Raw genomic sequence first — 57,671 nt, 5'->3', positions numbered from 1 at the left:
AAGTAAAAAATACTCATTTATAGTGATTTTTAGGTTTCTTGTAACCAGTAGTTTTGCCCTTCCATAAACAATCTAAAAAAATGATTCGTTTTACAAAACACTACAATACAACACATTACTATCTATTTCTGATATTTCTATTGCCCATTTATACAATAGCTCAATGTCCGAATGTACCCCTGTCAATTATTGACGGAAATACGGGCTTTACAATAGAAAACCCAACCCCCAAAGACAAACTGGGATATAGTGTTAGTGATGCCGGAGATATTAATGGGGATGGAATTGATGATATTATCATTGGAGCACATTCAAAAGACAACGGTAGTATTACTGCCGCCGGAGAAGCATATATTATTTTCGGAAACCCTACATTTTCTCTTAGTTCTTTTGACCCCCAAACATTAGATGGCACAAATGGTTTCATTGTCAAAGGGAATACAACAGATGCTAAACTAGGAATATCAGTAAGTAAAGCAGGAGATGTTAACAATGATGGAGTAGATGACATTCTTATTGGGATACTCAAATATGATGCTTCAGGAATCGGTGTTGCCATGATTATATACGGAAAAAGAACTCCATTTAGAGCTGTTTTTATCCCTTCAGATATTGACGGAAACAATGGGATTATCATAAAAGGAGAAAATACGACAAGTTCCCGAAGGGATGGGTTTGGAATGCATGTAAGTGCTTTAGGAGATATAAATGGTGATAGGATTGCTGACATCGGAATTGCAGCTCCCCAATATAGCCATTCTCCAAATACTGGCAGGTATTACGTTATTTTTGGAAACAATACATTGCCTTCCATACTTGACATCACTACGCTTAACGGTACTAATGGTTTTTATATTGATGGCACTGCAACTATATGGAATGGTCCTGGAAGCACTATAAACCCAGCTGGAGACATCAACAATGATGGCATTAATGACATTGCGATCGGAATTCCCAGAAAGAATGAAGACGGAATACGAAATAGAGGGATCGCTTATGTTATTTTTGGAAAAAACACCTCCTTTTCTTCTTCTTTCAATCTCTCTTCATTAAACGGGACAAATGGTTTTTCAATCTTAGGAAAACCCATAAGCGCTTCTTTGGGAACCACGATACAGGAAGCCGGAGATATAAATAACGATGGGATTACGGACCTTATAGTAAGTGCCCCACAAACAGAAATTGACGGAAATTCTTCTGTAGGAGAAGTGCATATCATTTTTGGAAAAAACACAGGTTTTAATTCTCAATTTTTAATCAATAACCTTAATGGAACCAATGGTATGACAATCATTGGAGAAAAAAGATATGATAATTTAGGAGGTGCTGCTGCTCCCGCAGGGGATTTTAACAATGATGGAATTGACGATATTATTATCGGATCAATACGGGCTAGTCGTTCTTTATCTGGAGGCGCCTATGTAGTTTTTGGAAAATCATCTCCTTGGGATCCTACTTTTAAACTGGAAACTATCAATGGTACAAATGCCATTCTATTGTTAGACGATAGAAGATATGTTTATACCAATACTGGTTTCGATGTTAGCACTGCTGGTGATGTCAACAATGATGGGGTTTCTGATATTCTTATTGGATCTAACACAAGGGATTATGACGCTGGTACCGCCTATGTAATTCACGGGGATAAAATCAATTATACAGACACTACCCTCCCTACAATCAATTGTCCAACTTCAGAATCATTATATCTAAATGCAACCATTCCCAATTATATGTTCCACATAGACTTAGGAGACAATTGTACTTATCACATGGATCTAATGTATCGTCAAACCCCACCACAAGGAACAATTTTTACAGGAACAACTACAGTAACAATGACAGTCACTGATAAAGCTGGTAACAGTAATAGTTGTTCATTTCCGATAACTGTAAAACCTCCTCCTCCTTCTCTTAGCTGCACTGACACAAATATTACAACCGATAATCTAAATGGTGTAAACGGTTTTTCAATTATCGGAGAACTTTCAGGAGGAAATCTCGGGCATGATGTTCGTAAAGCCGGAGACATCAATGGGGATGGGATTGCAGACTTTATTGTTGGTGCCCCTGGAGAATACTATTCTTTTTCGGGACCTTATAGAAATGAAAGTTATAATGTAGAAGGTAAAGTATATGTAGTATTTGGCACAAGAAGTGGTTTCCCTTCACATGTCAACGTAGCCTTACTTGATGGCACAGATGGGTTCAGAATTACTAATGACACTCCCATTTCTCAGTGGCCGGAGACAGGGTATCAGGTCAGTACTGCCGGAGACATTAATAATGACGGAATTGACGATATTATGATGAGTGACCCGTTTCGCTCTACTTCATTAGGAAGAGAATTAGGACACGTTTACTTTGTTTTCGGAAAAACAAGTGGCTTTCCCCCAGTCTTAAACCTTTCGTCCCTAGATGGAACAAACGGGTTTACTTTCATCAGTGATAAAGAGTTTGATCAATCTGCAAGATCCATAGACCACATAGGAGATATTAATCATGATGGAATTAGCGATATCATAATTGGAGCCGGCACTTCTGGTGGAGCACATAAAGGCAGGTGTTTTATTCTCTATGGTAGCACATCCACTTTCCCTGATGTCCTAAGAAGTACTGATCTAGACGGAAATAATGGATTTATAATCGAAGGAGACGCAGATGGAGACCGCATTGGCAGCCAGGTAACCGGATTAGGAGATATCAACGGAGATGGCATATCAGATATCGGTTTTTCTGGAGGAACAACTAAAAAGACGTTTGTCTTATTTGGTAAAAATGGAAATCTCCCTCACCCCTTAACAACAAGCTCGATAAATGGATCTAATGGATTTTATGTCGATCTCTCTTTAGCTCCTTCTTCTACAAGCGGAACTATTAATAGTGTTGGAGATATTAATGGAGACGGTATTAATGACATCTTATTCGGTGGTAAATGGTTATTATTTGGAAAAAACACAGGGTATTCCTTAGCAGAAGATATTTATTCGTTAAACGGAATAAACGGTTTTTCATTCTCTGTCTCTGGTTTCTCTGATATTAGTTCTGCCGGAGATTTTAACAATGACGGAATCACAGATTTATTATTAGGAAGAATCAGAACATCAACAGTCATACTATTTGGAAGATCTACTGGATGGTCTCCAACAATCAACCCATATGTATTGGATAACTCTCAAGCATTTCAGGTAAGAAGCCCTAGTTCATATACCGGAGCATCTGTAGATGGTATTGGAGATATTAATATGGATGGTTTTGATGATATTTTACTAGGAAGCCCTACACCTTCTTATAGCGCCAGTCTCACAGAAAATCCCGGATACGCCTATGTTCTTTTTGGGTTTAGCCTCACCGATACAGAAAAACCAGTAATTACCTGTCCTTCGAATCAGGTGTTAGCTTCAGGAAATACATTACCTGATTACACCTCTTTAGTTTCCGTTGTTGACAACTGTGATAGTGCTCCGGAAATTACACAAACTCCTGGTGTAGGAAGTCCCTACACTTCTGGTATGACGGTTACAATGATCGCAACAGATGCCAGCGGGAATAGGGTATCTTGTACTTTTATTGTTAATGACATCACAGACACCACGCCCCCAAGCATTACATGCCCGACAGATCAAACAGTGAGCTGTACTACTACAATCGTACCTGACTACTCCTCTTTAGTCAGCGCTACAGACGCTATAGATCCTAATCCAACAATCAATCAAACACCCTCTGCTGGAAGCCCCCTTACTGATGGAATGACCATTACCATGGAAGCAACAGATGCTAGTGGAAACTCAAATTCTTGTTCCTTTGTTATTCGTCTGATGACAGATACAACCCCTCCTAATATATCATGCATCGCAGATCAGGTACTAACCATAGGAGACAATATTCCGGATTATAGCAGTATGCATACCGCTACAGACGATTGTGATCCGAATCCGACAATCAATCAAACACCTCCTCCGGGAACACCCTTTACTGATGGAATGGCCATTACTATGGAGGCTACTGATCTCAGTGGAAACAACAACTCATGTTCTTTTATCATCCATCAGGATGCAGACACCACGCCCCCAAGCATTACATGCCCGACAGATCAAACAGTGAGCTGTACTACTACAATCGTACCTGACTACTCCTCTTTAGTCAGCGCTACAGACGCTATAGATCCTAATCCAACAATCAATCAAACACCCTCTGCTGGAAGCCCCCTTACTGATGGAATGACCATTACCATGGAAGCAACAGATGCTAGTGGAAACTCAAATTCTTGTTCCTTTGTTATTCGCCTAATAGCAGATACAACCCCTCCTAATATATCATGCATCGCAGATCAGATACTAACCATAGGAGACAACATTCCGGATTATAGCAGTATGCATACCGCTACAGACGATTGTGATCCGAATCCGACAATCAATCAAACACCCCCTCCGGGAACACCCTTTACTGATGGAATGACCATTACTATGGAGGCTACTGATCTCAGTGGAAACAACAACTCATGTTCTTTTATCATCCATCAGGATGCAGACACCACGCCCCCAAGCATTACATGCCCGACAGATCAAACAGTGAGCTGTACTACTACAATCGTACCTGACTACTCCTCTTTAGTCAATGCTACAGACGTTATAGATCCTAATCCAATAATCAATCAAACCCCCTCTGCTGGAAGCCCCCTTACTGATGGAATGACCATTACTATGGAAGCAACGGATGCTAGTGGAAACTCAAATTCTTGTTCCTTTGTTATTCGTCTGATGACAGATACAACCCCTCCTAATATATCATGCATCGCAGATCAGGTACTAACCACAGGAGACAATATTCCGGATTATAGCAGTATGCATACCGCTACAGACGATTGTGATCCGAATCCGACAATCAATCAAACACCTCCTCCGGGAACACCCTTTACTGATGGAATGACCATTATTATGGAGGTTACTGATCTCAGTGGAAACAACAACTCATGTTCTTTTATCATCCATCAGGATGCAGACACCACACCTCCAAGCATTACATGCCCGACAGATCAAACAGTGAGCTGTACTACTACAATCGTACCTGACTACTCCTCTTTAGTCAGCGCTACAGACGCTATAGATCCTAATCCAACAATCAATCAAACACCCTCTGCTGGAAGCCCCCTTACTGATGGAATGACCATTACTATGGAAGCAACGGATGCTAGTGGAAACTCAAATTCTTGTTCCTTTGTTATTCGCCTAATAGCAGATACAACCCCTCCTAATATATCATGCATCGCAGATCAGGTATTAACCATAGGAGACAATATTCCGGATTATAGCAGTATGCATACCGCTACAGACGATTGTGATCCGAATCCGACAATCAATCAAACACCTCCTCCGGGAACACCCTTTACTGATGGAATGACCATTACTATGGAGGCTACTGATCTCAGTGGAAACAATAACTCATGTTCTTTTATCATCCATCAGGATGCAGACACCACGCCCCCAAGCATTACATGCCCGACAGATCAAACAGTGAGCTGTACTACTACAATCGTACCTGACTACTCCTCTTTAGTCAATGCTACAGACGTTATAGATCCTAATCCAATAATCAATCAAACCCCCTCTGCAGGAAGTCCCCTTACTGATGGAATGACCATTACTATAACAGCAACAGATGTTAGTGGAAATATAAGTAGCTGTTCTTTTAGAGTAAATACCCCTTCAATAGAGGTAAATGCAGGAAGCGATGAATACATTGAAGAAGGAGAATCTATACAGCTTGAAATTATTTCTTCTGAAGAAGGTACTTTTTCCTGGACTCCCGCAACAGGTCTAGACAATCCTGAAAGTGCTACTCCTATTGCTACTCCTGCAGCTACTACTACGTACACTGTAACTTTTTACAACAAGGATCGTAATTGTTTTGCTACAGATGAAGTAACAATCCATGTATATCATGATACTACTCATGATACCCGATATGGTTTTTCTCCTGATAATGACGGAATCAATGATTTTTGGGAAATAAAAAAGATTGAAGAATACCCTGAAAATGTAGTCTCTATTTATAATAGATGGGGGGATTTAGTTTTTGAAATCGATGGCTATGACAATAAACATCGCGTATTTAACGGAATGGCTAATCGATTGCAAAATCTGGGAGCCAGTAAACTTCCCGAAGGCACTTACTTTTTTATCATTTCTATAAAAGGAACTCATACGTTAAAAAAAACCAAAGGATATCTAATCCTAAAAAGATAAGTAATGACATTTCAATTCAGGTATAAACTCTTCTCCATCTTATTATTCGTCTTAATATCGGTTCAGGCACAACAATCCCCTGTACTAGCGAATTACAATTACAACACGGTTCTTATAAACCCTGCTCATGCAGGATTCTACAAAGACAGTGATTTATCCCTTAGTAGCAGAGGAGGATTTCACCAAATAGATGGAGCCCCCAGAACAATAAGTGGTATATTCAACACCTCCTTTGAGTCTAAACGGACAGGACTTGCTGCCGGAGTAGTAAGTGATCAAATAGGCGTTACTTCTTCTTCTTTATTTTTCGGGTCATATGCTTATAAAATCCCATTGCGAAAAAATTCGAATAATGCCAGATGGTGGGATTATAACCCCAAAGTAATATCTATGGGGATCACAGCGGGTATTATGAATTGGTCAGAAGATTTAGCTCGATTAAACATTACGAATGATCCTAATTTTGAAAATAATATCAAAGAAACATTTCCAGTTATTCATGCAGGTATTTTATATAATGACACTCATTTTTTTGCTGGGCTTTCTGCTACCAATATCATAAGTAGTTCCACAAAAAATGCTACTAAACTATCAGTAGAAAAAAGTGTTTATGCTCATATGGGGGTTCGTTTTTTTATCTCCAAATACAGAGATCACATAACATTGACTCCAAGTGTACTGATCAAGCATGTTTCTGGAGCTCCAGTGCAAGTCGACAGTAATTTCATTTTTAAATACAAACATATTTTCGAGATCGGAACTGGGTATCGATCTACAAATGCTATTAATGTACTTGCTGGTTTATATGCTGCCAAACATTGGCACCTGGTCTACAACTATAATTTTAGAACCAATAACAGTCCTGTAAACAATACCCACGGTCTTATTTTGAGATATCGATTCGGAAATGGTTTTTCTTCCAAACGATAATATTTTAATCTAGAAAACCATTTTCTACCGCATATTTCACCAAACCTGCCGTATTTTTTACTTGTAGTTTTGATAATAAGTTTCTCCTATGAGTATTTACTGTATTTTGGCTTATAAAGGCTTTTTCTGATATTTCAATAGTAGTGTACCCTTGAGCAATTAATCTTAATATTTCTTTTTCTCTTTTACTTAATTCTGTAACTGATTGTCGCTCTTTTTTTAATTTTCCTTCGTTTTCTTTTTGTCTTCTTATTATTTCTGCTGAAAAAAAAGAAGCTCCGCTATACACCTGGTCGATAGCTCGATACATTTCTCTTTTTTCTGTATTTTTTAACAAATAACCATCTACTCCTATCCTGATAAGACGGGAAATCATTTGAACATTATTATGTGTACTGATAATCAATATTTTTACCTCTGGATACTTCTTTTTAATAACTTTACTAACTTCGATTCCATCCATCTCAGGCATGCCAATATCTAAAATAATCATATCTACTACTTCTTTCTCCAAAAGAAACAAAAGTTCTTTCCCATTAGTTGCAGTACCACGAATATCGATATTTTCTTTTCCTTTAATTAAAGAAGTTATTCCTTGCAGAAAAAGCACATGATCATCTACTATCAATATCTTTATTTTTTTCATAAGGTGGGTATCAAAATGCTTATTAGTTAAACAGGTAGCTCGATATTAACAATAGTCCCTCGCTTAGGCATACTATCAATATGAAAACTTCCGGATAATGCTTTTAATCGACTTTGGATGTTAGACAGACCAATACCTGTTTTCTGTTTATCAAACAAAAAACCTTTTCCGTTATCCTCAAAAAGCAAACTAACCGCATTTGGTAATAAATTAAACTCTATATCCATTCGCGTCGCTTTTGCATGTTTAATAGTATTGGTTATTAATTCCTGTAAAATCATGAAAATCTCATTCTGGAATTTTGAATCCAGCTTATTAATATCTTCTTCCGGGTAGGTATATACATTTACATCTAATTTACTGGCATCACCTATATTATTTACATATTCTTTTATCAGCTGAATAAAATTATCACGTTGGAATTTTTGAGGAATCAAATCATGAGAAAAATTACGAACTTCTTCATAAGCATCATCCAACTGTTCTAATATAGAGGGGAGCCTGTTGTCTTTTACCTCCAGGTTATTAATTTGAAGTTTGATAGATGCTAATGTTCCTCCCAAACTATCGTGTAAATTCTGCGCTATCTTTTTTCGTTCTATATTTTGCCCTTTGACAAGTGCTTTTATGAGTTTTAATTCCTGATCTTTAACTAACGAAGATATTTTCTGATCATGTACTTCTTCTTTTTTCTCACTTAAAGCATATTGCGTTTTCAGCTTTTGATAATAAACCACAAGCAGACAAATAATAGGAATCAAAATCACAACAAAAGATATAATCGCAATAATTTTCACCTTTCGTTCCATGAATAATTCTGTTTTCCGTAATTCTTTATCTTTTTTTAGAATTGCAATTTCTTTTTTCCCTTGCAGTGTCCTGTACTTTACCTCTAATTCATAAATCTCTTTTTGTCGTTGCATTGCATTAATAGAATCTGTAATACGTTCTTTTTTTTGCTGCATTGCAAAAGCCGTTCGATATTTTTTCTTCCTGCTATATATCGTAATCAAGTTTCTGTAAATAGCTGCCTGTAATTCTAAAAAACCACCCTCTACAGCATTATCCAATGCTTTTACTAAAATAAAAGCAGCTTCATTCAACATATTACTGGCTATCAAAATCTTACTAATACTTACTGAAGCTTCTGCACCATATTTCTTAAATTTATGCGCATCAGCCATTTTTAATGCTGTTCTATAATGTGCCAGGGCCTTATCCAGGTTACCCTGATCCCTATAATTATCTCCTAAATTAATATTAATAACAATCTTACACCTGTTATCTCCTAATTCTTCGCAAATAGGTAGCGCCTTCATATACGAAGTATTAGACATTGCTATAGCCCCTTGTTCTGCCTGGATAACACCAATGTTTATATGTGTTGCAAATATTAATCTGGGGGCATCTTTAGCATCCAGAAAAGAAGTGAAAATTTCCAAAGCTTCTTCATGCCTATCTTGTTTACTATAGGCATATGCTAATCCGTGCTTATGCATATTCAGCAATAAGGTATCCTTTCCTTTTTCAGATACTTCTATTCCTCTTATACGCCAGGATATATTTTCTTCTATAAGCCCTCTTTGTTCATTAGCCACTGCCAGGATATTATACACCCTTGCTAATCTTCCATAATAAACAGCATCCTTTTTTCCTTTTTCTAATTCATTAATAGCTTTATTGGCATAGTATAACGAAGAGTCAATTTCATTAATATTATTGTAATGCTGCCCCAGTATAATAAGTCCTTTTAACCTGGTTTCTCTATTTTTATTATGACGAAGTAATTCATAAATAATAGCTGGTGTTTTATGATTCTCTGCTGTATTTATATAGGAAAAAGCCAGTTGAATCGAATCAACTTCTTTATCATTCTGAGCTATTCCAATACATGAACAAGCAGTACACCACAGAAGGAGTAATCTGGATATATAGTCTATCATGAATAAAAGGGGTCTATTAGCGAACTAGTATTTTCTTATTGTATTTCCAACTGGAAAGTTAGCAATCAAAAATCAAAACAACAAGATTCTTGCGTTTTATAAATCAAATTAACTATTCAGGGTAATTCAATAAAAAATATGTTATTGATCCTCCTTATTATTGCAGTATTCACAAAAAATTCTTCTCAAGAATTCTGCTTTCTCTGTAAAAAAACAAAAAAACCGGTACAATTATGTACCGGTTTTTTATTAGATATATATTTTAAACTACCCTCCGAAATCATCAAATCTGATATTTTCATCAGGAATTCCAAAATCTTGACCCATTTTTTCTACCGCTTTATTCATCAATGGCGGTCCACAGAAATACAATTCTATATCTTCTGGTGCTTCATGATGGTTCAGGTAATTTTCGATCACACAATTATGTATAAATCCTACGAAACCATCTCCTTCTGCATCATTAATATCTTTCTTTACTTTCCAGTTATCTTCTTCTAATGGTTCTGATAATGCCAAGAAAAATTTAAAGTTAGAGAATTTTCTTTCTAATTCGTAGAAATGTTCCAGGTAGAACAACTCTCTTTTAGAACGTCCTCCATACCAATAAGTAACTGTACGTCCTGTTTCTAATGTTTTGAACAAGTGATATAAGTGAGAACGCATTGGTGCCATTCCTGCTCCTCCACCTACGTATAACATCTCTGCATCAGACTCATTAATAAAGAATTCTCCATAAGGTCCTGAGATGATTACTTTATCTCCTGGCTTTCTAGAAAAGATATATGAGGAAGCAACTCCAGGGTTCACATCCATCCATCCATTTTTAGCTCTATCCCATGGGGGTGTTGCAATACGTACATTAAGCATGATATCTCTTCCTTCTGCTGGGTAAGAAGCCATAGAATATGCTCTTTCTACTATATCAGAATTCTTCATTACTAATGGCCACAGTCCAAATTTATCCCATTCTGCCTGAAACTTATCAGGAGTTTCATGTTCTTCTGGATGCGCAGTAATATCTATATCCGAATATTTGATCTCACAAGCTGGAATTTCAATCTGAATATACCCTCCTGCTTTATAATCCATATCTTCTGGAATTCTAACAACAAATTCTTTAATAAAAGAAGCTACGTTATAGTTACGCACTACTTCTGCCTCCCATTTTTTAATCCCAAATACCTCTTCCGGTATCTGAATATTCATGTCTTGTTTTACTTTTACCTGACATGCTAATCGGGCTCCGTGTTGTAGTTCTTTACGAGAAAAATGCGGCGTTTCTGTAGGAAGTGCTTCTCCTCCTCCTTCTAATACATGGCACTCACACTGAATACATGTTCCACCACCACCACAGGCTGAAGGCAAAAATATCTTTTCTCCTCCTAGAGTAGACAATAAACTACCTCCGGACGCTACTTCGATTTCCTTTTCTCCGTTTATTGTTATTTTTACTGGTCCTGATGGTAATAACTTATCTTTCGCAAATAATAATATCCCAACTAATACCAATGTAAGGACTAAAAATGCAATAACCGTTATTACAATAGTTCCAATTGTTGACGCTAAAACTACCATATTATTTATTAATTGAAACGTTAGTATTTTCTGCTACTTCCTTAGCAGTTTCCTTTTGCTCTACTTGTACAGTTTTTTCTTCTTTCTTTTCCTCTTCATCTCCTCCTGTAAGCATTCCTCCAAAACTCATGAATCCGATTGCCATAAGTCCTGTAAGGATAAATGTAATCCCTAATCCTCTTAATGGTGCAGGGATATTAGAGTATCTGATTTTCTCTCTAATTGCTGCAATAGCTAAAATAGCAAGGAACCATCCTATTCCCGAACCTACTCCATATACTGCCGCATGAGAAATTGTAGCAAATTCTTTTTGCTGCATAAATAACGATCCTCCAAGGATCGCACAGTTTACAGCAATAAGTGGTAAGAAAATACCTAGCGAATTGTATAAAGAAGGTGAAAATTTTTCTACAATAATTTCTACCAACTGTACCATAGTTGCAATTGTTGCAATAAACAGGATAAAGGTAAGAAAGCTCAGATCGTAATCCGCATATTCTGGACCTAACCACACTAATGCTCCTTCTCTCAACACATATTTATCCAATAAAAAGTTAATAGGAACTGTTATTGCCAATACAAATATTACAGCAGCACCAAGACCTACCGCTGTCGACACTTTCTTAGATACAGCAAGGTATGAACACATTCCTAAGAAGAATGCAAATACCATATTATCTATAAAGATCGATTTTAAAAATAATTCTAAATATTCCATAATGTTTTATTTACATGTCTCTTTATTCAGAGACCATCTTCTTAATGATCTTCGATTAGTGCTTTATTTCTACTTCTCTGAATCCAAATAATAATTCCTACTGTTATCAGTGCCATAGGCGCCAATACCATAAAACCATTATTTTCATAACCAATAGCATACAATCCTGTTTTCTCTATAGGATCTCCTAATACTTTTGCCCCGAATAATGTTCCTGATCCGAGTAACTCTCTAAAGAAAGCGACTACGATCAATAACAATCCATATCCTGCAGCATTTCCTATTCCATCTAGAAAAGACTTCCAAGGACCATTTCCTAAAGCAAAAGCTTCAAATCGCCCCATAATGATACAGTTGGTGATAATCAAACCAATAAATACTGATAACTCTTTACTCAGTGAATACGCAAATGCTTTCAACACCTGATCTACGATAATTACCAAAGCTGCTACCACTACTAATTGTACGATGATTCGTATTTTGGAAGGAATAATATTTCTCATTAAAGAGATCACTACATTTCCTATTCCTAAAACGAAAAGTACGGAAATTGCCATAACGATTGATGGCTTCAACTGAGCTGTAATAGCCAAAGCAGAACAAATACCTAATACCTGAATTGTAATCGGGTTATTATCTGCTAGCGGGTCGCTCAACAGTTTTTTATTTTTCTTAGAGAACAAAGGCTCTTTTGGTTCTTTTACTTTTTCTTTTTCTGTTACTTCAGCCATTTGTTATTTTTTTAAAGATTCAAAATAAGGCAAATACATTTTTATCCCTTTCTTAACCATTACAGTAACTCCATTACCAGTAATTGTAGCTCCTGCAATAGCATCTACGGCATTGTCATCTTTTCTATCATTTTTCGGGTCTCCATTTCCTTTTTTCACAGTAACTCCCTGATAGCTTCCTGATGCATTATAAATTTTTTCTCCTTTAAAGTCATCTCTAAAGAACGATTCTTTAATATTTGCTCCAAGTCCCGGGGTTTCTCCTTTATGGTCGAAAAAAGCTCCTTTAATAGTCGTAAAATCTTTATCCAGGGCTATATATCCCCAAATAGCATCCCATAGACCATTTCCTCTAACCGGTAAGATATAAAATTTCTCTCCGTCCTTTTCTCCAATAAACAGGGGTAATCTTCTTTTATAATTAGCATCTTGCTTTACTGCATCATTTTCTTTCTTTAATTCTACAGCAAATGCTTCAGAAGTTTTTTCTGCTTTTCCATCAACAATGATATATTGCTCTTCTCCAATATATTTCTCGAATAACTCTTGTGCCTGTTCTGCTGGTACAAAGTCATTTGGGTTTTCGCTATCGGTTACTCCCATAGCGAATAATATATTTTGTTGTTTTTCTTTTTTCTTATTTGCGTCAATATTCCCTTTAAGTCCAGAAGAAACACCCGCTAATAAAGAACCAACTACAATTACCATTAAAATGGAAAAAATAATTGTATATGAATTTTTATCTGTGTTCATCGCCATGATTACGCAGTTTTTACTTTTAAACGTTTCAATCTTTTCTTAATATTTCCTTGTACTACATAATGATCGATCGTTGGAGCGAATACATTCATTAATAGTATTGCCAGGAATACTCCTTCTGGATATGCTGGGTTAAATACTCGTATTAGAATCGAGATAAACCCTATAAGGAATCCATAAATCCATTTTCCTTTGTTTGTTTGAGAAGCAGTTACAGGATCAGTGGCCATAAATACGATACCAAACGCGATCCCTCCTACTAATAAATGCTGCCAGAATTCAAAGTTCATCAAGGCATAAAACTTACTTGATTCCTTGATCCATCCTGCATCTACAACTCCATTAAAGATTAATCCCATCACTAATACTCCTAATGTAGCACTCAACATAATTCTCCAACTTCCAATCTTAGAAAAAATCAGAAATAATCCTCCTAATAAAATTAACAAGGTAGATGTTTCTCCTATTGATCCTGGTATAAACCCAAAAAACATATCAGAAACCGAATAAGACATTGGTTTTGAATTCGCCAAATACCCTAATACAGTCTCCCCTGACAATGCATCTACTCCTGATTTTTCAATAGCTGAGTGTACCCATACTTTATCTCCTGACATCCATCCTGGATATGAAAAGAATAAGAAAGCACGAATGGTCAATGCTGGGTTCAGGATATTCATTCCTGTTCCTCCAAACACCTCTTTTCCTATTACTACTCCGAATATAACAGCAATTGCTAACATCCATAGTGGCGTGTCAATCGGAACAATTAAAGGAACTAACATTCCTGTTACCAGGTATCCTTCTTCTACTTCATGTTTCTTTTTAACTGCGAATAAAATTTCAACAGCTAATCCTACTACATAAGAAACGACCACTAACGGTAGTACTTTTGAAGCTCCCAGAGCAAAGTTTTCCCAGTTTACAAAGTGTTCAAATAAAGAAAAATTCTCTGGCACTCCATTAATAGCAGTGTAATATTGATATCCAGCATTAAATATTCCAAAGATCAAACAAGGAACTAATGCCATTATCACAGTGTTCATCGTACGCTTTAAATCATCAGCACCACGTACATGGGCTCCGGAATGAGTTACCTCATTCGGAAGATATAAGAATGTATGGATTGCATTAAATGCAGGAGCCATCTTCTTATCCTTATATTTAAGTTTTAATTCATGTAATTTATTCTTCAAGCTCATAGCACTATCCTATTTCTTTTAACATTAAATCGAGTCCTTCTCTAATGATTTTCTGATGTGGTTGCTTAGAGACACAAATAAATTCTGTCAAAGCAAAATCCTCTGGAGCCACTTCATACATTCCTAATTGCTCCATCGCATCTAAATCCTTAACCAAACAAGCTTTTAAAATTTGTAATGGGTAAATATCTAATGGAAAAACACTCTCATAACTTCCTGTTACTACAAATGCTCTGTGCTCTCCATTCGTATTCGTATTCAATTCATATTTTTTCTTTGGGAACAACCAAGAAAAAGTAAAAGCTCTGGAAGGGGATATCTTATTAAAAATAGGTTTATTCCATCCAAAAAGCTCATAGTCATTTCCTTCAGGAATTACTGATATAGTAGCATCATAATACCCCAAGTATCCATCAGGCTTCACATTTTCTCCGGTAAGAACATCTCCGCTAATTACTCGGATGTTTTCATCTTTTACTCCAGAATCATATACAATTGTAGAAACTTCTGCTCCTGCAATTGTCTTGTAATATTTTGGAGTTTTAACAGATGATCCTGCCAGTGCTACGATTCTTTCTGCATTAAATTTCCCAGTTAATAATAACTCTCCTATGATCACCAAATCATGAGGATTAACTGTCCAAACAACCTCTCCTTTATTTAAGGGATTAATATTAGCGATCTGCACACTTACATTTCCAGCTGGGTGTGGTCCAGAAACGCCATGTACTGTTATCCCTGACAAGCTTGAAAAAACAGAATTACCCTTTGCCCCTACAGATACATGAATCGCTCCGTCTGTAAGTTTACCTAATGCGGTAAGCGCAGCTTGTAATTCCTTTTCTTTCCCTGCCAGCGTATAATCGAAATCCGCAGCCAGAGGTGCTGTTGAATATGCTGAAACAAAAATAGCTTTAGGAGCTACTTCCGGATTAGCAATAACATCATAAGGACGTTGTTTAATGAATGGCCAGCAACCTGATGCTAAAAGATGCGTTGTTACTTCTTCTCTACTAAGAGCTGCCGGATCTTTTATGCCAAAATCAGCATATTCCTGCTCTTTGTCTGCCAGAATTTTAAACGCTAAAATTTTTCTTTTAGCTCCGCGAACTATTTCCACAACTTCTCCACTAACAGGAGATGGGAAATACATTTTTTCATTAGATTTAGAATGGAAAAGGGGTTCGCCGGCTTTAACTTGTGCACCTACTCGAGAAATCACTTTTGGCACGATACCGTGGAAATCGTCAGGCTTAATTGCATATACATTACTTTTGGTGGCTTTGACAGTTACTTTTTCTGCCTCACCAACAAGGTTAATGTCCAAGCCCTTTCTGATACGAATGTCTTTTGACATATTTGAAATAGTCTAAGTTTATTAACTAAAAAAATCGTGCAAATTTACTAATTAAAACCCTCAAGTGAAAACAGGGAAAGACTTATGTTTTTTATTTATAACCCTTCTAAATAAGGAAGTGCTTACAAAAACTTCCTCCTCATTTTAAAACTATAACGTTTTCATTTTTCCTATATTTACCCCATGCAACCTCTTCATTTTATGCAAAAAACAATCATTTTATACCTGGCATTTATCTCAAGCATTTTTTCTGCACACACACAGGAAATAGCTCCTCCCGAATACATTAAAACAATCCAATTCAAAGGAAATTCGGAATTCTCAGGCACCCCCATCATACAACTAGGCACCCCACTACTTATCACCTTTGATGACATTAACGGAGACGAAGCAGACTACTATTATAAAATCCGGCATTGCAACTTTGACTGGACTCCCTCAATCTTAAATAAAAACGAATACCTGGACGGGTTCGACGACATCAGAATTAACGATTACGAAAACTCATTCAACACACTACAGACTTATAGTCACTATTTTCTAAGAATCCCTAATGAAGATACCAAAGCCCTCAAAGTAAGCGGAAATTACATTATAGAAATATACAATGAAGACGAAGAATTGGTTTTCTCCAGAAAATTAATCGTTTACGAAAATACCAGCACAGTAAAAGTATATACCAAAAGATCTCGTGATCTCGACTTTATAAACACCAAACAAAGTGTACAGTTCGAAATCACCCCTCACAATCCTCCTCTCAGAAATCCCAAAAAGACTGTTAAGACGTTAGTCATTCAAAACAACGATATAAAAAATTCCATTTCTAACTTAACACCTCAATTTACCATTGGCAACTCTTTAATATACAAGTACGATCAGGAAGCCAGTTTTTGGGGAAGCAATGAATTTCTCTTTTTCGACAACAAAGAAGTAAGAACATCGACTGTTAACATACAGAAATCTGATCTGGAAGATATTTACCACAACTACCTATACAATGACCGTGTAAGGGCAGCAAAAAACTATACCAGAAACCCGGATATAAACGGAGGGTTTGTCATCAGAAACCTACGAGCTAACAATCATGACATAGAAGCGGACTACGTATGGATGCATTTTACTCTGGAATGTTACGAACCTATTGGCGATGGCAACATACACATTTACGGAAGCTTTAATAATTTCAAAATAGATAACTCCACCCTAATGAAATACGACAAAAACACCGGAATGTATCATAACACAAGCTTGTTCAAACAAGGTTTTTACAACTACAAATACATCCTTGTATTACCTGATAATACTATCGATTATGGTTTTATTTCGGGAAATTTTGACGAAACCGAAAACGAATATACAGTCATCGCTTATTACAGAGCTCCGGGAGCCCGATATGACAGAGCAATCGGAAAAGGAACAGGAAATTCTTCCACAATAACAAATTGATTAGTATTTTTACCGCATATTCTACAATACAAAGAATCCTCTTTTAGCCTTATTTTTTTTTCAAAACACATACGCAATAAACCTATGAAGGAAACTGGACGATTTCTAAAAAAATACAGAGGAACAGAATGCCTCAATTGCGGAGTCCCATTAGATATTATAGACAAATACTGCCATCACTGCGGACAAGTAAACACTACAAAAAAACTAGCCCTTAGTGATTTTTTTAGCGAATACTTCTCTAGTTTATTCTCCTACGACTCCCGATTAAGTCACACAATTATTGCCTTGTTATTCAGACCTGGAAAAATAACAAAAGAATACACAGAAGGCAAACGTGTCAAATACGCCAATCCTTTCAGATTCTACCTCAGCGTCTCTATTATCTTTTTTATCATCAATGGTTTTTTTATTGATTTTGACAGTTTGAGATACCAGGTAAACAAAGAAAAAAAGACCAATACAACACAAACCCCTCTACATGTACATTTTTTCTCAGGGGCAGACTCTACCGCTACACAATATTACTCCGAACAACAGCTAGGATCTATGAAATATTTCGAAAGGATCAAATATCGGATCAGTACCTATTCCAATTTCTATACAGACACGAAAGAAAAATCAGTTATTAAAGCATTAGACAGCTTGGATCATAATGTTAACAATTTTAACAAATACATATACAAACGAATCATTAAAGCTAACGAATTAGACAGCAACCCAATAGAGCTCGCAGAATACATTTTCAACAAATCTCCTTTTATCATCTTCTTTTTTCTTCCCTTTTTCTCTCTTATTTTATGGCTCCTCTATATGAGAAACCCTTTCTCCTATATGGAACACCTGGTATTTACCTTTCACACCCAAACAATGTTCTTCATCTTACTGGGACTGGCAATCCTTTTCACAAAAGCAATTGATTACCAACTCCCTGTAACAATCAGCACACTTTTATTTTTACTATATTTGTACAAATCATTGCGTAAATTCTACAATCAGGGAAGATTTAAAACTATTGTTAAATTTACACTTTTAAACATATTATTCTTTATTTTAGCAGGAGTAGGCTTCAGTTTAGCAATTGGAGGGTCTATTTTCTTTTATTAAATGTATGATTCAACAGGTTACCAGAGGCATAAGAATTTCGGTGAAAACCACCTTTGAAGGCACGTTCTATAAGAACTATAAGATCCATTTTGCCTTTGGTTATCAGATCACTATAGAAAACCAAAGTAAAGACTCCGTACAACTTACCTCTCGTTTTTGGGAAATCAAAGACTCTTTAAACAATACTGAAATTGTGGAAGGAGAAGGCGTTATCGGAAAAAAACCTGTCCTAAAACCAGGAGAGTCTCACACTTACAAAAGCGGATGTCTTCTCAGCTCTCCTTTTGGCGCTATGAGTGGGTATTACAACATGGTCAACTTCACATCTACCAGAAAATTCAAGGTAACCATCCCTCCTTTTAAATTGAGCGCTCCTTTTGCCCTCAACTAATTCGCGCCACCAAATCAAAAACAAAAACAGTCTCGTTTTGTTTCACATAACACTCTTTACAATTTGATTCGTATTGAAAAGAAAACGGAATACAACTATCAAACCTCCCTTTTTTCTCTTTAAACACTCCTTTAAAATCAAGAATTCCTGATTCAGTATACCGGGAGATGACATAGTGCTGTTCTTTTTCTGAATTCTCTAACTTGAAATAAGCACTACTTCCAATTCCTTCCAAAAAATCTGCATCATCAATTCTTTCACATTCATTATCCGAACTGTTACCAACGGGTACTTTTTTATCGAAATAATTTTTCAGATTTTCTTTAAAAATCGATCCGGAATACCTTTTCACCACTCCACCAATCGTCTCATAAATAGGGTTCTCTAATGATGATTTTTCCACATTCCCTAAAGGACTTGGAGTAAATTTCTTATTCCACAGCAACCCTTTTCTTATCACAGGGTGATCTGTTCCTGCCAGAATAGCATCTGTAACAATCCTAGAACAATTACTTCCATGTTTCCCAAAAGCTTTATAAGGAACACTTCTTTTTTCCTGCATTCCCAAAATAAAAGACTTCACCTTATCATAATAGATATAATCGCAAACAGAAGCGATCAATCGCCCTTCTCCATGTGTTTTTTCGGGAGACGCTTCCAACCACAGCAAAAACTCTTCTACGTTACTTAATTTTCCATCTTCTGCAAAAGACGCCTGAATTCCCATCTCTAATTCAACATCTGTAATCGCACTTCGGACTCTTCCTTTTCCTTTAGGTGTAATATACCTCCCAAAATCAAAGTATTCTGCTCTCCCTGTCTGGTTATCAATTAATACGAAAGCCGCATGACCCGCTTTTATATATTGAGAAGTCCCAATCCCTACATATGATAAAAACTTCACAAAAGTCTCATCAGAAAGTTTCACAAAAGTATCAGGAAAAGCCAATGAAATTATTTTACCTGTATACTTCACACAATTACGCTTTCAAAAATTACCGAATTCACTTCATTTTCCAACAAATCCTCATATCGCATAGACACTACTTCATCATTTTTAAAGACCTGAGTAATACTTCTTGTTTTTAGCTGTCCTCTATCAATCCAGAGGTTCACTCCATCTTTAACATTCCCTCTACTTTTATGAAATGACAACATATTTTCTTTTGTCAATTCATTTTTCTCTTCAAATTCCCGAAACCAGTCTATTCTTTTTTCTTTAACTTCTTTAGTATACAATGTAGACGAGGACCAGATATAGGTTTTATGTCCCAGGTTTCTTATATATTTTTTACTTCCATCCCAAACCAACTCCAGCGCCAGTAAATCCGAAGACCAGTTAACAGCTATAATTGTAAAAGGTTCTACTCCCGAAAGCTCATAAGATTCAATTGTTTTTTTTACATCAACTGCTTCCAGCAAATCTTTTACCACCACCCCACGACTCTTCACATAATTAGTCAATCGAAGGTGTTTTTCAAAACCTCCATTCAACAAGCATATCATTGTATTTTTATCACTCACTCCTATCCAGGTCCCCCCGGCTACAGCATCTTTAGGAAAGAGCATTTTAGTCTTATTAATTTTGTAAAAATCCGGAGGAAGCGTTTTCCTTTCTATTGCTTCATCTCTATTGGAGGTAAGAATAAAATTATCCCCACCTGTAGGTATAAAAGTTACAGTACACATAGATAACTTGGGTCGGTTAAACGATATACAACTTACAAAAAAAATAAAAACTACATGTTTATGACACATTAAAAGCCCTTAAGCCTACATAATTCCCTATCTTTGCCATCAAAATTTAATAACTCACAAAAATAAACGTATCGCATTATGGGAAAAGGCGTTTTTCAAGTTCCAACTGCAATTAACGAGCCTATTAAATCATATGCTCCAGGAACCCCAGAAAGAGAAGAAGTTTTAGCTGCTTATAAAGAATTATATAATGCTAGTGTAGATGTCCCTTTATACATTAACGGAAAAGAGATTAGAACAGGAGACACAGGAACCATGGCGCCTCCTCATGATCATCAACACATATTAGGAACCTACCACAAAGCTGAAAAAAAACACATTCAGGAAGCTATAGATACAGCAATCCAGGCAAGAGAGGAATGGGCTAATTTAGCATGGGAACAGCGTGCCGCTGTTTTCTTACGTGCTGCTGAATTAATAGCAGGACCTTACAGAGCTAAAATCAATGCCGCTACTATGTTAGCACAATCAAAAAATATTTTTCAAGCCGAAATTGATGCTGCTTGTGAGTTTATAGACTTCTTACGCTTCAATGTTGAATTCATGACCAAAATTTATGAGGATCAACCAGAATCAACATCCGGAGCATGGAACAGAATTGAATACCGACCATTAGAAGGTTTTGTATACGCTATCACTCCTTTTAACTTTACAGCTATTTCCGGAAACCTACCTGCCAGTGCTGCCTTAATGGGAAATACAGTTGTATGGAAACCTAGTGACAGTCAGATATTTTCTGCTCAGGTAATTGTTGAAATTTTCAAGGAAGCAGGAATTCCTGATGGTGTAATCAATGTTGTATACGGAGATCCGGTTATGATTACTGACACTGTATTAGCCAGTCCTGATTTTGCCGGAATCCACTTTACCGGTAGTTCACATGTATTTAAAGACATCTGGGCAAAAATCGGAACAAACATCCACCACTATAAAACATACCCTAGAATTGTTGGAGAAACAGGAGGAAAAGATTTTATAATTGCTCATCCAAGTGCTAACGCTAAACAAGTAGCTACTGGTATCAGCCGTGGTGCTTTTGAATACCAAGGACAAAAATGTAGTGCTGCATCAAGAGCCTACATCCCAAAAAGTCTTTGGAGCGATGTAGAAAAATTCCTTAAAGAGGATATTGCTTCTTTCAAAATGGGATCTCCAGAGGACATGAGTAACTTTATCACCGCTGTAATCCACGAAGGATCTTTCGACAAATTAGCTTCCTATATAGACCAGGCTAAAAAAGACGAAAATGCAGAAGTGATTATAGGAGGTGGATACGACAAATCAAAAGGATACTTTATAGAGCCGACTGTTATCTTAACCAAAGATCCTAAATACACGACTATGTGCACTGAATTGTTTGGACCTGTTATTACCATCTATGTTTATGAGGATAGCGAATGGAGCCAAACATTAGAATTAGTTGATCAAACTAGCGAATACGCATTAACAGGCGCTATTTTCTCAACAGATCGCTACGCTGCTGCTGAAGCTACCAAAGCGTTGCAAAACTCAGCAGGAAACTTCTATATCAACGACAAACCAACAGGAGCGGTTGTAGGACAACAGCCTTTTGGTGGTGCCAGAGCATCAGGTACAAATGACAAAGCAGGTTCTTACCTTAACCTACTTCGTTGGGTTTCTCCAAGAACCATCAAAGAAACTTTTGTATCTCCTGCAGACTACAGATACCCTTTCTTAGGAGAATAAAACATTAATACATTCGTCAAAAACGCGCTACAGTAGTTCTCTGTAGCGCGTTTTTTTTAACATTTTCTTATCGATAATTTCATTTATATTTACTCTCCTAACATCATTTTTCGTACTACATGATCACTATCAGACCCGCCCATATCGACGATCTTCCTGTTTTACTTGATTTCGAACAACGATTAATCGAAATAGAGAGACCCATGGATAACACTTTAAAAAAAACAGAAAGAATAAGCTACTATGATATCGAGTCATACATTTCTGCAAAAGACACTGAAGTTATTGTTGCTGAAATCGATCAACAAGTAGTTGGTAGCGGCTATGCCCAAATCCGCCCTAGAAAAGGCATCTATATTCAAGACAGATTAGGCTATATAGGCTTTATGTTTGTCGATGAAAACCACAGAGGCAAAGGGATTGCAAAAAAAGTAATCACCTCACTAATTGACTGGTTAAAAACAAGAGAAATAGAAGAAGTCCAACTAGAAGTATACCATCAAAACCCCAGCGCAATAAAAGCCTACGAAAAAGCAGGTTTTAAGCAACATTTAGTCTGTATGCGTTATAACATCAACGAATAATCCTTTTCTATAATTTGTATTTTATAGGAAGGTGTACTACTTTTTTTGTTTCAAAAAAAGCTTCTTCAAAATAATCAGACAAGCTATACTCTGTTGCTTTTGGAAACTTCTGCAACTCCTCTCTTAAATCTCCTCCTTTGAGATAAAGAATTCCATTGGGTAATTCATGGGTGCTTTTTTTCAATATATTTTTCCGAACCCATTGATAAAAATCAGGCATTTTTGTCACTGCTCTACTCACGATAAAATCAAAACGATCTTCAAAAGTTCCCGCTCTTCGTTGTTCAGCTGTAACATTATCAATCTCCAAAGCTTTTACAACTTCATTAACTACTTTGATTTTTTTCGCAATCACATCTACCAAATAAAAATCTGTCTCAGGAAATAAGATAGCCAATGGGATTCCTGGAAACCCTCCTCCTGTTCCTACATCCAACACCATCGCTCCTTTAGCAAACTTCTGCACTTTGGCAATCCCCAAAGAATGCAACACATGACGTTCATATAACGCGTCTATATCCTTTCTGGAAACCACATTAATTTTTGCATTCCACTCTCTATATACCTCACCTAACTTCTCAAACTTTGCAAGTTGCTCTTCATTTAAATCTGGGAAATATTTTAAAACCTCTTTCATTGTATTTGGATCACATTACGCAGAAAAAAGAAGCCACAAACTACATTTTTCCCGTTTTTAATTATGCCGCAAAAATACAAGTTATTAAAAGTTCACAATTACATTTCTCATATTAATTTAGCCTTCATTTTGATTTTTACACAAAATCCTATCTATAAAAATATTCTTTAAAGGATTTCCCGTAGATATTTATTCAACTTAAAGAACTTCAAAAAAATATAAATACCTAACTTTGTCTAATATAAACTTGACAAAATAACAATACGTCATAAACCCAAATGCTCATGACGGCACCAAATATAAGATTCAACAAAAGAGATTCCACAAAATTTTTCAGGACGCTCAATAAACGTGTCAACCAATATTTTAAGGAGAACAACATTAAGAGAACAGGAAACCTACAATTACACATCAAAACAGTAATTATGTTTTCTTTATTCTTAACCCCTTATTTTTTAATTCTCACTCTCGACATCTCTCAATGGTGGATGTTGCTTCTCACTGTTGTGATGGGAATTGGAATGGCAGGTGTAGGGATGAACGTAATGCATGACGGAAATCACGGATCTTATTCTTCTAAAAAATGGATTAATAAAATAATGGGAGGAAGCATGTATATTCTTGCAGGAAATGTATATAACTGGCAAGTACAGCACAATGTTCTGCACCATACTTATACGAATATTCATGGGCATGATGAGGATATGGATGCCGGAAGAATTATTCGGTTTACAAAACATGCCGAGTGGAAAAGGTTTCACAAGTTTCAACATTATTATTCCATATTTTTATACGGACTTCTCACTTTTAACTGGGCTATCGCTACTGATTTTAAACAAACAAAGAGATACTTAGCCAGAAAGCTTGCTTATGGAAAGCTTCCCAGCCCACTAAAACAATGGAGCACGGTTGTAATCACCAAAATCATTTATTTAATGATTTGGATTGTAATCCCCATGCTTATTCTTTCTATAGCCTGGTGGAAAATACTACTAGGATTCTTTGTCATGCATTATGTAGCAGGACTGATCCTAAGTGTTATTTTTCAATTAGCTCATATTGTAGAAGATACTGAAATGCCTAAACCAGATGAAAATGGAAACATGAAAAACACCTGGGCTATTCACCAGCTATTCACTACTGTCAATTTTTCTACAAAAAACAAATTGATCAACTGGTATACCGGGGGACTTAACCATCAGGTTGAGCATCATATTTTTCCGAATATTAGTCATATTCACTACTCAAAAATTTCCAAAATAGTTAAACAAACTGCTTTAGAATTTAATTTACCCTATAACGAATATAAAACCACTCGCAAGGCAATCATTGCACATTTCAAACATCTAAAAGAAATGGGAATGAAACCTGCAATACAATCATAATACCAAAATGGCTTCAATTACAAAAACAACGAACGTGCAATTATCAGACAGAATTAACAAGCTTGAAGCTTCTGCTACATTAGCAATGGCTGCAAAAGCTAGAGAACTGAGAGCTGAAGGAAAAGATATTATCGGTCTAAGTCTAGGGGAACCTGACTTCAATACACCTGATTTTATCAAAGATGCAGCCATCCAGGCTGTTAATGATAATTATAATTCATACACTCCTGTAGATGGATATGCAGAATTAAAAGATGCGATCATTACAAAATTCAAGAGAGACAATAACCTGACATACTCTCCTTCTCAGATCGTGGTTTCTACCGGAGCAAAACAATCGCTATACAACATCGCTCAGGTATATCTTAACCCAGGAGATGAAGTTATCTTACCATGCCCTTACTGGGTTAGTTATAGCGACATTGTTAAGCTAGCAGGAGGGGTTCCTGTAGAAGTAAAAACTTCTATAGACACGGATTTCAAAATGACTGCAGAAGATCTAGAAAAAGCAATTACACCTAACACTAAAATGTTATGGTACAGTTCTCCATGCAACCCAAGTGGTTCTATTTATAGTAAAGAAGAGCTTAGAGCCTTAGCAGATGTCCTTCAAAAACATCCTGATATTGTAGTGGTGAGTGATGAAATTTACGAGCATATTAACTACGTAGGAGGACATGCTTCCATGGCACAATTTGAAGACATGTACAACAGAACCGTTACTGTAAATGGTGTTGCCAAAGCATTCGCTATGACAGGATGGAGAATAGGATACATTGGAGCTCCAGAAGCAATTGCCAGAGCGTGTAATAAAATCCAGGGACAAGTCACCAGTGGAGCTAATTGTATTGCACAACGTGCAGTAATCACAGCATTAGAAGCTCCTGTGGAGAAAATCCAATACATGGTTGACGAGTTCAAAAACAGAAGAAAACTAATTTTAGATTTATTATCTGAGATCCCTGGTTTCGAATGTAATGAACCAGAAGGGGCTTTTTATGTTTTCCCGGATATTTCTCATTACTTTGGAAAAACCATAAAAGGGCAAACCATACATAATGCAACCGACTTTTCTATGTTCCTTTTGGAAAATGCACATGTTGCTACAGTAACCGGTCTTGCTTTTGGTAATGGAAACTGTATTCGTATCTCTTATGCTGCCAGCGCAGACCAAATAAAAGAAGCAGTAAAAAGAATAAAAGAAGCCATCAGCTAAAAATACTGACATTCAAATAGATAAAACCGCCATTTGTTAAAAATGGCGGTTTTTTTGTTTTTTTCACTAAATTTGTACAATATTAATTTACGTACTACGTTTAGATATAAATTACAACTTTCCTTTCTACCCCAGTGAGTTGAATCATTTACATTCAACTACTTAGACAAATTGTCTTTTTTACTCTTAACAACTTAAAACCCCATGACGATGGATATTCTAGAAAAAGAACGTATTGTTCAGAAAAATGTGCTGGAAATTTTTAGAGACAACTTCAAAGTGGAAAAGACAGATGAAGAAATTCTAAATATGAGACCAGAAAAAGAATTTGACGCTAATTTCGTTACATATTATGAATCTATATTAGATGTTTTTTTGATTGAAGAAGAACATCTAAATAGCATAACAGGAAAAGTTAAAGACACCATTAAAAAGGTAGCTAGATTATGGAATCTAACTCCTCATTATCAACCTTGGTAAAATTTGCTTTCTTCTAACGATTCCTCCAGAAAAACGGAGTTAGTAAGATTAGGACTGTAAACAACTCTAACCTACCAATCAGCATCAGGAAGGAACACCACCATTTTCCGACCGATGGCAACACATCAAAATTACTTACAGGATTAAGCGCCCCAAACGCCGGTCCTACATTTCCTAAAGAAGAAGCCGCTCCTCCAATAGCCGTTTCGAAATCTATCCCCAACGCACCTAACACTAATGCCCCTATAATAAAGGCCAGCATGTACAGTATAAAAAAGGCGATCACATTAAATACAATTTCTTTAGAGACAGCTCTTTTATTATAACGAACCGGTAAAATTGCATTAGGGTGTAATGTTCGTTTAAACTCTAATACTCCATTTCGAATCGTTATTAAATGCCGAACAACTTTCATCCCTCCAGAGGTAGAACCTGCCGATCCTCCTAAAAACATAAGCCCAAAAAACAACACTTTGAGAAATGGAGTCCAAAGCGTAAAATCCGCCGATACAAAACCTGTAGTGGTAATTACCGATAACACCTGAAACAATGCGTGACGAAATGAGCTTTCTGCTTCTCCCCACACCATAGGGTGATCAATAGAAGACACAGAAACATCAGCTTTGAAATAAATAATAAGCGTCGCTATTAATGTAAAAGACGTTACAAAAATAACATACCATCTAAACTCTTCATCTTTGTAAATCTTATTCAGTTTTCCTTTAAAACCAAAATAACTCAAAACAAAATTCATCCCTGCCAGAAACATAAATAACATTATGATATACTGTATAACTGGCTGATCATTCCAGTATGCTACACTTTTATCTTTCGTAGAAAACCCTCCAGTGGACAATGTACTTAATGCATGATTAATCGCATCAAAAAAACTCATCCCCGCCAACTTAAGCAATAAGGTTTCTGCCGCAGTATATCCTACATATATATACCACAATCGCTTTGCTGTATCTGTTATTCTTGGATGTAATTTATCGGTATTTGGTCCTGGAGCTTCTGCTGCAAATAACTGCATTCCTCCAATCCCTAACAACGGAAGTATTGCTATTGCCAATACAATAATCCCCATTCCTCCAATCCAATGCGTAAGACTTCTCCAAAACAATACTCCTTTAGGCATTGCTTCTATATTATTAAGAATTGTAGCTCCTGTTGTAGTATATCCCGAAATTGTCTCGAAAAAGGCATTTGTAAAAGAAGGAATTGCTCCGGAAAACAAATAAGGAAGTGAACCGCTAAGCGACATAAATATCCATCCAAAGGTAACCACAATATACCCTTCTCTTTTATTTATTTTCTTTTGGTGACCCCGAGTCAAAAACATCAAAACAATACCAATAAACATTGTCGCCATTGACGCCAACATAATTTCAATTGTCACTCCATCTTTATAAATAAAACTAATGATTGTTGACAACATCATAAAACCTCCATTACAGAGCAATAAAAGCCCCATTATATGAGAGATTATTTTATAGTTTAATTTGGCCATGTTTTACAGAAAAAGCTTTTCTATTTTCTTAATAGATTTTGGCAAACAACAGACTACTATTCGGTCTCCTGCCTGAATATAAAAATCCCCCTGAGGAATAATCCCTTCTCCATTTCTCACTACACCTGCTATAATTGCGGATCTCGGAAAATCTAAATCCCTGATACTATTATTAGAAACTTCTGAAGTAGGTTTTACAATAAATTCCAGAAGCTCTGCATTCATATTATTGAGTTTGGTCATTGCTACCACTTCTCCTTTTCTTATAAACCTAAAAATGTTATTTGCAGCTAATAACTTTTTATTTATCAAGGTATCAATTCCGATAGAGTGTGACAATTGAAAGTAATCCATATTTTCCACCAAAGCAATCGTCTTTCGAACACCTTTTGACTTGGCTACCAAACAAGACATAATATTAGTTTCTGAATTTCCTGTAACAGCAATAAAGGCATCCATATCACTGATCCCTTCCTCTTCTAACAACTCTACATTCCTTCCATCTCCATTTATTATCAATGCATTCGGCAATTCATCTGCAAGATCGAACGCTTTCTCTTTATTTTTCTCTATAAGTTTCACCCTGAATTTATGATCGCACAAATCTCGAGAAGACTTATATCCTATCTTACTCCCTCCGAGAATCATAACATTCCTCACCTGCTCTTTCACTTTCCCGGTCAACTTATATAATTCTTCAACACCTCCGATAGAGGTCACAAAATACACCTGATCTCCTTCCTTAAATTTTGTATCTCCTCGGGGAATAATCGTATACTGAGTTCCTGAACGTTGTATTGCAATAGGCATAAATTGCAATTTCGGATACACCTCTGCAGCTTCCTTTACGGTTTTTCCTACAAAAAGAGCTGATTCTGAAAGTACTGTTCCAAACATGGTTAGCACCCCCCCTTCAAACTCATAACTATCATTAAATGCTGATTGATTAAGCAACAATTCTATTTCGCTGGCAGCTAATGCTTCTGGTGAAATCAGTTCATCAATTCCAAACTTAATAAACCCAACCTCATCTTTCTTTTCTATAAATTCTGCATTAGAAATTCTCGCTATCGTACGCATAGCTCCCAACTGTTTTGCTAAAACGCAAACAGTAATATTGACAGTTTCACTAGCAGTAACTGCTATAACCATATCTACATTTTCTACTCCTGCTTCTCTTAGAATAGAAATAGAAGTAGCATCCCCCTTAAGAACTCGAATATCAAGATGCGTATCAGCGTAATTAAGACAGTCCTTATTCGTATCTATTAACGTAATATCCTGAGATTCATACGAAAGTAATTTCGCCAAATGAAAACCTACTTCACCCGCTCCGGCAATAATAATTTTCATCTGTTAAATATATTGTTACTCATTCCAAGTGTGTATTATAAGACGAGTACATTCCCGGAATAAACAAAACGATCCCCTGTACTCAATCTTCAAAAGAAAACAAAGATAATGTAAATTGGGTAACTGATAAAATAATTGATTCTTGTAAGTTCATCTCAATATATTCTTACGATCAAACTCAAAAATGTATATTTGCCTAAATTTTTTTTAATGTCAGAAAAAATAACACCATACAAGGACGTTAACAGAACTAAAAAAGAACAAGTTACCGAAATGTTTGACACCATCTCTAATACATATGATGGATTAAACAGAGTCATTTCTTTTGGTATTGATATAAAATGGAGGAATAAAGTTGTTAATTTAGTTAAAAGCATTTCTCCCGAAAGAATTCTGGATGTAGCAACAGGAACTGGCGACCTAGCCATTAACCTGTGCAAAACAGGAGCTTCTGAAATTATTGGACTTGACATTTCTCCGGGAATGCTTTCTGTTGGAAAAAACAAAATCAAGGCAAAAAAATTAGACAGCACAATCTCGATGGTTCAGGGAGACAGTGAAAATCTTCCATACCCCGATAATCATTTTGATGCTATAACTGTAGCTTTTGGCGTTCGAAATTTCGAAAACTTAGAGAAGGGATTATCTGAGATTCTCAGAGTTCTGAAACCAAAAGGAATTTTTGTGGTACTCGAAACTTCTGTCCCTACAAAAACCCCATACAAGCAAGGATATAAGCTTTATACATCCAAAATCCTTCCACTCATAGGACGTATTTTTTCTAAAGACAAATCTGCTTATTCATATCTAAGTGAAAGTGCAGCAGTTTTCCCACATGGAGAAACGTTCAACAATATTTTGAGAAAAATTGGGTTTATAGAAGTTAACAGTATCCCTCAGACAATGGGAGTCGCAACAATTTACACAGCAAGAAAATAATAAATCCTTAATAGACACTAAAAGAACAGGCTTTTTATTATTTTTCGAGGTTGAATGAATAGCTTAGAAAACTTTAAGAAAATGAAAAGATTATTTTTCGTCATTACCACTCTATTTTGCATCCACAATAGCAGTGCACAACTATTCTCTAAAGAAAAGGTTCAAAACCTCCAAAATTTTGACAAACCCAGATTAAGCTGGGGATACATCTTGGGTCTTAACAGCTATAACTTTGATTTTGATTATACTGCGGATGCTTCTGCCAATGACATCATGGTAGATAAAACAGTAGGATTTAATGTCGGACTTCTTGGGAATATGCGGATTAATGATTACTTAGATTTACGTCTGGAGCCAATGGTTACTTTTACACAAAGAAACCTCACCTATACAGGTCCTGAATTTACTACATTATCAGAATCTACAAGAGAAGTAAAGTCTACTTACGTTCATATTCCTTTGTTACTAAAAGTATCCACTAAAAGATTAAACAATTTCAAACCTTTTATTGTCGGAGGTATTTCTACTTCTATCAACTTATCCAGTAACGAAGATAATCCAGACGACAATAGTCTTAATCAGTTTAGAACCACTACAAACACCAATTATTACGAAATTGGTTTTGGTATTGATTTTTTCCTGTATTATTTCAAATTCACTCCATCAATTCGAGGTGTTTTTGCTATGTCTGACGAACTTGTAAGAGATAACGACCCTAATAGTCCTTACACCTCTACTATTGATAAGATGTCGACAAGGGGAATTTTTATCAATTTCACTTTTCAATGAAAAGCAAAAAACTCTCTGCATAAAACACCGGAGAAGTTATCAAAAAATAAATATTAATTTCGAGACAGGTTTCTGCCCTCCTATAGACCTCGATAATCAAATACTATATATTACCCCCACGTTTAAACTCGCTTAGCAAAATAGCCGTAGCTGTTGCGACATTTAGACTCTCTGTTTTTTGTCCCTGACCAAACTGAGGAATTGCTATTTTTTGACGAATAATTTTCTCCGTCTCTTCAGAAACGCCATTTGCTTCATTTCCCATCACCAACACTCCATTAACAGGTAATTCTGTCTTATATACATTATCTCCTTCCATAAAGGCTCCCATCACAGGAATCCCCCTATCAACACACGTACTCAAATATTTCTGCAAATCCGAATACACAATACACACCCGTGTAATAGACCCCATAGTAGCCTGAATTACCTTAGGATTAAAGCAATCTACTGTCTTTTCCGAACACACCAACTCTCTCACTCCAAACCAGTCACACAATCTGATAATTGTCCCCAGGTTTCCCGGATCACGAACATCATCTAATGCTACTACAAGTCCTTTTCCAGATGTCGTTACATCATCAGGCATATAAAAAACAGCCAATGCTACTTGCGGAGTAGTCAAAAAACTTATTTGTTTCAATTCATTCTCACTTACTGCAAAAAATTTCTCTGCAGGAACCTCAAAAAATTTCTCTTCTGTACTATACAGTGCATGTAACTCCCATCTAGCCTGTAACAACTCCTGAATCCCTTTTTTCCCCTCAACAACAAACATCTTATGTTGTTTACGGTACTTTTTTTGATATAAGCTTTTTATTAATTTCTTTTGGCTTTTGCTAAGCATACAAATATTAGTGTATTTTTGACCTAAATAATAATTACAACTTGAAAAAAATCCTGACAAAAATATTATTTATATCTGTAACATTTATTTTTTTCATCTCTTGTAGTGCAATTAAAAATATCCCGGAGGATGATTTTTTATTATCCAAGAATGAAATTTTTGAAGACAGTATAAAAACTAATAAGTCATCTTTATACAATCAATTATACCAAACACCAAACGAAAAAATATTAGGAATCCCCTTCCGGCTACACATTTATAATTCGGCAGCGAAAAATCCTGATTCTTTATTCAATCAATGGCTATACAAAAAACCGAACAGAGAAAAAAAATTAGCTGAATTTATCTCTCAGAAACAAGTCAACAGACTACGAGAGAGTTACACTGGCTTCAATAATTGGCTTAAAAGAACCGGAGAACCCCCTACTATTATAGATAGTTCTAAAATAAAACGTTCCTTAAAAAAACTAGAATCGTACTACTGGAATCACGGGTGGTTCAACATAAAAACAGATTACTCAATATCTAAAAAAGAGAAACAAAGAGCAAATATCTCTTATTTTATGTCACCGGGACAACCTTATTTCCTAGACTCTATACAAGCAAAAATCGAGTCTCCTATCGCAGATTCCCTATATCAGTCGACTAAAAACCAATCGAAAATAGTTTCAGGAAAACAGTACAAAACAAAAGATGTTGAAACCGAAAGAGAACGACTTACTTCTTTCTTCAGAAACTCAGGGCTTTATAATTTCGAAAAGGAATTCATCAAATTCGATGCTGACACTGTAAACACCAACCACAAGGTAAACTTAAACCTGTTAATTAATAACCGGCAGGTAACTCATGGCAATTCCTCCAGAAAAATCCCTTTCAAAATTCACAAAATCAGTAAGGTAAATATTTTCACTGACTACAAATACCAATACAGAAATCTTACCCCAAAAGACACTGTCCAATACAAAGGATACAATATCTATAGTTATGATAAATTGCGATATACCCGAAAAGCAATTACCAATTCTGTACTTATTACTCCCGGAGAGATATTCCGAGATATTGACAGAACTTTGACATACAACCAGATCAGTAACTTAAAAACATTCAAATATCCAAACATCCGATATTCACTTGACCCAAATGACCCTAGCGGAAGCAGTCTAATTGCAAATGTATTACTTACACCAAAGAAAAAATACAGTACTAATATAGAGTTTGACGTATCTACCTCTTCTATTCAGGCTTTTGGTATTGGTTTTGGAGGATCTTTCCTGATCAGAAATGTTTTTAGAGGTGCAGAAACACTGGAATTATCTGCAAGAGGAAGTATTGGCTCCTCTAAAGATGCTTCTGTAGATACCGATGATACTTTTTTTAATATCTCAGAAGTACAAACAGATCTGAGATTATCTTTCCCAAAAATACTATTCCCTATAAAAACCAGTGGGATTATCAGAAAATACATGTCCCCCACCACTAACCTTGTTTTTGGTATGAGTATTCAAAAAAACATCGGTTTAGATAAGCAAAATGCATCCGGTATATTCAATTACATATGGCGCCCCAGCAAAAGCATCAACAATCAAATAGATTTAGTAAACATACAATATGTAAGAAACCTTAATAACAGTAATTATTTTAATGTTTATAGTAATTCCTATGACCAATTAAACTTTTTCGCCAAAAATGATGAAACCTATTTCAATGCAAATCGGGACAACACTCAAATTTTCACTCCAGATAACGACCTAACAATTCCCGATGGAGCCAATCATTTTATCCTTACGGCGAACTCAGACAACACAAACCTGACAGGCTTAAGTGACAATGACAAACAGGAAGTGCAAAACATTGGAGAAAGAAAAGAAAGACTCACTGAAGACAACTTGATATTTGCCTCCAGTTACACCATTGCCAAAAACACTAAAAACGGATTACACGATGAGGATTACTACCGCTGGCGATTCAAATTTGAGCTTGCTGGTAATGTTCTCCAGACCATTTCTAATGCTTCAGGGCTCACTAAAAATGACAATGAACGTTTTGAAATATTTGGAGTAGAATTTTCGCAATACGCCAAAGCAGAAACCAGCTATATTAAACATTGGTCGATTAGCCCCAATAATAATAAAGTAATTGCCTTTCGGGCTTTTGGAGGAATCGCTATTCCCTACGGAAATGCTAACAGCATTCCTTTTGCTCGAAGTTTTTTTGCCGGAGGTCCTAATGACAATAGAGCATGGTTAGCTTACCGGCTAGGTCCCGGAACCAGTCAAAGCACCAGTGAATTTAATGAAGCTAATATGAAACTAGCCTTTAACCTCGAATATCGATATACTATTTTAGGAGCCCTTAAAGGAGCCTTTTTTATCGATGCAGGAAACATCTGGAACGTAGAGGATAGTGTAGAAAAAGAAGAAGCTATCTTTTCCAAGATTGACAACTTACAGGATATTGCGGTAGGAAGTGGTTTAGGGCTTCGTTACGATTTTGACTTTTTTGTGTTGCGTTTTGATTTAGGATTTAAGACCTTTAACCCCGCAAATAATGAAGACCAAAGATGGTTTAAAGGATATAATTTTTCAAAAGCAGTATATAATGTCGGTATCAATTACCCTTTTTAGCACTTTGGATTCGAAAACAAACAACAGCATTTATAACACATAAGCTTTTTATATACGTATCATGCTTTCATTATAATTTTATTATTTTTGTAAGCTTATAAACCAAAACTAAATTATGAGTCACAACATCAAACCAGGAGTTGTAACGGGAGATCAGGTTCAAGAAGTTTTTAAACATGCTAAAGCCAACAATTATGCTTTACCAGCAGTAAATGTAATTGGTTCTAGTTCTATCAATGCTGTTTTAGAAACCGCTGCTGAACTAAACTCCCCGGTAATTATTCAATTCTCTAACGGAGGGGCACAGTTTAACGCCGGAAAAGGATTGTCTAATGAAAACCAAAAATCAGCAATAGCAGGAGCTGTTGCAGGAGCGAAACACGTACATTTACTTGCAGAAGCATATAATGTCCCTGTAATTTTGCACACGGATCATTGTGCAAAAAAATTATTACCATGGATCGATGGTTTATTAGATGCCGGAGAACAGTTTTATAAAGAAACTGGAAAGCCGCTATACAGTTCTCACATGATTGACTTATCAGAAGAACCACTGGAAGAAAACATAGAGATCTGTAAGCAATATCTGGAGCGTATGAGTAAAATGGGGATGACCCTGGAAATTGAATTGGGAATCACAGGAGGAGAAGAAGACGGAGTAGACAACACTGATGTTGACGACTCTAAATTATACACTCAGCCAGAAGAAGTTGCTTATGCATATGAAGAGCTAAGTAAAGTGAGTCCTCGTTTCACCGTTGCCGCTGCTTTTGGAAATGTCCATGGAGTTTACAAACCTGGAAATGTAAAACTCACACCAAAAATCTTAAAAAATTCTCAAGAATTTATTGCTGATAAATACGGTGTAGAAAACAATCATATTGACTTCGTATTCCATGGTGGAAGTGGTTCTTCGCTAGAAGAAATCAGAGAAGCAATTGGTTATGGAGTTATAAAAATGAATATAGACACCGACCTTCAATTTGCATATAATGAAGGAATTAGGGATTATATGAATAATAAAATAGAGTATTTAAAAACTCAGATTGGAAACCCGGATGGTCCGGAAGAACCAAACAAGAAATATTATGATCCGAGAAAATGGCTAAGAGAAGGAGAAGTTACTTTTACGAATCGCCTGAAAAAAGCTTTTGAAGATCTTAATAATGTGAATACATTATAAAACAATAAACCAAGCTGAAACTTTTTTTTAAACAAACTAAAAAAAGTTTCAGCTTTTTTAATATACTAAATTATGGCTTGGTTTAAGAGAACGCAAAAAGGGATACAAACCGCTACAGAAGACAAAAAAGATGTTCCTAAAGGACTTTGGTACAAATCTCCTACAGGAAAAATTGTAGATGCAGAACAGCTAGAAAAAAACTTCTATGTTAGTCCGGAGGATGGATACCACGTAAGAATAGGAAGTAAAGAATATTTCGAAATATTATTTGACGATAACAATTTTGAAGAGTTAGACAAAAACTTAACTTCTAAAGATCCTCTTAAATTCGAAGACAAAAAGAAATACCCAGATCGATTAAAAGAAGCACAAAAGAAAACAAACCTAAAAGATGCTGTAAGAACAGCCGTAGGAAAATCCAATGGTAATGATTTGGTGATCGCTTGTATGGATTTTGCTTTTATTGGAGGTTCAATGGGAAGTGTTGTTGGTGAAAAAATCGCTCGTGCTGCTGATCACTCATTAAAAAACAACATTCCACTGCTTATCATCTCCAAATCAGGAGGTGCCAGAATGATGGAAGCTGCGCTTTCCTTAATGCAGCTAGCTAAAACTTCTGCCAGACTTGCTCAGTTAGCAGATGCAGGAATTCCATACATTTCACTATGTACAGACCCGACAACAGGAGGAACTACTGCTTCATTCGCTATGTTAGGAGATATTAACATTGCAGAACCCGGAGCACTTATTGGATTTGCTGGTCCACGCGTAGTAAGAGACACTACCGGAAAGGAACTTCCAGAAGGCTTTCAAACTTCTGAATTCCTGTTAGAACATGGATTCTTAGATTTTATCACCCCTAGACATGAATTAAAGAAAAAAATTAACTTATATCTGGATTTGGTATTAAACAGACCACTAAGTCAAAACTAATTAAGACTTTTAAGATAAAAGTACACTATAAAAAAGGTTCCGAATAAAAACTCGGAACCTTTTTATTTATATTCAATGCCTATTTTTCTTTCTACAAAATAATTTCTTTTTCTTCTCCATCTGCATTGGTAAATATGGCTTTATTATCACAGCTACCATCTCCATAATCCAAAGTTCCACTTCGCTCTCCTCGCACTAATTCCATTACACCACTAACAATAAATCTACAACTTGCCTCTCTTCTAAGTGGAGTCGTAATCGTAGTACTATTTTTAGTTCCATCTGCAAAATTAGTTTCCCATGCGCCCGTAATCTCAAAAACATTATCTCCCCAATTTCCATTATAAGCACCTTCTATCCATTCTCTTTTCTTAGTCCCTATTCTGGAAGCTTGCGTTCCGTCTTCAAAAATCATCGTCACATCCATCTCCATAGTATATTGTGGATTCCCATTCTCATTTTCTCTTTGCCTTGTAATTGTTTTAGATCCTACAAACTGAGTACCATCTACATAAAAATCTTCAAAGCTATACATTATAACAATCGTCTTTGCTTCCAGATCCAATCCATAAGACATCAACATTTTTCCTTTTAGCACATGACCATTTCTAACTTCACAACCCTCTGTCCCAAAATCCATGACCATTTTTTTTGACGTACTGGTCAACTCTATAGATACTGTCACACAATCAGGAAGTCCCCATCCTCCTTTATATGTTTTCTCTTTTTGTGGCTGCCCTTCGAACCCCTGCAATACGATATCACTAATAACTTCTATACCATTATCAACCTTTGCAGTCAAAGCTGCCTCATCGATCGTAACGGTTTCATCTGTCGTTTTAGCATCATCATCACTACACCCAATAACTCCTAAGAAAGCTATTACAATTCCGAATTTAAAAAACCAATTTCTCATAATCATTTAATTTTATTGTTACTCATTTAAGACTCAGGGGAATAGAAAAGGTTTAAATAAAAAACGTTTTTTTTATTCAAAAAGTATTAGTAATTCAAAAAGTATTATATTTGCCAGCTAATAATAGATATTTTATTATACATAAAAATCATTAAAACTAATATTGGAATGTATTTAACAAAAGAAACGAAAGAAGAGATTTTCGCAAAACACGGTAAAGGAAAAGCAGATACAGGATCTGCAGAAGGTCAAATCGCTTTATTTACCTACAGAATTACTCACTTAACCGAGCACTTAAAAAAGAACAGAAAAGATTTTAACACTGAGCGTTCTCTAGTAAAGTTAGTAGGTAAGCGAAGAGATCTACTTGATTACCTAAAGAAGAAAGATATCATGAGATATCGTGCGATTGTAAAAGAATTAGGTTTAAGAAAATAAAGAACAAGAGAGAGGCTGCGCGCCTCTCTTTTTGATTATACGTCAATTTATAATTGACTTATATATAATAAATTTCAAAGGTTTTTGTTTTTTTAAAAAAGACAAAAAACACAAATAAACGCCTTGGTTTTTCATTGGTACAAACAACAACCACAACAACACAACCTTGTCCGCCAAAGAAAGACGGAAAAAACCAATGTTTAATTAAGCCTGTAAACATAGACAGGCTGAATCAAAAAAATATATGATTCCAAAAGTGTATAAAGAGGTTATCGACTTAGGAGATGGAAGAGAAATCTCCCTCGAAACCGGAAAATTAGCAAAACAAGCTCATGGGTCTGTTGTTGTTAAAATGGGAAATGCTATGCTACTATGTACTGTTGTTTCTTCTTATGAAGATGGTACAGTAGATTTCCTTCCTTTAACTGTTGATTATAGAGAAAAATTTGCTGCTGCAGGACGTTATCCTGGAGGGTTCTTTAAAAGAGAGGCAAGACCTAGTACGGAAGAAATTTTAACAATGAGATTAGTGGATCGTGTTTTACGTCCATTGTTTCCAAAAGATTATCACTCAGAAACTCAGGTAATGATACAGCTGATGTCACATGATGAAAATGTGATGCCTGATGCATTAGCAGGATTAGCTGCTTCTACTGCACTTCAGCTATCTGATATTCCTTTTGAAACCCCTATTTCTGAAGTTCGTGTTGCTAGAATTGATGGAGCATTTGTTATCAATCCAAGCAGAGAGCAATTAGAAAAAGCAGATATCGATCTTATGGTTGGGGCATCGGCTGATTCTGTAGCGATGGTAGAAGGAGAAATGGATGAAGTTTCTGAAGAAGAAATGACTGAAGCGATCAAATTCGCCCATGAAGCTATCAAAATACAATGTGATGCACAAATACGATTAGCAGAAGCTGTTGGAAAAAAAGAAACCAGAGAATATACTCCGGAAGAAAACGACGAAGAATTAGCTACTCAAATTCATGAAGCTGCTTATCAGAGATGTTATGACATTGCTAAGCAAGGATCTTCTAAAAAAGAACGAGGATTAGCTTTTTCTGAAGTAAAAGAAGAAATCTTAGCTACTTTCTCTGAAGAGGAAATCGAAGAGAAAGGAGAACTAATCGCTAAATATTTTAACAAAGCACACAAAGAAGCTGTTAGAAACTTGGTCCTTAACGAAGGAATTCGTCTGGACGGAAGAGCAACTACTGAAATCAGACCTATCTGGTGTGAAGTAGATTACCTTCCTTCTACACATGGTTCTTCAATTTTTACAAGAGGGGAAACACAAGCACTAGCAACTGTAACATTAGGAACTTCCAGAGAAGCAAATGTTATCGACTTACCAACATTCCAATCAGAAGAGCGTTTCTACCTGCATTATAACTTCCCTCCTTTCTCTACCGGAGAAGCAAGACCACTACGTGGTACTTCGAGAAGAGAAATAGGACATGGTAACCTGGCACAACGTGCGCTAAAGGGAATGATTCCTGAAGATTGTCCATATACTGTTCGTGTCGTTTCAGAAGTATTAGAATCAAATGGTTCTTCTTCTATGGCAACAGTTTGTTCGGGAACAATGGCACTTATGGATGCCGGTGTGAAACTAAAGAAGCCTGTTTCTGGAATTGCCATGGGACTTATCAGTGACGGAGAAAAATATGCTGTATTATCTGATATCCTTGGAGATGAAGATCACTTAGGAGATATGGATTTTAAAGTAACCGGAACTGCGGATGGTATTACAGCTTGTCAAATGGACATCAAAATAAAAGGGTTATCCTATGAAATTTTGGTAAATGCCCTAAAACAAGCCAGAGAAGGAAGACTTCATATACTAGAAAAGCTTACAGATACCATAGAGCAACCAAGCGAAACAGTTAAGGCACACGCTCCAAAAATGGTAAAAGTAACTATTCCTGAGTCTTATATTGGAGCAGTTATCGGACCTAGCGGTAAGGTAATTCAGGAAATGCAGAAAGAAAGCGGTACAACAATTGTCATCGAAGAAGATGGTGATTTTGGTATTGTAGAAATTCTCGGAGTAGACCAAGAAGCTATTGACTGGGTAATCTCCAGAATTAACGCAATTACTTTCAAACCGGAAGTAGGTAGCGTATATGAAGTAAAGGTAGTGAAGATCCTAGAATTCGGAGCTGTTGTAGAATATGTAGAAGCACCAGGAAATGAAGTATTACTTCACATTTCTGAATTAGCTTGGGAGCGTACAAATAATGTAACAGATGTAGTAAATATGGGAGACCTTATCGATGTGAAGTATTTTGGTATTGATCCAAAAACCCGCAAAGAAAAAGTATCCAGAAAAGCTCTTCTACAAAGACCTCCTAGAAAGGAAGGAAAACCAGGTGGAAATCGAGACAACAGAGATAATCGAAAGCCAAAACCTGAGAAAAAAGAAAGTTAATCTTTATTCAATATTTATATTCAAAAGAAACACCTTTTACATCAGTACAAAGGTGTTTTTTTTATTCGCACATTCCTTGAAATCTCTATAAAAAACAATAGTTATCAGATATTTAACTATTTAAAATTAAAAAAAAATTATTTTTTTGTAACATTTATCCTTCTTCTTACGTATAATAATTGAATAGCCCTAAAATATTCATAATTAAATTTCTAGGAGACATATAGATGAGACAACTAAAAATTACGAAGCAGGTTACCAATCGTGAAACCGCATCGCTAGATAAGTATTTACAAGAAATAGGAAAAGTAGATCTTATTACAGCAGATGAAGAGGTGGAATTAGCACAACGGATAAAGGCAGGAGATGAAAGAGCGCTTGAAAAACTCACGAAAGCTAACTTGCGATTTGTGGTTTCTGTTGCTAAACAATACCAAAACCAGGGTCTAACACTTCCGGATTTGATCAATGAAGGAAACTTAGGACTTATTAAAGCGGCTAAAAGATTTGATGAAACCAGAGGTTTTAAGTTTATCTCTTATGCTGTATGGTGGATTCGTCAATCTATACTACAGGCGCTTGCAGAGCAATCACGTATTGTACGTCTGCCACTGAACAAAATTGGTTCTATCAACAAAATAAACAAAACATATGCCTTCTTAGAGCAGTCTCATGAACGCCCTCCAAGTGCTGAAGAAATTGCCAAAGAATTAGACATGACCATTAATGACGTTAAGGAATCAATGAAAAATTCAGGACGTCACGTAAGTATGGACGCTCCTCTGGTAGAAGGAGAAGATTCTAACCTATATGATGTATTAAACTCTGGAGAATCTCCAAATCCGGATAAACAATTATTACACGAATCCCTTCGTACCGAAATAGAGCGTGCTCTGGAAACATTAACTCCTAGAGAAGCAGATGTTATTCGATTATATTTCGGTCTTGGAGATCAACATCCTATGACATTGGAAGAAATTGGAGAAACCTTTGATCTAACCAGAGAACGTGTTCGCCAGATTAAAGAAAAAGCAATAAGAAGACTAAAACATACGTCTAGAAGTAAAATATTAAAGACATATTTAGGATAAATTCCTAAATTGCAGTTACAAACAGTTTATAACATAACTGTTCGTTTTTTGATTGATGAATGACCTCCGGATTGATTACCCGGAGGTTTTTTCATATAACACACTTATCACGCCTAAGTGTATTTATTCGTAAACCCCTGTATTCTAAATGGTTTCAACAAATAATCAAAAAAGAAATCATGTCGAAAACGCTTCAACGAATCTTAAAAGTAAACACGATGAAAGTGAAGTATACTGGATCATTTATTTATTGTGGAGGAGGAAAGCTTGATGATTGGAACAAAAAGACAGAGGATAGTTAGTTCCTTAACGGTATCACAATCTTGTTACCGATAAATTATTAAATGAGGATTTATAGATAAGAGTTACTAAGTATTTGATTCATATTGATTCTCCTAAAGTTATTTCCTGTATACAGCTTTTCGTTATCCTTGTCCAAAAGATGGATTTTCAGGAGTTTCTTCTTTTTATTTTACACAAAAGTTCTATCAAAACTTGTTTGTGTTTTCAAATCAAATAGTATTTTTGCCGAAAACAACACAATTTTTATGAGTTCAAAATTAATTGCTCCTTCTGTATTAGCTGCTGACTTTGCTAATCTTCAAAGAGATGTCGAAATGATCAATAAAAGTGAGGCAGATTGGTTTCACATTGATATTATGGACGGTGTATTTGTCCCGAATATTTCTTTTGGGATGCCTGTACTTAGAGATATAGCAAAACATGCATCTAAAACAATCGATGTTCACCTTATGATCGTGGACCCTGACAGGTACATCAAAACATTTGCGGATTTAGGAAGCAATATACTCACTGTACACTACGAAGCTTGTACACATTTGCACCGAACATTACAAGCTATCAAAGCAGAAGGCATGAAAGCCGGAGTAGCCTTAAATCCACATACTAATATATCGTTATTAGAAGATGTTATTACTGAAATCGACCTGGTATGCATAATGAGTGTAAATCCTGGTTTTGGAGGACAATCATTTATTGAAAATACTTACAACAAAGTAGTTCAGTTAAAAGAGTTAATTACCCGAAAAAAAGCAACTACTTTAATTGAAATTGATGGAGGAGTTACCAGTAAAAATGCTAAGCAACTTGCAGATGCCGGAGCTGATGTATTAGTAGCAGGAAGCTTTGTCTTTAAAAGTGAAGATCAAATACAAACTATAAAAGAACTAAAAGCCGTTGCCAATTCTTAAAAAACATAGTTTATAAATATGAGAAAAGCGAGTTTTAAAACTCGCTTTTTTTAGCGCATAATATTATGACTAAAAACAGCATCGTCTACTACTAATACTATGATAACAGTACATTAATTTATTTAAAGGAAGTCATCATACACAAGAAGTTACGTAACAAGATATCAACCTGCGTAAATCAACATATATCGAAGCTTCAAAAACCCTAAACTTACTCATCAAAATATCTAAAATTAAGCATCTGACTCACATAATCATATACCTTGGGAAGATGTGTCTTTAACTTCATTGGCGAAAGCATAAAAACCTCAATTAGTACTGCGACAAATTCATATTTATCAGTAAAAGCATAGGCTCTAAGGATATTCGCCTTTAAAACTTTCTCTTTCATTTCCGGAGAATTTAAGTATTGCTCCAACTCTAGAAAAGTATCATAAAAAATCTCTGCACTGATATCTGTATTTTTTATAGCCGTATAATGAATTGCATGTGCTACCTCGTGAATCCCTAAATTACTATCCAAAGTTTTCTGATTTTTATTCTGAAAATGCTCCCAGGAAAGTACTAATGCTTTAGATCTGGGATTAAACTCACCTTTATGCTCTCGCTGATTGAGTACAGAAAAAAAAGTACTGGGGTACAAAATAATAGTCGTTAGATACTCTATCAGATATTTCCTCATTCCGAAGGTTAATTGAATAACAATCATCGAAATTTTCATTTTCATTTCATCCGTAACCTTCATTTCTTCTCTTCCTACGAAATCCGTTGTATCTAAAAAACAAGCTACTCTATGCTCGAAGTATTGTTTTTTGCGCTTATTCAATTGTTTATAAAATGTATTTTCTTCTAAAAAGCGCCTCATAGCATCAGGCAGTTTTCTCATTCGAAAATACCAGTGAATAAAGTAAGGCCTTTTATAAAACTTCACATAAATAGTTTCCAAATAGCGGAGCACATAATATACGCAGATCGAAAAAATTATAAATACAGCAACCCCTCCAAAAATCGGATTGATTTTCGGTCCCTCATGTTCTTGATACAAAAACAGGTATAGCAGTCCGTATTCCAAATAAATGTTTTATTAATTCCCCCCTTAATGTAGCATTTTTATTGCAAAAACACAGTATCATCAACTTATTAAATTCCATTTATTATTGAAAAAAGAACAAAAACACCCCATATTACATATTTCCTTTTTAGTCAATAACTATCAGGTTTAGCAATATGAGGTATTCTCACAATTTTTGGCGCAAATGATTCAAAATTGTTCTTCTTCCGTACTTCCATGCATTGCAGCTGTTGCTGTTTTTCCTGAAGTAACCACCTGTTGTATCTCATCAAAATAAGCTGTTCCTACAAATGCTTGATGCTTTACTGCTCTAAAGCCTTCTTTTTGTAACGCGAACTCTCGCTCCTGTAATTCTGAATACCCAGCCATACCTCGTTCTTTATAAGCTTTTGACAACTCAAACATACTGGTATTTAATGCGTGAAAACCTGCCAGAGTAATAAACTGAAATTTATATCCCATCGAAGCCAGCTCTTCCCTGAATACCTCCATTTCCTCTACAGAAAGTTTTGCTGCCCAATTAAATGAAGGAGAACAATTATACGCCAGCATCTTATCCGGATATTCTGCATGTATTGCTGTTGCAAATCTTCTTGCTTGTTCCAGGTCAGGAGTACTGGTCTCCATCCATATTAAATCTGCATATGGCGCGTATGAAAGTCCTCTGTCAATTCCTTGTTCTATTCCATTTTTTACATAGAAAAAACCTTCATCAGTACGTTCTCCTGTTACGAATTTTCGATCTCTTTCATCGATATCACTGGTTAACAAATTAGCAGCATCGGCATCAGTTCGGGCAATAATAACGGTAGGAACCCCCATTACATCAGCAGCCAATCTAGCTGCTATTAGTTTGTTTACTGCTTCTTGAGTAGGAACCAATACCTTTCCTCCTAAGTGTCCACACTTTTTAGCAGAACTTAATTGATCTTCCAGGTGAATCCCGCTTGCTCCTGATTCGATCATTGATTTCGTCAGTTCAAACACATTTAAATTTCCACCAAACCCAGCTTCAGCATCTGCTACAATTGGCACTAAATAATCTTTCTTGTTTTTCACATGATTGACTACCTGAATTTGATCTGCTCTTAACAGTGCATTATTGATTCTTTTTACCACTTGCGGAACACTATTAGCGGGGTACAGAGATTGATCCGGGTACATTTCTCCTGCTAAATTTGCATCGGCAGCAACTTGCCATCCGCTCAGATAAATCGCTTCTAATCCTGCTTCTACCTCCTGCACAGCCTGATTCCCTGTCAAAGCTCCTAACCCGGCTACAAAATCCTGAGTCTTTAGCTTCATCCACAATTTTTCGGCTCCTTGTCTCGCAATGCTGTATTCAATTGCATACGATCCTTGAAGCTGCACCACTTTTTCTGGAGAATAAGGGCGCTCTACCCCTCTCCATCTGGGGTTTGTTGTCCAATCTATTAACAATTCTTCTGCTTTTTGTTTTGCGTTCATAATTCCGTAATTTTTAAGTTAATTTGTTTGTGTTGTTATATATATTGGTATGCTCTTGTCGTCAAAAACTCTTCAAAATCATTTGCTATGACTAATCGCCTAAAAATAGAGATCGCATTGAGGTAATTTTCTTTAATAAACAATTGTTCTCCTACTTGTTTTTTAATGATCAATAGTTCATCCTCAAAAAGGGTATTAAATCGGCGTTTATTAAATATACTCCCATCGTCCAGCGTCACTTCATTTTTTAACCATTGCCATATCTGAGTCCTGCTTATTTCTGCTGTTGCGGCATCTTCCATCAGATTATAGATAGACACAGCTCCATTCCCTCCTAGCCAGGTCGCTATATAATGAATTCCGACATTTATATTTTTTCTAATACCTTCTTCTGTAATAGTCCCTTTGGGAATTTCTAACAGATCTTCTTCTGTAATAGTCACTTCATTCCTGTGTACATCTAGTTGATTTAGTCCTGGCATATTGGCATTAAACACTTGCATTGCCAATGCTACTAACCCAGGATGAGCAACCCATGTTCCATCATGTCCATTCAGTACCTCCCGTTCTTTATCAATTCTAACTTTTTCAAAAGCTTTTGCATTTCTTTCTTCATCTCCTTTTATAGGAATCTGGGCTGCCATTCCTCCTATTGCCAAAATATTGCGCTTATGACATCGCTGAATCACTAACGTACTGTAAGCATTCATAAACGGACTTGTCATTGTTACCTGGTCTCTATCCGGAACGATAAAGTCTTTATGATTTCTCATTTTTTTGATGTAGCTAAAAATATAGTCCCAGCGACCACAGTTCAGCCCTACAATATGGTCTTTTAAGGCATAGATAATCTCATCCAGTTGAAAACTGGCGGTGATGGTTTCTACGAGAACCGTAACTTTTACACTACCCTTTTTCATCCCTAAATAGGTCTCTGAAAAATCGATCACATCATTCCACCAGATTGCTTCCTCATAATGCTCCAATTTTGGCAAATAATAATATGCTCCTGTTCCATTAGCTTGTAATCGCTGGTGATTATGAAACAAATAAATTCCAAAATCAAATAATGCGGCACTCACCTCTTTATCATGAATCAACATATGTTTTTCATTCAGATGAAGTCCTCTGGTTCTCACTATTAAAACTGCAATTTCTCTATTGAGTTCGTATGTTCGCTCATTCTTAGGACTGTAATAAGAAATAGTTCTATTAACTGCATCTTTCAAATTCTTTTGCCCTTGTAAACAATTATCCCATGAAGGCGCATTACTATCCTCAAAATCTGCCATAAAGGTTTTTGCTCCTGAATTCAGTGCATTAATAATCATTTTTCTATCCACTGGTCCAGTAATTTCTACACGCCGATCCTGAAGATCCTTTGGAATAGCACCTGCGACCCAATTCCCTTCTCTGATTTCTTTTGTGTTTTCTAAAAACGCTGGAGTTACTCCCCGATCAAACAACTGCTGTTGTTCTTCTCTTTTTGTAAGCAGTCGCAACCTTCTTTCATTAAATCGGTTCTGTAGCGCTTCTAAAAATTCCAACACCTCATCTGTTAACATTTCTGGATAATAGTTTCTAACATCTTTTGTGAAACTAATGGTTTGGCTAATGCTTGTTTGTGTTTTCATCTGTTTGTGTTTACTGTTTATTCAATGTTCAGATGGAATTCGCACTCTTAATAATTCTACTTTTTTCAAATCATTCAGCATGCTCATTTCATAATTGTCTCATTATCTGAGAACAATATTAAAAAAAAGTTTTTTACAAAACAAGCGAACGTTCGCTAAAAGCGATTTTTTGTTATTTGAAAATATTCGCATAAAGTATTATTTTTGCCTCTATGGCAATTGCAGAAGAATACATACGGCTTATTTTTGGATTGAAAATCAAGCAGATACGAACAGAAAAGGATCTATCTCTTTTTGGGTTATCGAAATTAAGTGGCTTATCAAAATCGTACCTAAATGAAATTGAAAAGGGAAAAAAATATCCTAAAACAGACAAAATCATCAAGTTATCAGAGACGCTTGATGTACCATATGACAAATTAGTATCTCTAAAACTCGATAAAAATTTAGCTCCAATAGGGGATATTCTTCAATCGGGAATTCTGGATGAAATTCCATTAGAATTATTCGGAATTCACCAAAGAGATTTGATTGACATCATCGCGAATGCTCCTTCTAAAGTAAATGCTTTTATCAGTACTATTTTTGAAATTGCTCAACATTACAATATGAGCCGGGAAGGTTTTTTTCTCGCCTCGCTCCGATCATACCAGGAGGCACACAATAACTTTTTTATAGAACTGGAAGCACACGCCTTGCGGTTTGCGAATTCTTATCAAATAGATCTTCAGGGAAACCTAACTTCTACGGAATTAGAAGAAATTTTGATAGAGGAATACGGATACACCATCAATAAAGAGGGAATCCCCAAACAGGAAGAGTTAATTAATCTCCGGTCTGTATATGTTCCCGCCAGTAAAACCTTATTATTATCAAAGGAGGTAGATGAGGCACAACGAACTTTTATATATGCCAAAGAAATTGGATATCAATATATGAAAATAGTAGAGCGTCCTTTTACATTTTCATGGATTAAGTATGATAAATTTGAAGAAGTACTTCATAATTTTTACGCATCTTATTTTGCCGGAGCTTTGATTATTCCCAGAGACCATTTTAAAAAAAATCTCAAAGATCTTTTCGAAATGAAGCATTTCTCAGAAAGAGCTTTTCACAAAATCATGAAGTTATACAATGCATCTCCCGAATCTTTCTATCAAAGACTGACCAACATTCTTCCTAAAGATTTTGCCATGCAAAATGTATTTTTTCTTCGCTTCACGCATCATCCCAAAACGAATAAATTTAACCTGGTAAAAGAGTTGCACATCACACATCAGCAACAACCTCATGCCAATGAAACCAATGAGCATTACTGTAGAAAATGGATGGCTATTAAAACACTGCAACGTACTGCTCAAAAAGACCTCACGTATTCTTTTGACATTCAAATCTCTAATTATGTAGAAACGAACCAACGTTATCTGGTATTTACTTCGGCCACTAAAGACCCATTCAAAAATGAATTTTACCGTAGCATTGGGATTGGTTTTTTAATCTCTCCTTCTTTGGAAAACAAAATTAATTTTGTGAATGACGCTAAGATAAAGGAAGAAAAAGTCGGGGTTACATGCGAATCTTGCTCCTTATCCGATTGTGATCTTAGGGTTGCCCCTCCTAAAAGGTTATTAGCAAAACAAAAGAATAAAAGAACGGCAATGCTTGTAAAAGAAATAATGGCTCAATACGAAAAATAACCAAATACTGCCGATCGCCTTATTAGTTATACTCCTTATTTCTTTCTATACAAAATACTATCTCTTCTATATGCTTCTAAAATATAATGTTTAATTTCTTCTACAACTCTGTCTATAGAATCATTTATAGTAGGTGCTACAAAGAATCTGGGGGTACCATCTTTATCTTTTTCATACCAGACTAAAGGAATTTTCCCCTTATCAATATCGGTAGAAGTACTATATGTATCTTCGGTTCCTATCTCTACTTTATCTAACACTATATAATCATCGCAATTTTTTAATTTATTCAGAGTACACTGGTCGGATTCGATTGGTACAGCATTGGTATTCTGACCGAAAACAAAAAAAACATACCAACAAAATAAAAAAAAGAATTCCTTCCATAACAGCTATGAACTGTATCAAAACATATACAGGAGGAAAATAGCGAGACCCCTCCTCACCTTTTCCTCCTGCCTCAACTCTCTCTGCATCATCCTTCCGAATTAAAACTTTCTTTTCTTTCTCGTCTATAAAGTCTTTATAATTTGTAAAGCCGAGATATTTACAAAACAAATCGATTGTTTCTTTAGAGGGTTTCCCTCTATTTATTTCTTCAAATAAATACCTTTCAAAGGCTCTCTTAATCGTCATATAGCTTATTCGTCCATACTTTTTTTCTTCTATTTCATCGGCCACATGATTAGACAATGCATTTTTTGAATGTGAAACACATTCGTTTTTTGCTTTTTCGAAAACCTCTTTTACTATTCTTCCAACTTTTTCGTGATCCATTATTATACAATACCAATTACAACTTAGATTAACCCTTCTTCATATCTAATGAAACCCCTTTGTTTACTGATGTTCGAAACTTGTATAAAACAAGTATACAGTTTGTGTGTATTCCCTTCTTGAAACTATTATTTCTTTGCCTCAAGAATTAGTTTCTGTTATACTTTGCTAACATAACAATTGTACAAAACTAATCTTTACGGAAACCCGTAATACGGTCGATTTTATATTAAACAGGGAGGGATATAAAATGATTCGTATCGGTTCCTTCTTCCCAAAATCAAAATATCGGAGTACTCCATAGAACCCGTGGGATGCTAGTCATAGCATACTATGACTAGCTCCCCCTTTGTCTAAAATTGAAATTATTTAAAAAAAAATGAAAACAATATTTTATACAATGATCGCATTGTGCGTCATTACCAACTTAACCTCATGTTCAGAGGATACGACATCTGATGATCCGATATTACTCGAATTTGAACATCAATCTACAGAAGGAGATGATGGGCAGGTAGCTCCAGATCCTGATGATGATGATTAACGTAAGTATATAAGCCGTATTTCTTGTACGGCTTTTTTTTTTGTTTTAAATTTAGTTGTTAAAAACAACCTTGCTGTATCGTCTCTTCTTAATAACCTACCTTTTACTTTTTATTTCCTGTACCAAAAATTCCTTAGAATTAGAAAAAAACACAGTTACTCCCCCTAATAGCTTCTTTTATTTTCAAAAAGCTAAAGACAAATCTATTCCGCTACAAGAAAGATACAAGGCTATAAACAGCGCATACGAGCTAAGCAAAAAAAACACGAATGACACCTTACTTCTAAAAATACTTCAGAAGAAAAGTGTCATTCACTACTTAATGAAACAATACGATAGCTTGCAACTATTCAATACTCAATTATTACACGCTGCTATTCTCAAAAAAAACCCGTTTCATATTGGGAAACATTACTCATTAAAAGGAGTGTACTATAAAGAAGTAACCGGAGATCAAAACAGTGCTTTTTATTATTTTAATCAATCAAAAAATTACTTTCTCCAGATTGGGGATAATGGTCAAGTTGGAAAAGCTTTATTAAACATGGCATTGATTCAACAAAACTTCAGTGATTTTTTTGGAAGTAAAGAAACCATCACAGAATCCTTACAATATCTTATTCGTGCCCAAAAGACTAAATACATCGCTTCTGCTTATAGCGTATTAGCTACGAATCACCGAAAATTATTAAATTATGAAGATGCTATAAAATATTATAACAAAGCCATTGAGATTACAGATTCTGAAAAAGATCGGTTCGTATATCTTAACAACCTATCTGCTATTTATATCGATCACAAAAAATATAAAAAGGCTATTCAGGGCTTCAAAACAATCCTGAATAATTCTCTGGCAAACAAATGCGTAAAAAACAAGGCTCGTGCCATCGATAACATGGCGTATGCCAAATGGCTATCCACTCAGATAGATGTAGAAAATGAGTTTCAAAAAGCGTTAAATATTCGCTTAAAAAACAAAGATCTCAGAGGGCAAATAGCCAGTTATACCCATTTAGCCGAATTCTTTGCAAATAAAGATTCTAAAGCCGCTAAAAAATGGATTGATAAAGCCTTGATTGTATCTAAAAAATCAAACAACCCTAAGGCAGAATTAGACGCTTTAAAACTATTGATCAAGCTAGCTCCGCTTAATCTTCCTATAAAAAACAGGTATATCATTTTACAGGACAGTTTATACAAGCAAGAATTAACAGTCAAGACACAGTTCGCTAAAATAAAATATGACGACAAGTTAAAACAGGAAGAAATTCTAAAACTCAAAAACCAAAAGGCAAAACAAGAAACAGAAACCGCTAAACAAAAAGCACATAAGACTATTTTTCTCTCTAGTGGAATTATCATTCTTTTAATTGGATGTTTCGTTATTTATTTTTTAAAACAGCGATATAAAAGAGAAAAAATACAGGAAACCTATAAAACCGAAACCAGAATATCCAAAAAGGTTCATGATGAGTTAGCGAATGACATCTACAATGTAATGATACAATTAGAAGATGAAAACAAACCGGAACTCCTCAACAAAATAGAAGATATTTACTCCAGAACACGAGATATTTCCAGAGAAAACAGCAGTATTGATACCGGACAAAATTACCCGGAAGAATTATCAGATATGCTGAGTAGCTACACCCCAATAGATACCATGCTAATTGTAAAAGGGTTTGATCATATCAATTGGGAAAAAATATCTGGAGAAAAAAAAGTAACTCTATATAGGGTTCTGCAAGAATTAATGACTAATATGAAAAAACACAGTCAGGCTAAACTCGTAGCAATCACCTTTTCTAAATCTTTTAAATTGATAAAAATAAACTACTCTGATAATGGTAGAGGAATAACTGAAAAAGCAATAAATTACAGAAATGGGCTTTACAATGCGGAAAACCGTATAAAAACTATAGGAGGATCATTTATATTTGATTCGGAAACAGAAAACGGTTTTAAAGCCGAAATACAAATTCCTAATTAATCATAGAAAGCTCATGTTTAAAAAAGTGTTAGTTGCGGAAGACCTAGGAAGTATTGGGCATGGTGTTGCCTCCATGCTTAAGGAAAAAACGGAAAACATTGATATTCATCAATCTCAATACTGTGATGATGCTTTTTTGAAATTTAGAAGAGCTGAACAGGACAACACTCCTTTTGAACTTCTTATTACCGATTTATCATTTAAAGCTTGCTTTAGAGAACGAAAGCTCACCTCCGGTATCGAATTAATTAGCGCTATTAAAGCAATTCAACCCACGATTAAAGTTATCATGTACTCTATAGAGGATCGACCTACCAAGATAAGTACATTTTTCAAAAAACTGGAAATTAACGGATACGTATGCAAAAGCAGGTATGGTCTAAAAGAGCTAGAGCATTCTATAGAAGAAGTTTATAATGATAATATTTATATTTCTCCTCAAATATCAAATGCTCTCAACAAAAAAAATGTTTTTGAATTGAATGATTACGACATTATTTTGTTGAAATATTTATCTAAAGGGCTTACTCAAGATCAAATTGCCAAAGAATTCAAAAAGGAACATATTTCTCCTCATAGCATCAGTTCTGTAGAAAAGCGCTTAAACAAATTAAAACAGCATTTCAAGGCTAAAAACGGTATTCATCTGGTAGCTATGATCAAGGATCTCGGACTGTTATAATCAATCCCCTATCTATTTCTCAAAAATTAAGCCTAAAAAAAACAGTAGGAGTCACTCTTAATGATACTTTATCCGTTTGCCTAAGCTTATACAATGTATTTCCTGACGGGTCATCTTCCTCTAGAATCGAATACGATCGATTAATCACATTTTGTTTATCATACAGGTTGAGGATAGAAAAACCGGCTTTACCCCGAATATTTTTTTGTTTAGAAACATCAAACGTATATACTGTAGAAAAATCAAGACGGTGATATAATGGCAATCGATTACCATTTAATTCTTCATAAAGCAACGCTATCTCTTCTCCTTCATTTTCCAGGTCAACAATTTCTGTATAGGGGGTTCCGGATCTAAATGCCCATCCTAATGAAAACATAAACTTATTCCATGAATAAGTATGTGACCACCGCAACGAATGTCTGATATCATAATTCGAAGCGAATGTTTTTTCATCATTCAATCCTTCAAATAAAAAATCACTTTTGGCATAGCTATAACTTATCCAGGATGTATAATTTGTAAATTTCTTTTTAACTAAAAAATCAATCCCTTTTATTGTATTTTCTCCGATGGATAAAACCTCGGTATCTTCTGTACCAAAACCTTTTCCTATAGAACTCAGGTCATTGATAAATTTATAATATGCTTCTATATCAATCAGCCATGAATTGGCTTTATATTCTCCGCCAAAAGCTATCTGATAACTTTTGAGAATAGGAATATCACTTTTGTTTGCGACTGCCCATAATTGATTTTCTAATCCAAAATCATTCGTATATAACTCAATAATCTGGCTTACTGTTTGGTTTTTTGTATCTCCTGCTATTTTCCCCAGCAATTGTTTTGTTAGTTTCCGTTTATATGCAATTCTAGGAGCGACCAGAAATGTGTTTAATGAATGATGATAACTTCCTCGGATACCTCCTATCACAATATCCTTTGCTCCTGTATAGGTTACCTCTGAATATCCTGCATAAGCAATATTTGAAGCTTCATAAATATCTTCAAAATCAAAAACATCCTGAAAGTCTGATGTATTCTCTATCTTGTATGAAACATCTACATTAAAAAACTGCACCCCATTTCGCCAATCCCATTTTTTTCCAATCCTCCAATATGTATCTAATGCTCCTCCTATCTCTTCTAATCTATTTTCTTTATCTAACAAAGTCCTTTTTTCTCCAAAAAAAAGATCGGTTCCTTTATAATTTAAATCATAATTGGAATAGTGTCCTGATAATTCATACGAAAATTTAGCATTCTTTTTATGCTTATATTTTACACTAAGCCCTTTATTATTTATAGCTAAAAAATTCGTTGTGATTTCACTTTTATCTAATAAGCTTGCCTGATAATCCAATTTATTTTTGGTGTACAAACTACTCAAAGTCACTGCTCCTTTATCTGTAATCTTTGAGTGAATTTTGAATGTGTAGTCCGAAAAATAAAATGCATTTGTCGTTTCAGAAAACTCGGGAGTAAAAAAATCTTGATCTGTTACTATTTTTGTATTTTGAAACACTCGTTCGGAAAATCGATTGTACATGATAGTTCTTACGATATCGGTATATGATCTTCTGAACGATGCCAATATTCCCGTGGTTGAAGATACAGGAAGTTGAATATACCCATCTACATGGGTAAAATTACTTCCTAAACCTCCTTTTACTTTTTTATTTAATTCATCTTCTGTACTAATATCAATAACCCCGGAAATCCGATCCCCATAATACGATCCTATATTACTTTTAAGTAACTTTACTTTTTTAGTAATGTATGGATTAAATGCGGATAACATTCCGAAAAAATGTCCTGTATGATACATTTTTATCCCATCCCATAAAACCAGATTATGATCTGGGGTTCCTCCCCGAATAAAAATTCCCGAGGCAGTCTCACTCGGGCTTTCTATTCCAGGAAATTGTTGAATGCTACTTAGAAGATCGGGTTCACTCATTCCTGATATCATTCCCATCTTCTGGGGAGTAATAATAAAATGCCCTTCGGCTGTTTTATCAATTCCCTGTATCAGATATTCTTTAATTAAAACTTCTCCCAACAATATATTATCAGGGAATAATATCACCGCTGCACAAATACCTTTTTTAAATGTTGTTACCGGTTTTTCAATACTAGAAAATCCTATATATGATATAACAAGTACATCTTCTTTTTTGGCATTCAAAATTTCGAAATACCCATTAGCATCAGATATCGCCCCTTCATCTCTTCCTTGTATTGCTATAGTCACATTTCCTAACACCTCGCCATTACTAGCATCTTTTATATATCCACATATCTGATATTCATCACCCTCTTCCTGAAAATGAATAACATAATATCGGTGATTTATTTTTTCTATTGATCCGTCGAGTTTTTTTTCGAGTATTTGTAACAAAGGTTCCAACCTATTATCTGTGTATGACAATGATATTGTCTTTCCCTGTAACCTATTAGCATTATATGAGAATTTAATTTTATATTCCGCTTCTATTTTTTGCAAAACTTCTGTCAGGGGGATTTGTTCAAATGAAAATATCTTTTTCGTCTGAGAAATTGTAATCACTGGAATTAAAAACAGCGTCAAAAAGTTTCGTACTTTCATTTATTCAGCCTCAAGCACAATGGTGGTTTTATCCTTAAAAATATAAGAAATTCTCATAGGATCAAAAACTGTTTTTAAAGCTATTTCCAGATTATCATGCGCAAAACCACCAGTATATAAAACACGTTGGTCTATCGAATGTACCTCAAAGACAACATCAAATTGTTTTTGCAAAGCAGTAATTACATAGTGAATTGGAACTTCTGCAAAAGTACTTTCTCCCTTGATCCAGGAAGGAACTTCTTCTTCAATTTTCCAATTTTTCTGGGTTTCATTTATTTTTCTAAAAGCATCTCCTTTATTCAGTATTCGTTCTCCGATAGTAGTTCCTGAAACTTTTACTCTTCCTTCATGGCACTGTACTTCTATAAATCCCTTTTCTACTTTGGTATTAAATCTCGTTCCTAATACCGTCACAGCTCCTTCTTTAGTTTTTACGACAAATGCACTTCCTTTTTCTACCTCAAAATACGCTTCTCCATCCAACAATACAGTTCTGTTGGCATCCCAATTTTCTTTATCATAGGAAACCTGTGTTTTTGCATTTAGTTTTATTTCAGAACCATCTGGTAATGAAACCACTTTCGTTTCTCCATAAGTGGTTTCAAATTTCGTACTATTATCAAAAAAGTAATACATTCCTAATAGTATTGCTACCGAAGCAGCTGCCATATACAACCATTTTGGAAAAAGAGGACGCATTTTTGATGTTTCATTCAGTTGTTCTTTAATCTGCTTCAGTATTTCCTCTTCTTTATATTGAGGAGCATCTAACGTACCTATCTTTTTAATAGTATAGCGTATTCGCTCCGTTTTTTCAGACTGTTCAAAGGCTTCTAATTCTTCTTTTGTCAATTCATTATTTAACCATCTAACCAGAAAAGTGTTATCCGTATTTTTTTGTTCCATGGTTTTTCTCTTTATCCTCTATTAATATAACAAGATGCTCCCCTTATTACCCTACTAAACATCTCCAATTTCTTTTCTAATGACTAACAAGGCATTATACATTCGTTTTTCTACTGCCTTTACCGAAATTCCAACAATTTCTGCTATTTCCTTGTAGGTTTTTTTATCTATTCTATTTAGTAAAAACACTTCTCTTTGACCATCCGGAAGATTGGCTAATACTCGTTCTATTTTTATCATGAATTCTTTCTCTTCCAATAAAAACTCAGGAGACTCAATAGATCTTTTCTCTGTATTTCCTAATGTTTGACGATGTCTGAAAATTACTTTCTTACGAGTTTCATGATTGAGGTGCATGTTTTTTGCAACGAGGAATAAAAAACCGGCAGCCTTCTCAAAAATTACTTTAGAACAATTCTTCCACAATTTTACAAAAGCTTCCTGAACAATATCCTCTGCCTGTTCTACATCTCCTGATTTATAATAAATATAATTTCTAAGCGTACGTGATTGACTTCTATAAATATCTTCGAACACCTTAGGTTTACATATATCTTTGACGTTTTCTGACATCATTTAATTTCTTGTTATTATCAAAACTAAAACTTTTTTCAGAATCCTAAGTAGGGTATTCCCGTAACATGTTGTTTTTATTTATAGTAACCGATATTTAATTGTAAACAATAGTTATTATGAGGAAATCATTCGAAAAATTAAAATTCTTATCTATTATTTTTTTATCAGTTCTGATACTGAGTAACTGCAATAAAGACGATGATGGTATCATTGTACAACCCGATGAAAAAGAAACCGAAAACCACACAGACCCGGATCCTACAGATGAGCAAGGAGAAGGAGAACAAGGAGATATTACGTTATATCGAGTGGTTGGAGAAAATCTCGTAAAAGAAAAAGATTATACTGTTTCCGGAAAGCATGAAACTTTTCAAAAAGATACTCAGAAACATATGGAAATATGGAATCTGGTCAAAAAAATAGTTCCTCCTTCTTATCTAAAAAAGATGAATGAATTTATCATTTATGCGGGAGAAGCCAATGGTACTGCAGGATATGTCTACGAAACCAAAAAAGATTTATCTACCTGGCGAATGGGAATTGCTATTGATTTTGCCTACGATGGTGGGTTTAATGCCAATGGAGAACTGGCTTATACAATAATTCATGAATTCGGACATATTCTTA

At 35.5% G+C, this 57,671-nt stretch carries 48 protein-coding genes (1 of these 48 running past the window's edge); 25 read left to right on the top strand and 23 right to left on the bottom strand.

The window, feature by feature from the left end:
* Nucleotides 1-80 precede the first annotated feature (80 nt).
* Nucleotides 81-6,245, top strand: a complete 6,165-nt coding sequence (locus HN014_RS11710) for an HYR domain-containing protein (protein ID WP_176029056.1) — start codon at nucleotides 81-83, stop codon at nucleotides 6,243-6,245.
* 3 nt (nucleotides 6,246-6,248) lie between these two features.
* Nucleotides 6,249-7,175, top strand: coding sequence for a PorP/SprF family type IX secretion system membrane protein (locus HN014_RS11705; protein WP_176029055.1), 927 nt, complete (start codon nucleotides 6,249-6,251; stop codon nucleotides 7,173-7,175).
* 4 nt (nucleotides 7,176-7,179) lie between these two features.
* On the opposite strand, the gene HN014_RS11700 is transcribed toward HN014_RS11705, so the two are convergent.
* The 8 genes from HN014_RS11700 to HN014_RS11665 all read right to left on the bottom strand — a co-directional run bounded on the left by HN014_RS11700 (nucleotide 7,180) and on the right by HN014_RS11665 (nucleotide 16,109).
* Nucleotides 7,180-7,821, bottom strand: a complete 642-nt coding sequence (locus HN014_RS11700; RefSeq protein ID WP_176029054.1) for a response regulator transcription factor — start codon at nucleotides 7,819-7,821, stop codon at nucleotides 7,180-7,182.
* Between the two features lie 26 nt (nucleotides 7,822-7,847).
* Nucleotides 7,848-9,764, bottom strand: a complete 1,917-nt coding sequence (locus HN014_RS11695) for a tetratricopeptide repeat-containing sensor histidine kinase (RefSeq protein ID WP_176029053.1) — start codon at nucleotides 9,762-9,764, stop codon at nucleotides 7,848-7,850.
* A gap of 267 nt (nucleotides 9,765-10,031) precedes the next feature.
* Nucleotides 10,032-11,342 (bottom strand): NADH:ubiquinone reductase (Na(+)-transporting) subunit F, encoded by a 1,311-nt coding sequence (gene nqrF, locus HN014_RS11690; RefSeq protein WP_176029052.1) that lies wholly within the window; start codon nucleotides 11,340-11,342, stop codon nucleotides 10,032-10,034.
* Between the two features lies 1 nt (nucleotide 11,343).
* A complete protein-coding gene (gene nqrE, locus HN014_RS11685) occupies nucleotides 11,344-12,060 on the bottom strand; it encodes an NADH:ubiquinone reductase (Na(+)-transporting) subunit E (protein ID WP_176029051.1) in 717 nt (238 codons plus the stop codon).
* 41 nt (nucleotides 12,061-12,101) lie between these two features.
* Nucleotides 12,102-12,791 carry an NADH:ubiquinone reductase (Na(+)-transporting) subunit D gene (locus HN014_RS11680; protein ID WP_176029050.1) on the bottom strand — a complete coding sequence of 230 codons (690 nt, stop codon included), beginning with the start codon at nucleotides 12,789-12,791 and terminating at the stop codon, nucleotides 12,102-12,104.
* Between the two features lie 3 nt (nucleotides 12,792-12,794).
* Nucleotides 12,795-13,550, bottom strand: coding sequence for a Na(+)-translocating NADH-quinone reductase subunit C (locus tag HN014_RS11675; RefSeq protein WP_176029049.1), 756 nt, complete (start codon nucleotides 13,548-13,550; stop codon nucleotides 12,795-12,797).
* Nucleotides 13,551-13,552: 2 nt separating this feature from the next.
* A complete protein-coding gene (locus HN014_RS11670) occupies nucleotides 13,553-14,752 on the bottom strand; it encodes an NADH:ubiquinone reductase (Na(+)-transporting) subunit B (RefSeq protein ID WP_176029048.1) in 1,200 nt (399 codons plus the stop codon).
* A gap of 4 nt (nucleotides 14,753-14,756) precedes the next feature.
* Nucleotides 14,757-16,109, bottom strand: coding sequence for a Na(+)-translocating NADH-quinone reductase subunit A (locus tag HN014_RS11665; protein ID WP_176029047.1), 1,353 nt, complete (start codon nucleotides 16,107-16,109; stop codon nucleotides 14,757-14,759).
* Between the two features lie 201 nt (nucleotides 16,110-16,310).
* Here HN014_RS11665 and HN014_RS11660 point away from each other — a divergent pair, with 201 nt between their 5' ends.
* The 3 genes from HN014_RS11660 to apaG all read left to right on the top strand — a co-directional run bounded on the left by HN014_RS11660 (nucleotide 16,311) and on the right by apaG (nucleotide 19,053).
* The gene (locus HN014_RS11660) at nucleotides 16,311-17,555 is read left to right on the top strand and encodes a DUF5103 domain-containing protein (protein WP_176029046.1); all 1,245 of its coding nucleotides are present in this window, start codon (nucleotides 16,311-16,313) and stop codon (nucleotides 17,553-17,555) included.
* A gap of 84 nt (nucleotides 17,556-17,639) precedes the next feature.
* A complete protein-coding gene (locus HN014_RS11655) occupies nucleotides 17,640-18,662 on the top strand; it encodes a DUF3667 domain-containing protein (protein WP_254883991.1) in 1,023 nt (340 codons plus the stop codon).
* Between the two features lie 4 nt (nucleotides 18,663-18,666).
* Nucleotides 18,667-19,053 (top strand): Co2+/Mg2+ efflux protein ApaG, encoded by a 387-nt coding sequence (apaG, locus tag HN014_RS11650; protein ID WP_176029045.1) that lies wholly within the window; start codon nucleotides 18,667-18,669, stop codon nucleotides 19,051-19,053.
* Here apaG and HN014_RS11645 read toward each other — a convergent pair.
* A complete protein-coding gene (locus tag HN014_RS11645) occupies nucleotides 19,046-20,029 on the bottom strand; it encodes a DUF6695 family protein (RefSeq protein WP_176029044.1) in 984 nt (327 codons plus the stop codon). The two genes, apaG and HN014_RS11645, sit on opposite strands and share 8 nt — an antisense overlap.
* The gene (locus tag HN014_RS11640; RefSeq protein ID WP_176029043.1) at nucleotides 20,026-20,742 is read right to left on the bottom strand and encodes an NRDE family protein; all 717 of its coding nucleotides are present in this window, start codon (nucleotides 20,740-20,742) and stop codon (nucleotides 20,026-20,028) included. The genes HN014_RS11645 and HN014_RS11640 overlap by 4 nt, the downstream gene beginning before the upstream one ends.
* Before the next feature lie 147 nt (nucleotides 20,743-20,889).
* On the opposite strand from HN014_RS11640, the gene pruA reads away from it, so the two are divergent.
* Both pruA and HN014_RS11630 read left to right on the top strand, forming a co-directional pair.
* Complete coding sequence (gene pruA, locus HN014_RS11635) at nucleotides 20,890-22,518, top strand: L-glutamate gamma-semialdehyde dehydrogenase (RefSeq protein ID WP_176029042.1); 1,629 nt, start codon at nucleotides 20,890-20,892, stop codon at nucleotides 22,516-22,518.
* A gap of 119 nt (nucleotides 22,519-22,637) precedes the next feature.
* Complete coding sequence (locus HN014_RS11630; RefSeq protein ID WP_176029041.1) at nucleotides 22,638-23,102, top strand: GNAT family N-acetyltransferase; 465 nt, start codon at nucleotides 22,638-22,640, stop codon at nucleotides 23,100-23,102.
* Between the two features lie 7 nt (nucleotides 23,103-23,109).
* On the opposite strand, the gene rsmG is transcribed toward HN014_RS11630, so the two are convergent.
* Nucleotides 23,110-23,739, bottom strand: coding sequence for a 16S rRNA (guanine(527)-N(7))-methyltransferase RsmG (gene rsmG, locus HN014_RS11625; RefSeq protein ID WP_176029040.1), 630 nt, complete (start codon nucleotides 23,737-23,739; stop codon nucleotides 23,110-23,112).
* A gap of 284 nt (nucleotides 23,740-24,023) precedes the next feature.
* On the opposite strand from rsmG, the gene HN014_RS11620 reads away from it, so the two are divergent.
* From HN014_RS11620 to HN014_RS11610, 3 genes are all read left to right on the top strand, one after another.
* Nucleotides 24,024-25,124: an acyl-CoA desaturase gene (locus tag HN014_RS11620; RefSeq protein ID WP_254883990.1), complete on the top strand. Its 1,101-nt coding sequence runs from the start codon at nucleotides 24,024-24,026 to the stop codon at nucleotides 25,122-25,124.
* A 7-nt stretch (nucleotides 25,125-25,131) separates the two neighbouring features.
* A complete protein-coding gene (locus HN014_RS11615; protein WP_176029038.1) occupies nucleotides 25,132-26,340 on the top strand; it encodes a pyridoxal phosphate-dependent aminotransferase in 1,209 nt (402 codons plus the stop codon).
* Nucleotides 26,341-26,550: 210 nt separating this feature from the next.
* A complete protein-coding gene (locus HN014_RS11610; RefSeq protein WP_217704325.1) occupies nucleotides 26,551-26,820 on the top strand; it encodes a hypothetical protein in 270 nt (89 codons plus the stop codon).
* A 13-nt stretch (nucleotides 26,821-26,833) separates the two neighbouring features.
* On the opposite strand, the gene HN014_RS11605 is transcribed toward HN014_RS11610, so the two are convergent.
* Both HN014_RS11605 and trkA read right to left on the bottom strand, forming a co-directional pair.
* Nucleotides 26,834-28,330, bottom strand: a complete 1,497-nt coding sequence (locus HN014_RS11605) for a TrkH family potassium uptake protein (RefSeq protein ID WP_176029036.1) — start codon at nucleotides 28,328-28,330, stop codon at nucleotides 26,834-26,836.
* 3 nt (nucleotides 28,331-28,333) lie between these two features.
* Complete coding sequence (gene trkA / locus HN014_RS11600) at nucleotides 28,334-29,683, bottom strand: Trk system potassium transporter TrkA (RefSeq protein ID WP_176029035.1); 1,350 nt, start codon at nucleotides 29,681-29,683, stop codon at nucleotides 28,334-28,336.
* 210 nt (nucleotides 29,684-29,893) lie between these two features.
* Between trkA and ubiE the strand changes: the two genes are divergently transcribed.
* The gene (gene ubiE / locus HN014_RS11595) at nucleotides 29,894-30,622 is read left to right on the top strand and encodes a bifunctional demethylmenaquinone methyltransferase/2-methoxy-6-polyprenyl-1,4-benzoquinol methylase UbiE (protein WP_176029034.1); all 729 of its coding nucleotides are present in this window, start codon (nucleotides 29,894-29,896) and stop codon (nucleotides 30,620-30,622) included.
* 81 nt (nucleotides 30,623-30,703) lie between these two features.
* Entirely contained in the window at nucleotides 30,704-31,411 is a 708-nt protein-coding gene (locus HN014_RS11590) for a porin family protein (protein WP_176029033.1), read from the top strand.
* A 103-nt stretch (nucleotides 31,412-31,514) separates the two neighbouring features.
* On the opposite strand, the gene HN014_RS11585 is transcribed toward HN014_RS11590, so the two are convergent.
* Nucleotides 31,515-32,258: an RNA methyltransferase gene (locus HN014_RS11585; protein WP_176029032.1), complete on the bottom strand. Its 744-nt coding sequence runs from the start codon at nucleotides 32,256-32,258 to the stop codon at nucleotides 31,515-31,517.
* Nucleotides 32,259-32,299: 41 nt separating this feature from the next.
* On the opposite strand from HN014_RS11585, the gene HN014_RS11580 reads away from it, so the two are divergent.
* The 3 genes from HN014_RS11580 (at nucleotide 32,300) to accD (ending at nucleotide 36,998) form a co-directional block, all read left to right on the top strand.
* A complete protein-coding gene (locus HN014_RS11580) occupies nucleotides 32,300-34,882 on the top strand; it encodes a BamA/TamA family outer membrane protein (protein WP_176029031.1) in 2,583 nt (860 codons plus the stop codon).
* Nucleotides 34,883-34,997: 115 nt separating this feature from the next.
* Nucleotides 34,998-36,065 carry a class II fructose-bisphosphate aldolase gene (fbaA, locus tag HN014_RS11575; protein ID WP_176029030.1) on the top strand — a complete coding sequence of 356 codons (1,068 nt, stop codon included), beginning with the start codon at nucleotides 34,998-35,000 and terminating at the stop codon, nucleotides 36,063-36,065.
* Between the two features lie 72 nt (nucleotides 36,066-36,137).
* Entirely contained in the window at nucleotides 36,138-36,998 is an 861-nt protein-coding gene (gene accD / locus HN014_RS11570) for an acetyl-CoA carboxylase, carboxyltransferase subunit beta (RefSeq protein ID WP_176029029.1), read from the top strand.
* A gap of 91 nt (nucleotides 36,999-37,089) precedes the next feature.
* Here accD and HN014_RS11565 read toward each other — a convergent pair whose 3' ends face one another.
* Nucleotides 37,090-37,914: a hypothetical protein gene (locus tag HN014_RS11565; protein ID WP_176029028.1), complete on the bottom strand. Its 825-nt coding sequence runs from the start codon at nucleotides 37,912-37,914 to the stop codon at nucleotides 37,090-37,092.
* Between the two features lie 168 nt (nucleotides 37,915-38,082).
* Here HN014_RS11565 and rpsO point away from each other — a divergent pair, with 168 nt between their 5' ends.
* The 5 genes from rpsO (at nucleotide 38,083) to rpe (ending at nucleotide 43,088) form a co-directional block, all read left to right on the top strand.
* Nucleotides 38,083-38,352 (top strand): 30S ribosomal protein S15, encoded by a 270-nt coding sequence (rpsO, locus tag HN014_RS11560; protein WP_176029027.1) that lies wholly within the window; start codon nucleotides 38,083-38,085, stop codon nucleotides 38,350-38,352.
* Between the two features lie 244 nt (nucleotides 38,353-38,596).
* Entirely contained in the window at nucleotides 38,597-40,786 is a 2,190-nt protein-coding gene (locus HN014_RS11555; RefSeq protein ID WP_176029026.1) for a polyribonucleotide nucleotidyltransferase, read from the top strand.
* 227 nt (nucleotides 40,787-41,013) lie between these two features.
* Entirely contained in the window at nucleotides 41,014-41,877 is an 864-nt protein-coding gene (locus HN014_RS11550; RefSeq protein WP_176029025.1) for an RNA polymerase sigma factor RpoD/SigA, read from the top strand.
* Between the two features lie 179 nt (nucleotides 41,878-42,056).
* Entirely contained in the window at nucleotides 42,057-42,179 is a 123-nt protein-coding gene (locus HN014_RS22735; RefSeq protein ID WP_303246382.1) for a hypothetical protein, read from the top strand.
* A 246-nt stretch (nucleotides 42,180-42,425) separates the two neighbouring features.
* Nucleotides 42,426-43,088 carry a ribulose-phosphate 3-epimerase gene (rpe, locus tag HN014_RS11545; RefSeq protein ID WP_176029024.1) on the top strand — a complete coding sequence of 221 codons (663 nt, stop codon included), beginning with the start codon at nucleotides 42,426-42,428 and terminating at the stop codon, nucleotides 43,086-43,088.
* 211 nt (nucleotides 43,089-43,299) lie between these two features.
* Here the strand turns inward: rpe and HN014_RS11540 are convergent, their stop codons facing one another.
* The 3 genes from HN014_RS11540 to aceB form a co-directional block, all read right to left on the bottom strand.
* Nucleotides 43,300-43,974 carry a zinc-dependent peptidase gene (locus tag HN014_RS11540; protein ID WP_303246381.1) on the bottom strand — a complete coding sequence of 225 codons (675 nt, stop codon included), beginning with the start codon at nucleotides 43,972-43,974 and terminating at the stop codon, nucleotides 43,300-43,302.
* 375 nt (nucleotides 43,975-44,349) lie between these two features.
* The gene (aceA, locus tag HN014_RS11535; protein WP_368660055.1) at nucleotides 44,350-45,627 is read right to left on the bottom strand and encodes an isocitrate lyase; all 1,278 of its coding nucleotides are present in this window, start codon (nucleotides 45,625-45,627) and stop codon (nucleotides 44,350-44,352) included.
* 35 nt (nucleotides 45,628-45,662) lie between these two features.
* The gene (gene aceB / locus HN014_RS11530; protein ID WP_176029022.1) at nucleotides 45,663-47,261 is read right to left on the bottom strand and encodes a malate synthase A; all 1,599 of its coding nucleotides are present in this window, start codon (nucleotides 47,259-47,261) and stop codon (nucleotides 45,663-45,665) included.
* A 218-nt stretch (nucleotides 47,262-47,479) separates the two neighbouring features.
* Between aceB and HN014_RS11525 the strand changes: the two genes are divergently transcribed.
* Nucleotides 47,480-48,958 carry a helix-turn-helix domain-containing protein gene (locus HN014_RS11525; protein ID WP_176031095.1) on the top strand — a complete coding sequence of 493 codons (1,479 nt, stop codon included), beginning with the start codon at nucleotides 47,480-47,482 and terminating at the stop codon, nucleotides 48,956-48,958.
* 35 nt (nucleotides 48,959-48,993) lie between these two features.
* Here HN014_RS11525 and HN014_RS11520 read toward each other — a convergent pair whose 3' ends face one another.
* Nucleotides 48,994-49,218: a hypothetical protein gene (locus tag HN014_RS11520; protein WP_176029021.1), complete on the bottom strand. Its 225-nt coding sequence runs from the start codon at nucleotides 49,216-49,218 to the stop codon at nucleotides 48,994-48,996.
* Between the two features lie 25 nt (nucleotides 49,219-49,243).
* The gene (locus tag HN014_RS11515; protein WP_176029020.1) at nucleotides 49,244-49,735 is read right to left on the bottom strand and encodes a hypothetical protein; all 492 of its coding nucleotides are present in this window, start codon (nucleotides 49,733-49,735) and stop codon (nucleotides 49,244-49,246) included.
* A 379-nt stretch (nucleotides 49,736-50,114) separates the two neighbouring features.
* On the opposite strand from HN014_RS11515, the gene HN014_RS11510 reads away from it, so the two are divergent.
* From HN014_RS11510 to HN014_RS11500, 3 genes are all read left to right on the top strand, one after another.
* Nucleotides 50,115-50,279, top strand: coding sequence for a hypothetical protein (locus HN014_RS11510; protein ID WP_176029019.1), 165 nt, complete (start codon nucleotides 50,115-50,117; stop codon nucleotides 50,277-50,279).
* Nucleotides 50,280-50,601: 322 nt separating this feature from the next.
* The gene (locus HN014_RS11505; RefSeq protein WP_176029018.1) at nucleotides 50,602-52,269 is read left to right on the top strand and encodes a tetratricopeptide repeat-containing sensor histidine kinase; all 1,668 of its coding nucleotides are present in this window, start codon (nucleotides 50,602-50,604) and stop codon (nucleotides 52,267-52,269) included.
* A gap of 13 nt (nucleotides 52,270-52,282) precedes the next feature.
* Nucleotides 52,283-52,951: a response regulator transcription factor gene (locus tag HN014_RS11500; protein ID WP_176029017.1), complete on the top strand. Its 669-nt coding sequence runs from the start codon at nucleotides 52,283-52,285 to the stop codon at nucleotides 52,949-52,951.
* A gap of 19 nt (nucleotides 52,952-52,970) precedes the next feature.
* Here the strand turns inward: HN014_RS11500 and HN014_RS11495 are convergent, their stop codons facing one another.
* Genes HN014_RS11495 through HN014_RS11485 form a run of 3 tightly spaced genes read right to left on the bottom strand, consistent with a single transcriptional unit; the run spans nucleotide 52,971 to nucleotide 57,044 of the window.
* Nucleotides 52,971-55,559 carry a carboxypeptidase-like regulatory domain-containing protein gene (locus tag HN014_RS11495; protein ID WP_176029016.1) on the bottom strand — a complete coding sequence of 863 codons (2,589 nt, stop codon included), beginning with the start codon at nucleotides 55,557-55,559 and terminating at the stop codon, nucleotides 52,971-52,973.
* A complete protein-coding gene (locus HN014_RS11490) occupies nucleotides 55,560-56,468 on the bottom strand; it encodes a FecR family protein (RefSeq protein ID WP_176029015.1) in 909 nt (302 codons plus the stop codon).
* Nucleotides 56,469-56,522: 54 nt separating this feature from the next.
* A complete protein-coding gene (locus HN014_RS11485; protein WP_368660054.1) occupies nucleotides 56,523-57,044 on the bottom strand; it encodes an RNA polymerase sigma factor in 522 nt (173 codons plus the stop codon).
* A gap of 116 nt (nucleotides 57,045-57,160) precedes the next feature.
* Here HN014_RS11485 and HN014_RS11480 point away from each other — a divergent pair, with 116 nt between their 5' ends.
* Nucleotides 57,161-57,671: the 5' portion of a putative zinc-binding metallopeptidase gene (locus HN014_RS11480; protein ID WP_176029014.1), read on the top strand. 476 nt of this gene lie beyond the right edge of the window; only the first 511 of its 987 coding nucleotides appear in the window; it begins with the start codon at nucleotides 57,161-57,163; its stop codon lies off the right edge, out of view.

This window comes from Aquimarina sp. TRL1 (assembly GCF_013365535.1).
Taxonomy (GTDB): domain Bacteria; phylum Bacteroidota; class Bacteroidia; order Flavobacteriales; family Flavobacteriaceae; genus Aquimarina; species Aquimarina hainanensis.
Note: the sequence above shows the minus strand (reverse complement) of the source record. Positions and strands in the feature narration are given on the sequence as shown.

Excerpts from the sequence above, each read along its gene's own strand:
- HN014_RS11700 (WP_176029054.1), bottom strand. The coding sequence starts at position 7,821 with ATGAAAAAAATAAAGATATTGATAGTAGATGATCATGTGCTTTTTCTG.
- HN014_RS11540 (WP_303246381.1), bottom strand. The coding sequence starts at position 43,974 with ATGAGAAAACTGCCTGATGCTATGAGGCGCTTTTTAGAAGAAAATACA.
- HN014_RS11565 (WP_176029028.1), bottom strand. The coding sequence starts at position 37,914 with ATGAGAAATTGGTTTTTTAAATTCGGAATTGTAATAGCTTTCTTAGGA.
- accD (WP_176029029.1), top strand. The coding sequence starts at position 36,138 with ATGGCTTGGTTTAAGAGAACGCAAAAAGGGATACAAACCGCTACAGAA.
- HN014_RS11605 (WP_176029036.1), bottom strand. The coding sequence starts at position 28,330 with ATGGCCAAATTAAACTATAAAATAATCTCTCATATAATGGGGCTTTTA.
- HN014_RS11515 (WP_176029020.1), bottom strand. The coding sequence starts at position 49,735 with ATGGATCACGAAAAAGTTGGAAGAATAGTAAAAGAGGTTTTCGAAAAA.
- HN014_RS11510 (WP_176029019.1), top strand. The coding sequence starts at position 50,115 with ATGAAAACAATATTTTATACAATGATCGCATTGTGCGTCATTACCAAC.
- HN014_RS11485 (WP_368660054.1), bottom strand. The coding sequence starts at position 57,044 with ATGATGTCAGAAAACGTCAAAGATATATGTAAACCTAAGGTGTTCGAA.
- apaG (WP_176029045.1), top strand. The coding sequence starts at position 18,667 with ATGATTCAACAGGTTACCAGAGGCATAAGAATTTCGGTGAAAACCACC.
- HN014_RS11675 (WP_176029049.1), bottom strand. The coding sequence starts at position 13,550 with ATGGCGATGAACACAGATAAAAATTCATATACAATTATTTTTTCCATT.
- HN014_RS11500 (WP_176029017.1), top strand. The coding sequence starts at position 52,283 with ATGTTTAAAAAAGTGTTAGTTGCGGAAGACCTAGGAAGTATTGGGCAT.
- HN014_RS11680 (WP_176029050.1), bottom strand. The coding sequence starts at position 12,791 with ATGGCTGAAGTAACAGAAAAAGAAAAAGTAAAAGAACCAAAAGAGCCT.
- HN014_RS11490 (WP_176029015.1), bottom strand. The coding sequence starts at position 56,468 with ATGGAACAAAAAAATACGGATAACACTTTTCTGGTTAGATGGTTAAAT.
- ubiE (WP_176029034.1), top strand. The coding sequence starts at position 29,894 with ATGTCAGAAAAAATAACACCATACAAGGACGTTAACAGAACTAAAAAA.
- aceB (WP_176029022.1), bottom strand. The coding sequence starts at position 47,261 with ATGAAAACACAAACAAGCATTAGCCAAACCATTAGTTTCACAAAAGAT.
- aceA (WP_368660055.1), bottom strand. The coding sequence starts at position 45,627 with ATGAACGCAAAACAAAAAGCAGAAGAATTGTTAATAGATTGGACAACA.
- rsmG (WP_176029040.1), bottom strand. The coding sequence starts at position 23,739 with ATGAAAGAGGTTTTAAAATATTTCCCAGATTTAAATGAAGAGCAACTT.
- HN014_RS11665 (WP_176029047.1), bottom strand. The coding sequence starts at position 16,109 with ATGTCAAAAGACATTCGTATCAGAAAGGGCTTGGACATTAACCTTGTT.
- HN014_RS11630 (WP_176029041.1), top strand. The coding sequence starts at position 22,638 with ATGATCACTATCAGACCCGCCCATATCGACGATCTTCCTGTTTTACTT.
- HN014_RS11695 (WP_176029053.1), bottom strand. The coding sequence starts at position 9,764 with ATGATAGACTATATATCCAGATTACTCCTTCTGTGGTGTACTGCTTGT.
- HN014_RS11710 (WP_176029056.1), top strand. The coding sequence starts at position 81 with ATGATTCGTTTTACAAAACACTACAATACAACACATTACTATCTATTT.
- HN014_RS11555 (WP_176029026.1), top strand. The coding sequence starts at position 38,597 with ATGATTCCAAAAGTGTATAAAGAGGTTATCGACTTAGGAGATGGAAGA.
- trkA (WP_176029035.1), bottom strand. The coding sequence starts at position 29,683 with ATGAAAATTATTATTGCCGGAGCGGGTGAAGTAGGTTTTCATTTGGCG.
- HN014_RS11705 (WP_176029055.1), top strand. The coding sequence starts at position 6,249 with ATGACATTTCAATTCAGGTATAAACTCTTCTCCATCTTATTATTCGTC.
- nqrF (WP_176029052.1), bottom strand. The coding sequence starts at position 11,342 with ATGGTAGTTTTAGCGTCAACAATTGGAACTATTGTAATAACGGTTATT.
- HN014_RS11505 (WP_176029018.1), top strand. The coding sequence starts at position 50,602 with ATGAAACAATACGATAGCTTGCAACTATTCAATACTCAATTATTACAC.
- HN014_RS22735 (WP_303246382.1), top strand. The coding sequence starts at position 42,057 with ATGTCGAAAACGCTTCAACGAATCTTAAAAGTAAACACGATGAAAGTG.
- HN014_RS11640 (WP_176029043.1), bottom strand. The coding sequence starts at position 20,742 with ATGTGTACTGTAACTTTTATACCTACAGGTGGGGATAATTTTATTCTT.
- rpe (WP_176029024.1), top strand. The coding sequence starts at position 42,426 with ATGAGTTCAAAATTAATTGCTCCTTCTGTATTAGCTGCTGACTTTGCT.
- HN014_RS11670 (WP_176029048.1), bottom strand. The coding sequence starts at position 14,752 with ATGAGCTTGAAGAATAAATTACATGAATTAAAACTTAAATATAAGGAT.
- pruA (WP_176029042.1), top strand. The coding sequence starts at position 20,890 with ATGGGAAAAGGCGTTTTTCAAGTTCCAACTGCAATTAACGAGCCTATT.
- fbaA (WP_176029030.1), top strand. The coding sequence starts at position 34,998 with ATGAGTCACAACATCAAACCAGGAGTTGTAACGGGAGATCAGGTTCAA.
- rpsO (WP_176029027.1), top strand. The coding sequence starts at position 38,083 with ATGTATTTAACAAAAGAAACGAAAGAAGAGATTTTCGCAAAACACGGT.
- HN014_RS11550 (WP_176029025.1), top strand. The coding sequence starts at position 41,014 with ATGAGACAACTAAAAATTACGAAGCAGGTTACCAATCGTGAAACCGCA.
- HN014_RS11615 (WP_176029038.1), top strand. The coding sequence starts at position 25,132 with ATGGCTTCAATTACAAAAACAACGAACGTGCAATTATCAGACAGAATT.
- HN014_RS11610 (WP_217704325.1), top strand. The coding sequence starts at position 26,551 with ATGGATATTCTAGAAAAAGAACGTATTGTTCAGAAAAATGTGCTGGAA.
- HN014_RS11660 (WP_176029046.1), top strand. The coding sequence starts at position 16,311 with ATGCAAAAAACAATCATTTTATACCTGGCATTTATCTCAAGCATTTTT.
- nqrE (WP_176029051.1), bottom strand. The coding sequence starts at position 12,060 with ATGGAATATTTAGAATTATTTTTAAAATCGATCTTTATAGATAATATG.
- HN014_RS11495 (WP_176029016.1), bottom strand. The coding sequence starts at position 55,559 with ATGAAAGTACGAAACTTTTTGACGCTGTTTTTAATTCCAGTGATTACA.
- HN014_RS11585 (WP_176029032.1), bottom strand. The coding sequence starts at position 32,258 with ATGCTTAGCAAAAGCCAAAAGAAATTAATAAAAAGCTTATATCAAAAA.
- HN014_RS11655 (WP_254883991.1), top strand. The coding sequence starts at position 17,640 with ATGAAGGAAACTGGACGATTTCTAAAAAAATACAGAGGAACAGAATGC.
- HN014_RS11620 (WP_254883990.1), top strand. The coding sequence starts at position 24,024 with ATGACGGCACCAAATATAAGATTCAACAAAAGAGATTCCACAAAATTT.
- HN014_RS11590 (WP_176029033.1), top strand. The coding sequence starts at position 30,704 with ATGAAAAGATTATTTTTCGTCATTACCACTCTATTTTGCATCCACAAT.